Annotated in this window: 38 protein-coding genes (2 of these 38 running past the window's edge); 18 read left to right on the forward strand and 20 right to left on the reverse strand. The window is 65.7% G+C overall.

All coding sequences use genetic code 11. The annotated features are described in order from the left end of the window. From F3J45_RS02820 to F3J45_RS02845, 6 genes are all read right to left on the reverse strand, one after another. On the reverse strand, positions 1-1,864 hold the 5' portion of the coding sequence (locus F3J45_RS02820) for a hypothetical protein (RefSeq protein WP_167057028.1). It extends 53 nt beyond the left edge of the window; the window shows 1,864 of its 1,917 coding nt (coding positions 1-1,864); it begins with the start codon at positions 1,862-1,864; its stop codon lies off the left edge, out of view. Positions 1,865-1,939: 75 nt separating this feature from the next. After that, a complete protein-coding gene (locus F3J45_RS02825; RefSeq protein ID WP_167057030.1) occupies positions 1,940-4,069 on the reverse strand; it encodes a hydantoinase/oxoprolinase family protein in 2,130 nt (709 codons plus the stop codon). Positions 4,070-4,088: 19 nt separating this feature from the next. Continuing rightward, positions 4,089-5,972: a hydantoinase B/oxoprolinase family protein gene (locus F3J45_RS02830; protein WP_167057033.1), complete on the reverse strand. Its 1,884-nt coding sequence runs from the start codon at positions 5,970-5,972 to the stop codon at positions 4,089-4,091. 102 nt (positions 5,973-6,074) lie between these two features. Beyond that, the gene (locus F3J45_RS02835) at positions 6,075-7,379 is read right to left on the reverse strand and encodes an ABC transporter substrate-binding protein (protein WP_167057036.1); all 1,305 of its coding nucleotides are present in this window, start codon (positions 7,377-7,379) and stop codon (positions 6,075-6,077) included. Positions 7,380-7,767: 388 nt separating this feature from the next. Beyond that, positions 7,768-9,099, reverse strand: coding sequence for an MFS transporter (locus tag F3J45_RS02840; RefSeq protein WP_167057039.1), 1,332 nt, complete (start codon positions 9,097-9,099; stop codon positions 7,768-7,770). Positions 9,100-9,597: 498 nt separating this feature from the next. Continuing rightward, positions 9,598-10,773: a M20 aminoacylase family protein gene (locus tag F3J45_RS02845; RefSeq protein ID WP_167057042.1), complete on the reverse strand. Its 1,176-nt coding sequence runs from the start codon at positions 10,771-10,773 to the stop codon at positions 9,598-9,600. Between the two features lie 162 nt (positions 10,774-10,935). Here F3J45_RS02845 and F3J45_RS02850 point away from each other — a divergent pair, with 162 nt between their 5' ends. The 3 genes from F3J45_RS02850 (at position 10,936) to F3J45_RS02860 (ending at position 15,240) form a co-directional block, all read left to right on the forward strand. Next, positions 10,936-11,835, forward strand: coding sequence for a LysR substrate-binding domain-containing protein (locus F3J45_RS02850; protein ID WP_167057045.1), 900 nt, complete (start codon positions 10,936-10,938; stop codon positions 11,833-11,835). Positions 11,836-11,980: 145 nt separating this feature from the next. Then, a complete protein-coding gene (locus F3J45_RS02855) occupies positions 11,981-13,483 on the forward strand; it encodes a peptide MFS transporter (protein ID WP_167057048.1) in 1,503 nt (500 codons plus the stop codon). 236 nt (positions 13,484-13,719) lie between these two features. Continuing rightward, entirely contained in the window at positions 13,720-15,240 is a 1,521-nt protein-coding gene (locus F3J45_RS02860; protein WP_167057052.1) for an NCS1 family nucleobase:cation symporter-1, read from the forward strand. A gap of 161 nt (positions 15,241-15,401) precedes the next feature. Here the strand turns inward: F3J45_RS02860 and F3J45_RS02865 are convergent, their stop codons facing one another. Both F3J45_RS02865 and F3J45_RS02870 read right to left on the reverse strand, forming a co-directional pair. Continuing rightward, positions 15,402-16,064, reverse strand: coding sequence for a response regulator (locus F3J45_RS02865; protein WP_167057055.1), 663 nt, complete (start codon positions 16,062-16,064; stop codon positions 15,402-15,404). Next, the gene (locus F3J45_RS02870) at positions 16,061-17,455 is read right to left on the reverse strand and encodes an ATP-binding protein (protein ID WP_167057058.1); all 1,395 of its coding nucleotides are present in this window, start codon (positions 17,453-17,455) and stop codon (positions 16,061-16,063) included. Before F3J45_RS02870 ends, F3J45_RS02865 begins: the two co-directional genes overlap by 4 nt. A gap of 151 nt (positions 17,456-17,606) precedes the next feature. Here F3J45_RS02870 and F3J45_RS02875 point away from each other — a divergent pair, with 151 nt between their 5' ends. The 7 genes from F3J45_RS02875 to F3J45_RS02905 all read left to right on the forward strand — a co-directional run bounded on the left by F3J45_RS02875 (position 17,607) and on the right by F3J45_RS02905 (position 26,683). Further along, positions 17,607-18,803 carry an efflux RND transporter periplasmic adaptor subunit gene (locus F3J45_RS02875; protein ID WP_240164516.1) on the forward strand — a complete coding sequence of 399 codons (1,197 nt, stop codon included), beginning with the start codon at positions 17,607-17,609 and terminating at the stop codon, positions 18,801-18,803. A gap of 10 nt (positions 18,804-18,813) precedes the next feature. Beyond that, on the forward strand, positions 18,814-21,945 hold the full coding sequence (locus F3J45_RS02880) for an efflux RND transporter permease subunit (protein WP_167057061.1): 3,132 nt from the start codon (positions 18,814-18,816) through the stop codon (positions 21,943-21,945). After that, on the forward strand, positions 21,945-23,327 hold the full coding sequence (locus F3J45_RS02885; protein WP_167057064.1) for an efflux transporter outer membrane subunit: 1,383 nt from the start codon (positions 21,945-21,947) through the stop codon (positions 23,325-23,327). The genes F3J45_RS02880 and F3J45_RS02885 overlap by 1 nt, the downstream gene beginning before the upstream one ends. Positions 23,328-23,444: 117 nt before the next feature. Continuing rightward, positions 23,445-24,119, forward strand: coding sequence for a histidine phosphatase family protein (locus F3J45_RS02890; protein WP_167057067.1), 675 nt, complete (start codon positions 23,445-23,447; stop codon positions 24,117-24,119). 2 nt (positions 24,120-24,121) lie between these two features. After that, entirely contained in the window at positions 24,122-24,943 is an 822-nt protein-coding gene (locus F3J45_RS02895; RefSeq protein ID WP_167057070.1) for a phosphatase PAP2 family protein, read from the forward strand. 27 nt (positions 24,944-24,970) lie between these two features. Continuing rightward, complete coding sequence (locus F3J45_RS02900) at positions 24,971-25,633, forward strand: bifunctional 2-polyprenyl-6-hydroxyphenol methylase/3-demethylubiquinol 3-O-methyltransferase UbiG (protein WP_167057074.1); 663 nt, start codon at positions 24,971-24,973, stop codon at positions 25,631-25,633. 165 nt (positions 25,634-25,798) lie between these two features. Then, entirely contained in the window at positions 25,799-26,683 is an 885-nt protein-coding gene (locus F3J45_RS02905; protein WP_167057078.1) for a DMT family transporter, read from the forward strand. Here the strand turns inward: F3J45_RS02905 and F3J45_RS02910 are convergent. Continuing rightward, positions 26,680-27,558: a hypothetical protein gene (locus F3J45_RS02910; protein ID WP_167057081.1), complete on the reverse strand. Its 879-nt coding sequence runs from the start codon at positions 27,556-27,558 to the stop codon at positions 26,680-26,682. The two genes, F3J45_RS02905 and F3J45_RS02910, sit on opposite strands and share 4 nt — an antisense overlap. Positions 27,559-27,774: 216 nt before the next feature. Here F3J45_RS02910 and F3J45_RS02915 point away from each other — a divergent pair, with 216 nt between their 5' ends. Next, positions 27,775-28,611, forward strand: a complete 837-nt coding sequence (locus F3J45_RS02915) for a bifunctional allantoicase/(S)-ureidoglycine aminohydrolase (protein ID WP_027918838.1) — start codon at positions 27,775-27,777, stop codon at positions 28,609-28,611. Positions 28,612-28,755: 144 nt separating this feature from the next. Further along, on the forward strand, positions 28,756-29,355 hold the full coding sequence (locus F3J45_RS02920) for an START domain-containing protein (protein WP_167057084.1): 600 nt from the start codon (positions 28,756-28,758) through the stop codon (positions 29,353-29,355). Between the two features lie 19 nt (positions 29,356-29,374). On the opposite strand, the gene F3J45_RS02925 is transcribed toward F3J45_RS02920, so the two are convergent. From F3J45_RS02925 to gspG, 9 genes are all read right to left on the reverse strand, one after another. Continuing rightward, complete coding sequence (locus F3J45_RS02925; protein WP_167057087.1) at positions 29,375-41,830, reverse strand: filamentous hemagglutinin family protein; 12,456 nt, start codon at positions 41,828-41,830, stop codon at positions 29,375-29,377. A 209-nt stretch (positions 41,831-42,039) separates the two neighbouring features. Further along, the gene (locus F3J45_RS02930) at positions 42,040-43,197 is read right to left on the reverse strand and encodes a substrate-binding domain-containing protein (protein ID WP_167057090.1); all 1,158 of its coding nucleotides are present in this window, start codon (positions 43,195-43,197) and stop codon (positions 42,040-42,042) included. Positions 43,198-43,892: 695 nt separating this feature from the next. Then, positions 43,893-45,098 (reverse strand): type II secretion system inner membrane protein GspF, encoded by a 1,206-nt coding sequence (gene gspF, locus F3J45_RS02935; RefSeq protein WP_167057093.1) that lies wholly within the window; start codon positions 45,096-45,098, stop codon positions 43,893-43,895. Next, a complete protein-coding gene (gene gspE / locus F3J45_RS02940; RefSeq protein ID WP_167057096.1) occupies positions 45,098-46,516 on the reverse strand; it encodes a type II secretion system ATPase GspE in 1,419 nt (472 codons plus the stop codon). Before gspE ends, gspF begins: the two co-directional genes overlap by 1 nt. Continuing rightward, complete coding sequence (gene gspD / locus F3J45_RS02945) at positions 46,513-48,891, reverse strand: type II secretion system secretin GspD (protein WP_167057099.1); 2,379 nt, start codon at positions 48,889-48,891, stop codon at positions 46,513-46,515. Before gspD ends, gspE begins: the two co-directional genes overlap by 4 nt. After that, positions 48,888-49,382, reverse strand: coding sequence for a type II secretion system protein GspM (gspM, locus tag F3J45_RS02950; protein WP_167057101.1), 495 nt, complete (start codon positions 49,380-49,382; stop codon positions 48,888-48,890). Before gspM ends, gspD begins: the two co-directional genes overlap by 4 nt. Then, positions 49,372-50,307: a type II secretion system protein GspL gene (gspL, locus tag F3J45_RS02955; protein ID WP_167057104.1), complete on the reverse strand. Its 936-nt coding sequence runs from the start codon at positions 50,305-50,307 to the stop codon at positions 49,372-49,374. The genes gspM and gspL overlap by 11 nt, the downstream gene beginning before the upstream one ends. Continuing rightward, a complete protein-coding gene (gene gspK, locus F3J45_RS02960) occupies positions 50,304-51,248 on the reverse strand; it encodes a type II secretion system minor pseudopilin GspK (RefSeq protein WP_205300370.1) in 945 nt (314 codons plus the stop codon). Before gspK ends, gspL begins: the two co-directional genes overlap by 4 nt. Before the next feature lie 6 nt (positions 51,249-51,254). Beyond that, positions 51,255-51,701 carry a type II secretion system major pseudopilin GspG gene (gene gspG, locus F3J45_RS02965; protein ID WP_167057107.1) on the reverse strand — a complete coding sequence of 149 codons (447 nt, stop codon included), beginning with the start codon at positions 51,699-51,701 and terminating at the stop codon, positions 51,255-51,257. A gap of 146 nt (positions 51,702-51,847) precedes the next feature. Here gspG and gspI point away from each other — a divergent pair, with 146 nt between their 5' ends. Together gspI and F3J45_RS02975 are read left to right on the forward strand one after the other, a co-directional pair. Beyond that, on the forward strand, positions 51,848-52,222 hold the full coding sequence (gene gspI / locus F3J45_RS02970; RefSeq protein WP_205299886.1) for a type II secretion system minor pseudopilin GspI: 375 nt from the start codon (positions 51,848-51,850) through the stop codon (positions 52,220-52,222). 89 nt (positions 52,223-52,311) lie between these two features. Continuing rightward, positions 52,312-53,232 (forward strand): LysR substrate-binding domain-containing protein, encoded by a 921-nt coding sequence (locus F3J45_RS02975; protein ID WP_167057112.1) that lies wholly within the window; start codon positions 52,312-52,314, stop codon positions 53,230-53,232. A 151-nt stretch (positions 53,233-53,383) separates the two neighbouring features. Here the strand turns inward: F3J45_RS02975 and sodC are convergent, their stop codons facing one another. After that, positions 53,384-53,899: a superoxide dismutase family protein gene (gene sodC, locus F3J45_RS02980; protein WP_167057117.1), complete on the reverse strand. Its 516-nt coding sequence runs from the start codon at positions 53,897-53,899 to the stop codon at positions 53,384-53,386. Positions 53,900-54,024: 125 nt separating this feature from the next. Here sodC and F3J45_RS02985 point away from each other — a divergent pair, with 125 nt between their 5' ends. From F3J45_RS02985 to F3J45_RS03000, 4 genes are all read left to right on the forward strand, one after another. Then, positions 54,025-54,888, forward strand: a complete 864-nt coding sequence (locus F3J45_RS02985) for a LysR family transcriptional regulator (protein ID WP_167057120.1) — start codon at positions 54,025-54,027, stop codon at positions 54,886-54,888. Between the two features lie 101 nt (positions 54,889-54,989). Further along, positions 54,990-55,907 (forward strand): AEC family transporter, encoded by a 918-nt coding sequence (locus F3J45_RS02990; RefSeq protein WP_167057123.1) that lies wholly within the window; start codon positions 54,990-54,992, stop codon positions 55,905-55,907. A 156-nt stretch (positions 55,908-56,063) separates the two neighbouring features. Beyond that, positions 56,064-56,552: a cell wall hydrolase gene (locus tag F3J45_RS02995; RefSeq protein ID WP_205300371.1), complete on the forward strand. Its 489-nt coding sequence runs from the start codon at positions 56,064-56,066 to the stop codon at positions 56,550-56,552. A gap of 166 nt (positions 56,553-56,718) precedes the next feature. Then, a complete protein-coding gene (locus F3J45_RS03000) occupies positions 56,719-57,570 on the forward strand; it encodes a CAP domain-containing protein (RefSeq protein ID WP_167057128.1) in 852 nt (283 codons plus the stop codon). Here F3J45_RS03000 and F3J45_RS03005 read toward each other — a convergent pair. Next, on the reverse strand, positions 57,537-57,671 hold the end of the coding sequence (locus tag F3J45_RS03005) for a GlxA family transcriptional regulator (protein WP_167057131.1). It continues 864 nt past the right edge of the window; 135 of the gene's 999 nt are visible here — the last part of the coding sequence; its start codon lies beyond the right edge, outside the window; its stop codon occupies positions 57,537-57,539. The two genes, F3J45_RS03000 and F3J45_RS03005, sit on opposite strands and share 34 nt — an antisense overlap.

Raw genomic sequence — 57,671 nt, forward strand, 5'->3', positions numbered from 1 at the left:
AAGTGGCGGTTGCCTGGAGCAGTCGCTGCAGCAGGCCTTCAAGCCCACGGGGGATGAACAGCACCGTCAGGATCAGCAACAGGCCCCAGACCATCGGCACCCACTGCGCCATATCGCGCAGCAGTTCCTCCAGCAGCGTCAGCACCAGCAGGCCAAGCACCGGCCCCCAGAACGTGCGATGCCCGCCAATGATGACCGCAGCGATGATCTTGAACATGTACTGGCTGGTGAAATCGGTGGGTGCGACGATGCCGTTGTAACCGGCGTACAACGTGCCGGCGATGCCGGCGAAGCACGAGCCGATGCAGAACGCCAAGGTTTTCAAGGCCCAGGCATGGGCTCCAATGGCGCTGGCCAGGTTCTCGTTCTCGGCCATGGCGGCGATGGTGCGCCCGGTACGGCCAAGGTTGAAGCGATAGAGCACGGCGCCGCAGCCCAGCACCAGGGCCAGTACCAGCAGGTAGTAGTTCACCGTATTGAAAAAATCGATACCGAACAGCTCGCCCGGGGGCGACAGGAAGGCAATGCCCGAGATCCCGCCAAAGGGCTGCTCGAACTGGATGAAACACTGGCGAATGGCCTCGCCCGCTGCGAAGGTGCTGAGGAAGAAATAGAACTGCCGCGTGCGCATCACCGGGTAGGCGATCAGCAGCGCCACCAGCGCAGCGCCAAGCCCCGACAGCGGCAGCGCCACCCAGAACGACAGGCCCCAGTAGCTCTGCGCCAGCGCCGTGATGTAGGCGCCGACCGCCAGCATCGTGATGTGCGCGAACGACCAGCCGCCCATGGTGGTGACGGTGCGGTAGCTGATCACCAGCAGCACATTGATCAGAAACAGCACGCCGATGCCCACGTAATAGGCGCTGCTGAGAAACGGATAAACCACCGCCGCCGCGACGCCCAGTGCCCCCAGCCACTGGCCGCTGTTACCTGGCAAGCGGATGGCGCCAGCACCGCCCTGGCGCCCCGCGCCCGGCTCCAGTGCCGGCGCTTCGCGGCCCAGCAGCCCGCGAGGGAAGAACGACAGCACCAGCAGCATGATCAGGGTGTCGACGATGATCAGGTACTGCCCAAGCCCCAGGGTGTTGACCACGCTGTCGATCAGCCCGAACAGCAGCGCCGCGACGATGGCCCCCGGCACGCTGCCCAGGCCACCGACGATCACCACGATGAAGGCTTTCCAGATCGCCTCAAGCCCCATGTAGGGCCCGACGTTGATCACGCTGGCCATCAGCACGCCGGCCACCGCAGCCAGGCCCGCCCCCATGGCCATGGTCAGCAGCCGTACACGGCGCAGGTCGATGCCCTGCAGCTGCGCGGCGGTGCGGTCCTGGGACGCCGCACGCAACGAACGCCCGGCTGCGGTACGGTTGAGGAAGTACCACAGGCCGGCCAGCAGCAGCACTGCGCTGGCAATGATCAACAGGCGTTGGTAGGTCAGTACCCCGCCGCCAAGGTGAACCGCGCCCGGCAACAGGGTGGGCAGGCTCTTGGCGACCACGCCGAAGGTCAGCGCAGCCGCGGCCTGAAGCACATAGGACAAGCCCAGCGAGGCGATGAAACCGGCAAAGGCGTCATGCGCGGTAGGGCCGAATATCATCCGTTCCAGCAGGCTGCCCAACAGGCCCACCACTAACGGGCCGACCACCAGCGCCAGTAACAGCACCGCCCAGGCCGGTAGCCCGGCGAACAACGTCAGCGCCAGCCACAGCGTATAGCCACCGAGCATGAAAAATTCGCCGTGGGCGAAGTTCACCGTCTTCATCACCCCGAACACCAGGGCCAAGCCGACGGCGAACACCCCGTAGAACGCGCTGAGGGAGAGGAAGTTGAGCAGCAGTTGAGACAGGTCGATGTCGAACATGAGCACCTCGAAGATCGAGCCATGGAACAGACCCGCGCCAGGCCAGGGCGGCCTGGCGCGAAGTGCTGCGCGGGGTTAGTGGCTGCCAACCGCCTCCCGGTTACGGCTGCGCGGCTTGCTCTGCTTGCCGCTGGTGTCGACGTTCATCACGAAGTAGCCGCTCTGGCGGGTTTCCAGCGAGGCGAACGGCGGCACCAGGATGGTGGTGTCGGGCAGCATCACCAATGCCGGGCCCGGCACGGTCATGCCGTACTCCAGGCGGTCACCGGCGTACACCGGGGTATCGACCGTGCCGTATTCACCGAAATAGGCCTTGCCGGTGCTCAGCAGCACGCGGTCCAACGAAGTGTCGGCCGTGCGCGGCATGACCCCCAGCTGGATCTCCGGCCGGTTGAACGTGGCCATGTTGCGCCACATCACGAACTCGATGGCCGAGGCCCGGTCGCAGGTTTTGTAGCGGGCGAAGTAGGCGTCGTGGAACTGCAGGCTGATGCGCTCGATCACCGCCGGGGTAATACGCCCGCCTTCCAGCACGATCGGAATTTCCAGCTCGGTGGTTTGCAGCGGGTAGCGCGCCGACACGAACAACTCGAAGCGTTGGTCCTGCTTGGCCACGCCCATGCGGGTCAGGAAGGCCTCGCCTTTGTTGGCGATGCTGGCAATCGCCTGGTTCACGCCGTCATAGTCGAAATGCGCGGTATCGCTGTACTTGGTGACGACATCGCTCATGGCGATGGGCGCGTTGTTGGCACCGAATGCACACAGCACCGAGGTTTCACGGGGAATGACGATCTTCTTGATGTCCATTTCCCGGGCCAGGAACGACACTGGAATGGAGGTGGCGCCGCCACCGGTGACCATGGCGAACTCGCGCGGGTCCACGCCACGGCGAATGGTCATGTCGAGGATGCCGCCGATCATGTTTTCGTTCACCACCTGGGTGATGCCGTAGGCGGCCTCTTCCACGCTGATGCCCAATGGGTCGGCGATATAGTCCTTGACCGCCTTGTAGGCCAGGTCGCGGTCGATTTCCATGCGGCCATTGAGGAAGTATTTCGGGCTGATGTAACCCAGCACCACATAGGCATCGGTGACCGTCGGTTCGACGCCGCCACGCATGTAGCAGGCCGGCCCTGGAATGGCCTCGGCGCTGCGCGGGCCGACGGTGATCAGGCCACTGGCAATCGAGGCAATCGAGCCACCACCGGCGCCCAGGGTGGCAATTTCGATGGACGCGACACCGGTGGGGTAATTGAGGATGCGGCCATCCTTGGTGGTGGTGATCTGCCCTTCGAGCACGGTCGACACGTCGAAACTGGTGCCGCCCATGTCCACCGTGATGCAGTTGTCGACTCCTTCGATGCGGCTGAAATAATAGCCCGCCGCCGGGGCCATGGAAGGGCCGGAGAACAACATGAACACCGGTTTCTTGGCCACTTCCGAAATGGGCACCACGCCGCCGTTGGACACCACGATCAGCGTCTCGCCGGTAAACCCGCGTGCTTCCAGTTCACCTTGCAGGTTGCGCAGGTAGCGGCTGACCTTGGGCTGCAGCATGGCGTTGAGCACCACGCAGCTGGTGCGGTGGTATTCCCGGATGATCGGCTGGATATCGCAGCTCAAGCAGTAATCGACGCCAGGCCATTCCTCCTCGATGAGCTCGCCGATGCGCTTCTCATGGGCATCGTTGACGATCGACCACAGGGTGCACACGGCAATGGCCTCGACGCCCCAGGCCTTGAGCTGGCGGATTTCCTCGCGCACCTGCTGTTCGTCCAGCGGCACCAGGACCTGCCCTTCGGCGTTGATCCGTTCACTCACCTCCCTGCACAGATAGGGCCGCAGCAGCGGGGTGTTCGGCGCCATCTTGTAGTCGAACATGGTCTGGCGGCGGCCCTCACCGCGCCACAGGGTGTACTTCGTGCCCCGGGTGCAGATCAGGCCGGTCTTGGCCCCGCTCATTTCCAGGATGGTATTGGTCGCGGTGGTCGAGCCATGGCAGAACACCGAGGTTTGCGCCAGCAGTTGCTCAAGGCTCAGGCCCAGCTCGTCGGCGGCCAGGGTCATGGCGTTGAGAATGCCGATGGAGCGGTCCTGCGGAGTGGTCGGTGACTTGTGCCGGCCAAGCTGGGTGAAGGTTTCGGATTCGGCAATGGTCAGGTCGGTGAAAGTGCCACCTACGTCAACGCTGATACGGAAAGTCATGTTCGCTAACCTCGTGATCTCAGGATGGGCGGGTCATCTGGGCGCGCAGGGCGGCGGTTGCCTGGGTGTCGACGGCGAACAGCTCGGGGCCGGTGTCCAGTACCACGCCATACAGGTCGCGTGCGGCGTCCAGGGTGATGAAACCGTCGCGGGCGTCGTCGCGTACTTTTTCCGGGTCGCGCTCAAGCGCCTCACCAAAGCCGCCGCCGCCACCGGTCTTGGCGTACCAGTGCTGGTCATGCCGGCAGGTGGCCTCGCCCATGTTCTCCAGGTGGGCCTCGATGGCCTGGCTGTCGGCGTTGAGCAGCCAGTGGTCGGCAACGCTGCCGCCCTGCCCGCCGAACAGGCCGAACGCCGGGTGGGTATGCCCGGTGCCGCAGTAGATCAGTTGCATGTCGTGGCCAACCGGTTGCTGGCGGTGCGACATCGACACCCCGCCGCGCCACTTGCCCGCGCCGCCGGAGTTGGGTTCGGCCTTGACCTCCCAGACGATGTGCGGCAGCGACTGCTCATGGATCTCGATCGACTCGTAACCCATGTTGCCCATGATGCAGTGGCCGAACATGTGCGGCAGGCCATCGAAGCCTTCGGTGGCGCCAGCGGCGCTGGCGGCCAGGTAATGCAGGTGGCCATAGGGTTCGTTGTTCTTGCGCGGGTCCACGCCAGTGCCGGTGTGGTTGGCCGCTGGGTGCTCGCCCATGCCCGCCAGGGCGCGGTGCGGCAGCACCTTGGCCCAGGTCTTGAACACCAGGTTGGTGACTTCATCGCTCAGGCCCACGGTGGCCACCTCGGTGCCGACCGGCCACTGGGGAATACCGGCGATGGAGCCAACCCGCTGCTTCACGCGGATGCGCTCAAGTGCCCCGCTGTTGTACGGCAGGTCGGGCGACAGTACCGGCAAGGTGCCCTGGATGGCCGTGCACAGGCAGGTGGCGTAGCTGAGGTTGTAGCTGAAGTCGATCTGGTCCGGCATGCCGGTGTAGTCGAATTCGATGATGCCCTCCTCTGGGTCGATGCTCAGGCTCATCTTCAACTCCAGCGGCTCCTCGATGTAGCCCTTGAAGCATTCAGACAGCAGCGTCTCGGTGACGGTGACCTTCGGCAACCTGGCAATTTCCTCGCGCATGGCCCGCTCGCCGTGGCGCAGGCATTCGCTGAGGCAGCCCTTGAAGGTGTCGTAGCCAAAGCGTTTGCACAGCTCGATCATCCGCGCTTCTGCCACCCACAACGAACTGAGCTGGGCGAGGAAGTCGCCGTGCCATTGTTGGGAATAGCGGAAGTTGTAGGCGATGAAGCGCACCAGGTCGTCGATGGGTTTGTGGTCACGGCACAGGCGTACACCCGGGAAATGGAAGCCTTCTTCGTAGATGTCCTTGGCAAACGGGTCCATGCTGGTGGGTATGTGTGCACCGATGTCGAGCAGGTGGCACTTGGAGCAGGCCCAGGCAACCAGTTTGCCCTCGTAGAAGATGGGCGCGAACATAGTGAAGTCGCCCACATGCGAGTTACCGGCATAGGGGGCGTTGTTGACGAATACGTCGCCTTCCTTGATGTCGTCACCAAAGGCGCGAATCACGAAACGCAGCGGCGGGCTCATGGTGCCGACGTGCACCGGGATGCAGTCGACCATCGACAGGATCGACGCGCCGTGGGTGTCCAGCAGGCAGCAGGTAAAATCCTTGGCCCCGTGCAGGATCGGGTTGCGCGCGGTGGCCAGGATGGTTTCGGTCATTTCGGTCATGATGCCCTCGACACGGGCATGCACCACCGAAAAGGTAACCGGGTCGACCTGCTCTGCGCCCCGGTCCAGAGCACCTGGCAGGCCGGCGATCTCCTCATCGCGAATGGGCGAGGCGTACAGCTCGGGCTTGAACGGCGGAATGAGAATGTCGTCTCTTGTCATCGTCTTTCTCCACGTTTTCCATAAAGTGGCCAGGCGCACGCGCTGCACGTGCGCTGGCGTTCCACGGGCATGCAATCGGTCGGTTCGGTAAAGCGCGCGCCTTCAGGCGTATGTCATGGCGTACTTGTTCAACACCGCCAGGGCTTGCGTGCCATGCCTGGCCCACCAGTCGTGGTCGTCGACCACGCCGGAGAGCGCAAAGCGACGTTGGCGCAGCACGTACTTGGGTGTTGGCGTCAACAGATGGTGATCGGCGCCGTAGATGGCCTTGCCAGACCAGGCCGAGCGCCCATATACCGGGTGGTTCATGCCCTGGATGCCATACAGGGCGTTCATGACGGCCTGCGGCTCGATCGAAGGGCTGTGCAGGAAGGCCTGGTCAAGGCTGGCCATGGCCGAATAGGTGAGCCCGGCAAAGCCGATCCACTCGTCCTGGCCATGGCGCTGTACATAGGTTTGGTACATGGCATGGGCCTTGGCCGAGAACGTCGGCTCTGACGCGTCCACGCCAAAGCCGCAGTACAGGCGCCCTTCCAGCGCGTTCAGGTCCAGGCGCTGGGCGATTTGCGGCAGGTCCCAGGAGTGCGACATCCACACGCCGTCGAACTTCAGCGCCTGGGCCGTTTCCAGCAGGATCGCCTGTTTGCCGGGCGGCAGGTCGGAGAAGAAGATGGCGTCGGGGCGGTGCTTGAGCACCGAGCCCAGCAGCGGAAAGTAATCGGTGGTGTTAGGGTCGAACACTTCGTTGTACACCACCTGCAGGCCACCCCCGCTGACGAAGGGCGCACAACCGGCCTCGGTATAGGCGCGCCCGGAATGGCCGAAGGCGTTATCGGTGAACAGCAACGCGACACGTTTGATCGTAGGGTGGCGCTGCAGCACATGCTCGACCAGCCCGAGGAACGCCGTGGGTGACCCAGTGATACCACCGACCAGGTAGGGGAACCGGGGGCTGATGAAGCCGCCGCCGTAGGAGTTGGTCAGTACCTGATGTTCAGTGGCGAGCCGCGCGATGGCCTTGCGCGATGCTGGCGTGTAAGTTTGGAACATGAACTTGCAGCCATCCTGCAGCACCGCACTGCGAAAGGCCCGAAGCTCTTCGGTGGGGTAGAAACAGACGTTGGTGTAGCCCTTGTAGTGGATGGGGTGGCGCAGGCCGTCGCCACACAGGATACCGCCCTGGCGATTGTGCTCGTCGGCCCAGATCTGCCCCGCCCGCACGATGGGAACCCCCCATTGGGCGCATTCCCCTTCCAGCGGCGTGACCATGCCCATGGTGATTGGCGCCACGTCATCCGCCCGGCTGCGCGCCGGGATGAACGCCGGTGCCAGCGCCCCTATTGCCGCTGCGGCGCCTGCCTTGAGTAGTTTTCGCCTGCTCAGTGCTGCCTGAAACTCTTCGCTCATCCTGGCGCTCCCGGTTCGCTGCACCCTGCTGCCATCGGCCTCGGGGTGAGGTGCGGTTGGCAGATGTTGAAAAGGGGTACAGACCGTTTTTATTGTTTTGGCGTGAGAAGCATCTGACATCTGATCAAAGATCTGTGATCAATCTAGATCACACTTGATATCTGATCAAGAAAAAACATCAGCGGGGGGGATGAGAGAGGTGGGGCTGGTTGGGCTACGAGGGAACAATGCCAGCAGGCGCGCCGCATTACCTGTAGGAGCGAGCACAGCTCGCGATGGGCTGCAAAGCAGCCCCGGCGTTATCAGCCGCGAAGCTGAAACCCTGGGGCCGCTGCGCGCCCCATCGCGAGCTGCGCTCGCTCCTACCGGGGGCGCGCCGCGCGGGCTGTCAGCGCTCCAGCGAAGCGGCCATTTCCAGGCTCATGCCACGGGTTTCCGGCGCCAGCCACACCGACACGACCAGGCCGGCCAGGGACACCAGGGCAGCCACCAGCATGGTGTTGCCAATGCCGATGCTGTGCAGCGAAATGGGCACCAGCCAGGTGCCAGCGGCGGAGCCGATACGCGACATGGACGAGCCCAGGCCCACCGCGAAGGCGCGCACCTCGGTTGGGAACAGTTCGTTGGGGTACACCAGCTCAAGAATCTGCGCACCGCCGATGAACAGCGCGTAGGCACCGAACAGCGTCAGCACCAGCATCTCGGAGCCATCGGAGAACACCCCCAGGCCCAACAGCGCCAGGGTCGACCACAGGAAGCTGTGGATGATCAGCGGGCGCCGGCCGAGCGTGTCGATCAACCGAGTGGCAATGATGCAGCCCACCACGAACAGCAGGGTGATCATCACCGAGCCGTAGGCGGCCCAGTCACCCTTGAGGTTCAAGGCCTGCAACACCACCGGAGCAAAGGAGTACACCGCGAACATCGGCACCACTGCCGAGCTCCAGAACACCGCCACGAACAACATGCGCTTGCCGTAGCCAGAGCGCATCAGGTCGCCCAGCGTGACCTTCTTCTCCACCGCCTGCTCCGGCATGTTGGCCAGGGAGAACGACGGCCCGTACACCCGCTTGATGACGCGCTCGGCCTCGTTGCTGCGGCCCTTGCTCATCAGCCAGCGCGGCGACTCGGGGGTGCCCAGGCGCACCAGGAACAACAGGCCGCCCAGCACCGCGGAGCTGGCCAGTACCATGCGCCAGGCATCGTCGCCGCCCCGCGCCAGGATGAAGTTGCCCACCATGTACGACAGCGCCGCACCGGCAAACCACAGGATCGTCAGCGCCGCTAGGCGCCGCCCGCGGTGCTTTTGCGGCAGGAATTCAGTGAGCAGCGAGCCTGCCACGGGGTATTCGAGCCCAACGCCAATGCCCACCAGGAATCGCAGGACGAACAGTGCCAGGCCCGATTCGACCCAGAAGGAACCCACCGAGCCCACGATGAACAGGATCGGCCCCACGAAGAACAGCTTGCGCCGGCCGATCTTGTCGGTCAGCCAGCCGCCGACGAAGGCGCTGAAGAACGTGCCCAACATGGCCGAAGCGGCGACCATGCCCTGCCAGAACGAGTCCAGCTTCAGGTAATCGGAAAACTGCACGATCACCACGCCGATGATGCTGAGGATATAGCCGTCGAGCAACCAGCCGCCCCCGGCGCGAACGCTCATCAACTGGTGGAAGTTATTGAGCGGTACATCTTCGATAGAAACAGTGTGAGTACTCACTGCCTTATGCCCTCTTTGCCATTAATTATTCTTGTAACCAAAGACGCTGAAACACGGCGGCCCGAACCTGCAACTAACAGGCACGGCATCGCGGCCTGCAAACGTGGCGTTGGCAGCGGTGGGTGGCGTGCGCGTGTTTCAATTCATCGCTATGTGCGCCATGCCGGGATCGGCTCTGGCATGCCCTGCAGACAAATAGCAGACCTATTGTCTACCTTTTGTATACCGGCGTAATGCGCAGAATAGACGATGCGTCGAAGAGGGGTCAACGCCGTCGGAACGGGGCCGAAAGCGAAAGCTGGGGCTCCGCTTGGCCCCGTTCCGATTGCCCCATTGCTGTCAAGTACCACCGACCTGCAGGGCGCATCAAATAGTCAGGTTCGACGGCGCAAACAGGCATCTACATGTCGCGCCGGGTTGACTTGAAGTTTGCCGCCGGGGCGGCGGCAAGTTAATAAAAACAGCAAATAAATAGTATAAAAACGCGCAATGCCCACGTTATTGACTGGTTAGCCAGGTTTCCGTCAGGCGTACCCAGAAAGTGGCACCCAGTGTGAGAATATCGTCATTGAAGTCATACGCTGGGTTATGCACCATGCACCCTCCCCGGCTGCCGAGGCCATTGCCGATATAGGCGTAGCAACCGGGCACCTGTTCCAGCATGTAGGCAAAGTCTTCACTGCCCATCACTGGCCGTGACTGGGGGTCCACACGCGCCTCGCCCAGCAAGCCGTGGGCGACGCGGGTGGCGAATGCGGTCACCTGGGGGTCGTTGACCAGTACCGGGTAACCGCACGCGTAGTCAATATCGGCCTGCAAGCCGAAGCTTTGCGCCTGCCCGGCCACCAGCGCCCGGATGCGTTGCTCCACACGTTGGCGCACGTTGGCATCCAGGGTGCGCACGGAAAGGCGCATTTCCACCTGCTCGGGAATGATGTTGAAGGCCTCGCCGGCGTGCACACTGCCCACCGAAATCACGGCGGCGTCGAGCGGGTCGACATCGCGCCCGACGATCGTCTGCAACGCCAGCATGATGGCCCCGGCCGCAGGCATTGGGTCGCAGGCCCGGTGCGGGAAGGCGCCATGCCCGCCCTCGCCGCGCAGGCGGATGGTCACACTGTCCGACGAGGCCGTCATCGGCCCCACGCAAAAGGCCATGTCCCCGGCGGCGATGCCCGGCATGTTGTGCAAGGCGAACACAGCGTCGCAGGGAAACCGCTCGAACAGGCCGTCGTCGATCATCGCCTTGGCGCCGCCGAAGCCTTCCTCGGCCGGCTGGAAAATCAGGTTCACGGTGCCGTCGAAGGCGCGGGTGCTGGCCAGGTGGCGGGCCGCGCACAGCAACATCGCGGTATGCCCATCGTGCCCGCAGGCATGCATTTTCCCGGGGTTAACGCTGGCGTAGGGCAAGCCGGTGTTCTCGGCCAGCGGCAGCGCGTCCATGTCGGCACGCAGGCCAATGCTGCGCCCGGCGCTGCCCGCTCGCAGCACGCCGACCACGCCGGTGCCGCCCAGGCCCCGGTGAACCTGGTAACCCCAGGCCGTCAGGCACTCGGCCACCAGGTCACTGGTGACGGTTTCTTCGAAGGCAAGCTCGGGGTGTGCGTGGATGCGCTGGCGCAGTGCGATCAGCTCCGGCGCGATGGCGGCAATTTCCGGCAGAACGGGGTCCATGGTGTTTCCTCTTGGGCGGGTACTTGTGCCGCAAAAGCCTATCGCCTAGGGCCACGGCCCATAAGCCAATCAATGGTGTGGGTGTTCACTGCCGATTGCCGCTGGGCAGCCACCTGCGCAGCGCCGATAATCGCGCCCCCCGGCCAAGGCAACGGATCGTCCATGAAATACCACCAGCTCAAAGCGTTCGTCACCATCGTCGAGGAAGGCAGCATCCGCGCGGCGGCGCGACACCTGCACCTGTCGCCGGCCGCGCTGACCAAGGCCATCAAGGAGCTTGAGCACGTACTGGGGGTGTCGCTGATCGTGCGCACCACCCGGGGCGTGCAACTGACCGCCATCGGCCAACAGCTGAACGTGCGCGCCCGGCTGATCGTTGCCGAGATGCAGCGCGCCCGTGAGGATGTCGAGCAGGCGCGCGACGGCGCGGTGGGCTCGTTGGCCGCCGCCATTACCCCAGCCACCGCCCTGACCATCCTGCCGGAAGCCTTCGCCGCCTTTCGCCGGCGCTTCCCCAAGGCGCGGGTGAACATCAGCGAAGGCTTTCCGGGTACGGCGTTACGGCAACTGCACGACGGCACGCTGGATTTCGCCGTGCTGGCGATGGGCAGCGATGCCATTGCCGATGCGTTCGAACACACGCCGTTGTACCAGAGCGAACTGGTGGTGGTTGCCAGGCATGGCCACCCCTTGGCCCAGGCCACCCGGCTGGCCGAGCTGGTAGATGCCGACTGGCTACTGAACCTGGCGCCAGACAGCTCGGCGCAGGTGCTGTTCGACGTATTCCACGCGCAGGGCCTGCCCATTCCTACACGTGTCGTGGAATGCCTGAGCTATGGCGTTTCCCATGGCCTGGTGCAGGGGTCGGACCTGCTCACGGCCATGCCGCGCCAGTTGCTCGACTTCAAATGGCAAAGCTCGGTGTCGGTGCTGGCGCTTGAAGAAACCATCCCGCCCATTTCGATGCAGGTCATCACCCGGCGCAACAGCCCACCGACCCCTGCCGCCAGCATGCTGATCGACTGCCTGCGCGACGCCGCAAGAAGGCGAAAGCTCAGCTGAGCGCCGCGCCGGGTGACGTGTATGGGGGTGGCAAACCAAGGTGAACACCGTGGCTTTTTGTTGGCTCGTTAAGCGGCCACAGGAACCGTAGCCTTGGCCCCAAGCGCCCGAGCGCTCGAACAACAATAATCGGAGAGCCACCCGTATGCGCCCAACATCGAAACACCGCGCCTTCACCACCGTCTTTCTGGTCGAGCTGTGGGAACGCTTCGGCTTCTACGGCATGGCCGCGCTGCTGGTGCTGTTCATGATCGATAAGCTCGGCTTCGACGACAGCCGCGCCAACCTGACCTGGGGCGCCTTCAGTGCCCTGGCGTTTTCCGCGCCGGCCATCGGTGGCTGGATTGGCGACCGGGTACTCGGCGCACGCCGCACCATGGTCGCCGGCGCCGTGGTGCTGTGCTGCGGCTACCTGATGCTGGCACTGGCCAGGCAGGAGCTGCCTTACCTGTTCGCCGCCTTGAGCGTGATCGTGGTGGGCAATGGCCTGTTCAAGGCCAACGCGGCGAGCCTGATACGGCGTATCTATGCAGGCGACGAGGCGCGGATCGACAGCGCCTTCACCACTTATTACCTGGCCATCAACCTCGGCGCGGCCGCCTCGATGCTGGTCACACCCTGGATCAAGGACCAGTGGGGCTGGAACGCGGCATTCGCCGTGTGCTGCGCGGGCATGGCAATGGGCATCCTGAATTTCCTGCTGATGCACCGCACGCTGGCGCATATCGGCACACCGGCCGACCAGGAACCGGTGCACTGGCGGCGTGTCGCCGGTATCGCGGCGGGTGCGGTGGTGCTGAGCCTGTTCACCGCGCTGGTGCTGGAACATACGCTGCTGGCAACCTTCACCATCTGGGCCGCCGGGGCCAGCATCCTGTCGATCTTCGTCTACATGACCCTGACGGCAGCGCCCGCCGAACGTGCTGGGCTGCTTGCGGCGCTGCTACTGACCGTGCAGGTGTTTCTGTTCTTCATTTTCTACCAGCAGCAGTACACCTCGATCACCCTGTTCGCCCTGCGCAATGTCGACCCGCGTTTCAGCGTGTTCGGGTACACGTTGTTCACCTGGAGCGCCGCCCAGTTCCAGGCGCTTAGCGGTATCTGGATCATCGTGCTGGGGCCGTTCCTGGTTCTGTTCTACAACGGCCTGGCCGGCCGTGGCCACGATGCCCCGGTGGCGGTGAAGTTCACCCTGGGGTTTGCCGCGGTGGCGGCCAGCTTCTTCTTGCTGGCGGTCAGTGGCCAGTTCGCGGTGGACGGGCGCGTATCGTCGTGGTTCGTGGTGTGGAGCTATGCGCTGTATGCGCTCGGCGACCTGTTGATCAGCGGCCTGGGCCTGGCGATGATTTCGCGCTATGTGCCGGTGCGCATGAGCGGGTTCATGATGGGTGCCTACTTCGTGGCGGCGGGTGTGGCGCAGTACCTGGGCAGTGCGGTAGCCAACCTTGCGCAGATGCCCCCGGCGGGGATGCAAGCGCCCCTGTCGCTGCCGTTGTACATGCGCCTGTTTAGCGGCTTGGGCTGGGCAGTCGTGGGGGCGATGGCGCTGGCGGTGCTGTTGTTACCGTTGCTGAAAAGGCTGTCGCTGGCGCACGAACATGGCGTGGCCAGCGGTGAAGCAGCCACAGCGGCAGGGCAATCGACCTAATCCTGTGCCCACCCCCCAACCCCCGGTAGGAGCGAGCAAAGCTCGCGATGCGCTGCGCAAGCAGCGCCCTCTGACACACTTAGTAACACGACCTGTGCACAATATTCCCAACTAGCCCCCCCTAAACGCGCCCAGTCCGGGCCAACGCCCCCCAAACCACGGCCTCCCCACGTTGGTACGTTTCTTGTTTGTATACAAATTCAAACAATAAAAGTACACAACCATCAGGAGTTCCGATGGCGTCGATTTCTCGTTCCGGTGTCAGCCCAGTCGATGTTCCTCGCGCAGAAACAGCCAGGCCCGGTGAGCTGCCATTGAGCCCGCGCCTGTACAGTGCCGACCTGGCACCCACACGCGCGGCCAATCGCACCTGGGGGCGCTACAGCCTCTTTGCCCTGTGGACCAACGATGTGCACAACATCGCCAACTACGCCTTCGCCATCGGCCTGTTCGCCTTGGGCCTGAGCGGCGCGCAGATCCTTGCCGCCTTCGCCCTCGGCGCCCTGGTGATCTACGGCCTGATGAACCTTTCTGGCTACATGGGCCAGAAAACCGGCCTGCCCTACCCTGTGTTGTGCCGGATCAGCTTCGGCATCCACGGCGCCCAGGTTCCGGCGCTGGTTCGCGCGGTGATCGCCATTGCCTGGTTCGGCATCCAGACCTACCTCGCCTCGGTGGTACTGCGCGTGCTGCTGACCGCCATCGCCCCCGCGCTACAGGCCTACGACCAGAACGCGATTCTTGGCTTGTCGACCCTGGGCTGGGTCACCTTCCTCGGTATCTGGTGCGTGCAAGTGGCGATTTTTGCCTATGGCATGGAGATGGTGCGCCGCTACGAGTCGCTAGCCGGGCCCGTGATCCTGGTTGCCTTCACCGCCCTGGCAGGCTGGATGTACTGGCGCTGCGGCCTGTCGATTGCCTGGTCCAGCGGCAACCCGCCCACTGGCTCGACAATGTGCCTGAAAGTGCTCGGGGCCGCGGCGCTGTGGGTGTCGCTGTACGGCTCGATGATCCTCAACTTCTGCGACTTCACGCGCAACTGCCCCGACAAGCGCACCATCAACATGGGCAACTTCTGGGGCCTGCCGGTGAACATGCTGGGCTTTGCGCTGATCGCGGTAGTGCTTGCCGGGGCGCAGTTCAGCATCGATGGCAAGCTGGTGCAGAGCCCGACCGAGATCGTCGCGGCCATCCCGAACACGGCAGGCCTGGTACTGGCGTGCCTGGCGTTCCTGATCGTGACCGTGGCGGTGAACATCATGGCCAACTTCGTCGCCCCGGCCTTCGTGCTCACCAACCTGGCGCCGAAGCTGCTGAACTTCCGCCGCGCAGGCTTGCTCAGCGCGGCCATTGCGGTGCTGATCCTGCCTTGGCACCTGTACAACAGCCCGTCGGTGATCGTGTACTTCCTCGGCGGCCTCGGGGCGTTACTCGGGCCGCTGTACGGCATCATCGTCACCGACTACTACCTGGTACGCCGCAGCCGGGTGAACCTGCCGCAGTTGTACAGCGAAAGCCCGGAAGCGGCCTACCACTACCGTGGCGGGGTCAACCTGCGCGCCGTGGCGGCGTTCATTCCGGCGTCGCTGATCGCCATTGTGCTGGCGCTGGTGCCGGCGTTCGACACGCTGTCGCAGTTTTCCTGGTTCTTCGGTGCGGGGCTGGGCGGGTTGATCCACTATGCCCTTGCCGACCGCCGTGCCAGGTATCTTGATGTGTCGGGCGAGGCCATCGCCGTGGACAGTGCGCAGCACTGACACGGTGCGCGGGTGCAGGCCGGCGGCGCGCCGGTGCATGTCTTGAGGTTTGCGGGGGTGCGCAAATCGAGCGCCGCCCGCGCGGCGCTTCGCGAGCTGCGCTCGCTCCTACGTTTGTTTCGGGCCAGTGTTCATGTGGCCACCGCGGGCGGCGCTCGATCTCATTCGAACTCCAGGCTGTACCCGACGCCGTACACCGAACGCAACGGGTCGTGGCCCGGGCTGATGGCCGTGAGCTTGCGCCGCAGGTTCTTCACATGGCTGTCGACCGTGCGGTCGGCGACCACCCGGTGGTCCTGGTAGATGTGGTTCATCAACTGGTCCCGCGACAGCACTTGGCCGGGCCGGGCCGCGAGGGCGGCAAGCATGCGAAACTCGACCGGGGTCAGCTCCATCGCCACCCCCTTGTAGCGCGCCTGAAAGGCCCGGGCATCGAGTTCCAGGCCCAGGCTCGGGGCCTGGGCGCCGCCACGGCGCAGCACGGCCTTGACCCGGGCGACCAGCTCGCGGGGCGAAAACGGCTTGCAGATATAGTCGTCGGCGCCCAGCTCCAGGCCCAGCAAGCGGTCGATCTCGTCAACCCGGGCCGTCATCATGATCAACGGCATATGGCTGAAGCCGCGCAGCTCGCGGCAGATATCCAGGCCATCGCGGCCGGGCAGCATCAGGTCGAGCAGTACCAGGTCGTAATGGTTCTGGCGAATGGCCGGAATCACCGCCAGGCCATCGGCCAGGTGCTCGACCGTGTAACCGCCCGCGCGCAGGTAGTCGCCCACCAGGGCGGCGAGTTTGGGTTCATCTTCCACCAACAAAATCTGGCTCATGCATCCTCCCCAGCGGCCGGCAAGGCCAGTTCCAGCAGCAACCCGCCCAGCGCCGATGCCTTGGCCGTGAGCTTGCCGCCGTGCACCTCGGCAATGCCCCGGCAGATCGCCAGGCCCAGGCCGGTGCCGCCGCTGGCGCGGTTGCGCGAGCGCTCGGCGCGGTAGAAACGCTCGAACAGGCGGGCCAGCGACGCGCTGTCGACGCCGGGCGCGGTGTCCTCGCACTGCACCCGCACCTGGTCGCCTTCCTGGAAGGCGCGCAACACAGTATGGCCACCCGCATCGGTGTAACGGCGGCTGTTTTCCAACAGATTGTGCAGCAACTGGCCGAGGCGCGATTCATCGCCCATCACCCACAGCGGTTGCCCCGGCAATTCCAGGCGCAGCGCCAGGCCAAGCTCGGCGAAGCTGGCGGCGAACGCATCGGCGACCACCGGCAACAGCACCTGCAGGTCGATGCGCTCGCGCCGGTACGTCGGGCCACCCACCTCGGCCAGGGACAGGTCGAACAGGTCGTCCACCAGCTTGCTCAGGGCGCCCACTTCGCCCTGCAGCGAACGCAGGGTATTGCCGTCCAAGGGGCGAATGCCGTCTTCCATCGCTTCCAGTTCAGCGCGCATCACCGCCAGTGGCGTGCGCAGCTCGTGGGAGATATCGGCCATGAAGTCGCGGCGCATGCGTTCGTTGCTGGCCAGGGTGGCGGCCATGCGATTGAAGTCGCCAGCCAACTGCCCGGCCTCATCGGCCGAGCGCACGGGCAGCTGGATGGCGTAGTCACCCGCCGCCAGGCGGTGGGTGGCGCTGGCCACCTCGCGAATCGGCCGCAACAGCGCCCGGCTTAGCCACCAGGCGATTACCGCCGTGGCCAGCAGGCAGGCCAGGCCGATCAGCAGGCTGGAACGCAGCTGGTTGAGCTGGAAGCGCCGGTCGCCCACGCTGGTCACCGATTGCAGGGGCGCCAGGGCCATCCAGCCGACCACCTGGCCCTGGTGGTGAATCGGGCGCAGCAACATGTCGCTGCTCGCCGCCTGGTAGCCAATGATCGGCCGGTGGTCGGCATCGAGCAGGGCAAAACGGACGAAGGCACCGGTGAGGTCGGACACCGTCAGCAGGCTGGGGTCGAAAGTTTTGTCGGGCTGGGCATCGTCCGGGCGCAGCAACTCGAACCATTGGTCCTTGTCCTGGCGAATGAACTCCCAGCTGCCATGGCGGGCATAGGCCTGCTCGACCCGCGGCACGATGCGCTCCATGCGCTCCTCGCCTTGCTGGTTGAGGTAGCCCAGAAAGCCGTATTTCAGGCTCACATAGGCGGCGAACACCATGCCCAGCACGGCGAACGCGCACACCGCGAGCATGGCGAGGAAAAACTTGCGGGAAAGGCTGACTCTCATGGCACCGCCGGCACGCTGAACAGGCCGCCATTGAAACCCGCAGGCCCCCTGCCTGCAAGGTAGGCCGGGCAAACTCCATGCTTTCTGCACAATGGCTGCACAATTGCCAAGCAGGCTTGGGCCATCGAAATCCATCGGCTCGGAGCCTGCGATGCCTACTTTATTCCACTCGTTGATGTTTGCCCGTTCGCCCCTGGCCCGCGCCCTGCTGCTTGGCGCCGGCCTGCTGGTGATCGGCGGTTGCCGCGAGGCCGAAACCGCCGACGCAGCGCCGCCGCTCCAGGAAGTGGCGGTGTACGAGGTGACCACCGCCGCCCAGGCGCTGACCACCACCCTGCCCGGCCGCGCCACGGCGCACCTGGTGGCCGAGATTCGCCCGCAGGTGGGCGGCATCATCCAGAAACGCCTGTTCAACGAGGGCGACACGGTCAAGGCCGGCCAGGCCCTGTACCAGATCGACCCGCAGCCCTACCAGGCGGCGCTGGCCCAGGCCCAGGCCACGGTCAGCTCGGCCCGCGCCACGCTCAAGGCTGCCGAGCTCAAGGCCAAGCGCGATGCACAGCTGGTGAAGATCGACGCCATCAGCGCCGAAAGCAATGAAAGCGCCCAGGCCTCGCTGCTCGAAGCCCAGGCCAGCCTGCAATCGGCGCTGGCCGCGCAGCACACCGCACAGATCAACCTCGACTACACCCGCATCACCGCGCCGATCGATGGCCGCAGTGCCACCTCCTCGGTCACCCCGGGCGCGCTGGTAACCGCCGAGCAGACCACGGCGCTGACCACCGTGCAGCAACTGGACCCGATCTACGTCGACTTCACCCAGCCCAGCAGCACGCTGCTGCGCTTCAAGCGCGAACTGGCCGAAGGCAAGCTGGCCAGGAGCGGGCAGCAAGACGCTGCGCGCATCAGCCTGGAGCTGGAGGACGGCAGCACCTATGCCCACGCCGGCACCCTGACCTTCAACGGCGTAAGCGTTGACGAAAGCACCGGCAGCGTCACCTTCCGCGCCGTGGTGCCCAACCCCGACGGCCTGCTGATGCCGGGCATGTACCTCAAGGCCACCGTGCAGGAAGGCGTGCAGAACGACGCCATCCTGGTGCCGCAGCAGGCCGTGAGCCGCGACGAGCGCGGCGACGCCACCGCCCTGGTGGTGGTTGACGGCAAGGTGCAGCAGCGCGAACTGACCCTGGCCCGTGCGCTGGGCAACCGCTGGTGGGTCAGCCAGGGCCTGGCCGCCGGTGACCAGGTGATCGTCCAGGGCCTGCAGAAGGTGCGCGTCGGTCAGCAGGTGCAGATTCAGGCACAGGCTCAGGGCAGCGCCCTCACCGCCATCAACGACAGTCACTGAGGCGTATTACATGGCACGTTTCTTCATCGACCGGCCGATTTTCGCCTGGGTCATCGCCATTCTGGTGATGCTTGGTGGCGGCCTGGCCATCTTCCAGCTGCCGCTGGCCCAGTACCCCAACATCGCGCCGCCGCAGATCAGCCTCAGCGCCACCTACACCGGCGCCTCGGCCAAAACCATGGAAGACTCGGTAACCCAGGTGATCGAGCAGCAGATGACCGGCCTCGACGGCCTGACCTACATGTCGTCGAGCAGCAGTTCGTCGGGCAGTGCCAAGGTCACCCTGACCTTCGCCGCCGGCACCGACATCAACACCGCGCAGATGCTGGTGCAAACCAAACTGGAGCAGGCCAAGGCGCGCCTGCCCGACAGCGTGCAGCAGCAAGGCATCGAGATTCACAACTCGGCCAGCGACTTCCTGATCATCGTTTCCCTGGTGTCGGACAACCCCGATGTCAGCGCCACCGATATCAGCGACTTCATTTCCAGCACCCTGTATGACCAGATCAGCCGGGTCAGTGGCGTGGGCCAGGTCACCACCCTGGGTTCGAGCTATGCCATGCGGATCTGGCTCGACCCAGACAAACTCAAGCAGTACGCACTGATGCCCTCGGACGTGAGCAGCGCGCTCGAAGCGCAGAACGTCGACACCTCGGCCGGCCAGTTGGGCGCCCTGCCCGCCCGCGCCGGGCAGCAGCTCAACGCCACCATCAACGCCCGCAGCAAGCTGCAGACCGCCGCGCAGTTCCGCGACCTGGTGCTCAAGCACAACAGCGCCGGCGCCGTGGTGACCTTGGCCGATGTGGCCCGGGTGGAGCTGGGCAGCGAAAGCTACGACGTGGTCGCCGAGCACAATGGCCGGCCCTCGGGCGGGCTGGCGGTGAGCCTGGCCACCGGCGCCAACGCCCTGGACGTGTCCGAGGCGGTGCAGGCCAAGCTGGCCAAGCTTGAGCAGTTCTTCCCCAGCAAGCTGCAGTTGCGCAGCGAAGTGGCCTACAACACCGCGCCGTTCGTGAAGATCTCCATTGAGGAAGTGGTCAAGACCCTGTTCGAGGCCATCGTCCTGGTGGTGCTGATCATGTACCTGTTCATGCAGAACCTGCGCGCCACGCTGATTCCGGCGATTGCCGTACCGGTCGTACTGCTTGGTACGTTTGGTGTACTGGCCATGCTCGGTTACTCGATCAACACCTTGACCATGTTCGGCATGGTGCTGGCCATCGGCTTGCTGGTGGACGACGCCATCGTGGTGGTGGAGAACGTGGAACGGATCATGGCCGAAAAAGGCCTGGCGCCCCGGGAAGCCACACGCCAGTCGATGGGTGAAATCAGCGGCGCGCTGATCGGCATTGCCGTGGTGCTCTCGGCGGTGTTCGTGCCCATGGCCTTCTTCGGCGGCTCCACCGGGGTGATCTACCGGCAGTTTTCGGTCACCCTGGTGGCGGCCATGGCCTTGTCGGTACTGGTGGCCATGACCCTGACCCCGGCCCTGTGCGCCACCCTGCTCAAGCCGGTGGCCCAGCATGGTACGCCGCGCAAAGGCTTCTTCGGTTGGTTCAACCGCCACTTCGAGCGCACCGCCGAGCGCTACCAGGGCGCCGTCGGCCAGGTGCTGGCGCGCCCCCTGCGTGCGCTGCTGGTGTACGCCTTGGTACTCGGTGGCGTGGCGTTGATGTTCCACAAGCTGCCCAGCGCATTCTTGCCCGAAGAAGACCAGGGCATGCTGATGATGCAGATGACCCTGCCGGTCGGCGGCACCGACGAGCGCCTGCAGGCGGTCAGCCGCCAGGTGCAGGACTACATGCTGCAGCAGCCGGAAGTGGACTCGATCCTGACCGTGCGCGGCCTGGGCAACGGTGGCAACGCGCAGAACTCCGGGCGCGGCTTCATCAAGCTCAAGGACTGGAGCGCGCGCCAGGGCGAGGCGCACAGTGCGGCCGCCGTGGCGCAACGCGCCAACCGGGCACTGTCGAGCATCCTCGACGCCAATGTGTTCGTCATCGCCCCGCCGGCGATCCAGGGCCTGGGCCAGAGCTCCGGCTTCGATGTGCAACTGCAGGACCTGGCAGGCCTGGGCCATGCCGAACTGCTGAAGGCACGCGATCAGTTCATCGCCCTGGCCGCCAAGGACCCGCGCCTGGCCAACGTGCGCGCCCAGGGCCTGGAGGACACCCCGCAGCTGGACGTTGCCATCGACGACCGCAAGGCCGGGGCCATGGGTGTTTCGGCCAGCGACATCAACAGCACCCTGAGCACGGTGATGGGCGGCAGCTACGTCAACGACTTCATCGATGCCGGGCGGGTAAAGAAGGTTTACCTGCAGGGCGAAGCCGACAAACGCATGCAAGCCGAGGACATCGGTGCCTGGTACGTACGCAACGACAGCGACGCCATGGTGCCGCTGTCGGCCTTCACCAGCACCTCGTGGAGCACCGCCTCGCCGCTGCTGGAACGCTATAACGGCTTCGGCGCCTATGAACTGGTCGGCGAGCCTGCCGCCGGGGTGAGCTCCGGCGATGCCATGGCCGCGGTGGAGCAGATCATGGGCCAGTTGCCCGAGGGCGTCGGCTATGCCTGGACCGGGCAGTCGTACCAGGAGCGCCTGGCCGGTAACCAGGCCCCCCTGTTGTACGCCATTTCGATTCTGTTCGTGTTCCTGTGCCTGGCGGCCTTGTACGAAAGCTGGTCAGTGCCGTTCGCGGTGATGCTGGTGGTGCCGGTGGGCATCCTCGGCGCGCTGCTGCTGACCGGGCTGCGCGGGCTGGCCAACGACGTGTACTTCCAGGTCGGCCTGCTGACCACGGTGGGCCTGGCGGCGAAGAACGCGATCCTGATCGTCGAGTTCGCCAAGGAAGGCTACGAGCGCGGCCAGGACCTGCTTAGCGCCACCCTCGAAGCCGTGCGCATCCGCCTGCGCCCGGTGCTGATGACGTCGCTGGCGTTCATTCTCGGGGTGCTGCCGCTGGCCCTGAGCAGCGGCGCCGGTGCCGGCGGGCGCCAGGCCATCGGCACCGGCGTGCTGGGCGGCATGCTGGCTGCCACGCTGCTGGGCCTGTTCTTCATTCCCTTGTTCTACGTGCTGGTGCAGCGCCTGGCCGGCCGCCGTGCTACCCGCGCCGATACCGTTGCAGGAGAAGCCTGATGCGCTTGACCCCACTTATTCTGGCGCTGGCCCTGGGCGGCTGCGTCAACCTTGCCCCCGACTACCAGCGCCCGGCGGCGCCGGTGGCCGAGCAGTGGCCTGGCAGCAACGCCAGTGCCGCCAGCAGCACCACCCAGGTCGACATCGCCTGGCAAACCCTGTTCGTCGACAGCCGCCTGCGCGACACCGTCGCCCAGGCCCTGGCCAACAACCGCGACCTGCGGGTGGCCGCGCTGAATGTCGAATACCAGCGTGCCCAGTACCGCATCCAGCGCGCCGCGCTGTTCCCGGCGCTGTCGGCCAGCGCCGACGGCACCCGCCAGCGGGCGCTGTCCAACGGCAGCACCACGGTCAGCAGCCAGTACAGCGTGGGCCTGGGCATCAGCAGCTATGAAGTGGACCTGTTCGGGCGCCTGGGCAACCTCAAGGATGCGGCGCTGGAGCAGTACCTGTCGCTGGAGCAAACCCGCCGCAGCACGCAGTTGAGCCTGGTGGCCGAAGTGGCCAGTGCGTGGATGACCTTGGCCGCCGACCAGCAACTGCTCAAGCTGGCCAACGACACCTATGCCAGCCAGCAGAAAACCTATGCCCTGGTGCAGCAGAGCCATGGCCTTGGCGGCGAGTCCGGGGTCAGCCTGGCCCAGGCGCGCAGCACGGTCGAGTCGGCCCGGGCCGATGCGGCCAACTACCAGGGCCAAGTGGAGCAAGACCGCAATGCCCTGGAGCTGTTGGTTGGCCAGCGCCTGGACGACAGCCTGCTGCCGGGCCAGAACCCGCTCGACAGCACCCTGCTGGTCAGCGTGCCGGCCGGCTTGCCCTCGACCTTGCTACAACGCCGCCCCGACGTGCTGGCGGCCGAGCACACGCTGAAGGCGGCCAATGCCGATATTGGCGCTGCGCGCGCGGCGTTCTTCCCAAGCGTCACCCTTACCGCCAGTGGCGGCAGCGCCAGCAGCGCGCTGTCGGGGTTGTTCAAGGGCGGCAGCGGTGCCTGGAGCTTCGCCCCATCGGTCAACCTGCCGATCTTCAACGCCGGCAGCAACCGCGCAAGCCTGGATGCCGCCAAGGTCACCCGCGACATCGACGTGGCCAGCTACGAAAAAGCCCTGCAGACCGCCTTCAGCGAAGTGGCCGATGCCCTGTCGGTGCGCGCCCACATCAACGAACGGCTCGATGCCCAGCGCAACCTGACCGAGGCCACCCGCACCAGCTACACCCTGTCGCTGGCGTTGTACAAGCAGGGCTCGGACAGCTTCCTCGACGTGCTTGATGCACAGCGCTCGCTGTATTCGGCCCAGCAGTCGCTGATCAGCCTGCAACTGGCCGAGCAGGTCAACCGGGTGACCCTGTACAAGGCCCTGGGGGGTGGCTGGCAGGGATAACCGTTTTTTCACATCCGCTTCACCGGTGCACCACAACCGCGCAGTTAAGGTGCTGGCCATTCTCGGGTGGCCCGCCGTTGCGGCCCGCCCGCTGTCTTTGGACTTCGGAGTGGCTGCATGCTGGAACACACGATCACGATTCCCCAGCGCGCACCGCGCGCCAAACGCCGCTCGCGCGCATGGCTGGCAGCGGCGGCGCTGCTGGCCTTGGCCGGCGTTGGCCTGTGGCAAGCCTGCGCCACCCAGGTGGCAGACCTGGGCAGTGTGCAGCAGATGCATGTCCACGGCGTCTACAGCGCCCTGGACAACGACGAGGTGATCGTCCTGGTGCGCCATGCCGAGCGCTGCGACCGCTCCAACCATGCCTGCCTCAACGACCCCGCCGGTATCACCCGCGAAGGCAGCCAGGCTGCCGCCGCCGTGGGCGATGGCCTGCGCCGCCTGGGCCTGGCCGGCGCCGACACCCTGGCCAGCCCGGAGGTGCGCACCCAGCAGACCGCCGCGTTCGTCTTCGGCAAGCCCATCGAAACCCAGGACTGGCTGGCCCGTTGCGACGACACCTTTGCCCGTGCCGCCTTGGCGCACAAGCGCGAGGGCCACAACCTGGTGCTGGTCACCCACAGCGGCTGTATCGACTACCTGGAACGCCGGCTCGGCGTTGCCGGGGGCGACCGCTCGCCGGGCTACGCCAGCGCGCTGTTCATCCGCAAAGGCAGCAACGGCAAGGCCGAACTGCTGGGGCAACTCAATCCCAACCAGTGGCAAGCACTGCTCAGCCAGACAGGGAAGTAAACATGCCTGCGCCATCACGCTCCGCGTTCTACCTCACCAACCTGGGGCTACCGCTGTTACTGGCGGTGGTCACCTTCCTGGCCTTCGACCTCACCGAGCTGGACCGCTGGCTCAGCAACCTGCTGCTCGACCCGGTCAGCGGGCAATTCCCGCTGCTGCACGATGCCTGGTTCGAAAAGGTCACCCACAAGTGGCCGCGCATCCTGCCGAACTGGACGGGCGAAGCGGCGCTGATCGGTTCACTGCTATCGTTGATCTGGCCGTTGCTGGTCAAGTACCCCAATGCCTCGATCACCCGTGGGCTGAACAAGGCGCGCATCAGCCCGTTGCTGCAGTTCACCACCCGCTACCGGCGCGACCTGTTCTACGTGGTGGTGGCGTTCGCCCTGTGCACCACGGTGATTCACTACCTGAAAAGCCACACCAGCGTGTATTGCCCGGTGGAAACCACACTGTATGGCGGTAGCCAGGCGCGGGTGGAGTGGTACCAGAACTTCCGCTGGTTCAGCGAGGCCGGCGAAGGCCGCTGCTGGCCGGGCGGCCATGCGTCCAGTGGTTTCACCTTGATGGCCTTGTATTTCGTAGCCCTGCGCCACCGCTGGCAGCATGCGCGCACTTTACTGGTGGCGGTGTTGTTGATCGGTTTCGTCTACGGCACCACCCGTGTGCTGCAGGGTTGGCACTTCATGTCGCACACCTTCTGGGCCGGGATATTCGTGTGGTTCACCAGTTTCGCCAGCGCCTTGTGCTTCTATGGCCGCCCGGCCTTGCAGGCGCGACCGCACGCGGTTGCAGACAACCTGCGCGCAGGTGCCTATGCTTGAGCAGCCCCCTTGCCCAGGAGCCTGCACATGCCCAACCCGGAAACCGCCCTGCTGAACAGCTGGCAACACAACGCCCAGGCCTGGATCGCAGCGGTACGCGGCGGCGCCATCGAAAGCCGCCAGCAAGTCACCGACCGGGCGATGCTGCTGGCGATTCTCGGCCGCCAGCCCGAACGGGTACTGGACCTGGGGTGTGGCGAGGGGTGGTTGCTGCGCGCACTGGCCGACCGCGGCATCGAGGCGGTGGGGGTGGATGGCGATGCCACGCTGGTGCAGGCAGCGCGCCAGGCGGGCTCGGCGCAGGTGTACCAGGCCAGCTATGAACAGCTGGCGGCGAGTGAGGTGAACATAGGCAGTGGCTATGACCTGATCTGCGCCAACTTCGCCCTTCTGCAGCAGGACATCATTCCCTTGCTGGCGGCCATGAAAGGGCTGTTGGTGGCTGATGGCGCCTTGGTGATCCAGACCTTGCACCCGTGGGGGGTGGCCGGTGGCGAGTACCAGGACGGGTGGCGTGAGGAGTCGTTTGCTGGGTTCAGTGGAAACTGGCGGCCCATGCCGTGGTATTTCCGCACCTTGGCCAGCTGGATGAATGCGCTGGACATGGCGGGGTTTCGTTTGTTGAGCCTGCAAGAGCCACAGCACCCGCAGAGCCCGGTGCCGCAGTCGTTGCTGTTGGTTGCTCAGTAGCCTGTGCGGGCCTCATCGCGAGCTTTGCTCGCTCCTACGGGATGACCGCAGCCTGGTAGGAGCGAGCAAAGCTCGCGATACGCTGGCATGGGCGACAAGCCCCTTGAACTTCCCCGCTGCAACCCGCTAGCCTGCGCTCCCCCCTTCCCGGATGGACCCCGCACCATGCAACCGCGTGACCTCGCCGCCTACCTGTTCCTGGCAATCGCCTGGGGCTTTTCCTTTCTGGTGGTGCTCAAGGTGGTGCACGCCTTTGGCTGGGTTGGCGCGGTGAGTTTTCGCGCATTGATTGCCGGGGGCACTCTGGCGGTGCTTGCCGCCCTGCTCGGCCGCGCCCTGCGCCTGCGCCCGTTGCTCAAACCGCTGACCGTGGTGGGCGCCACCACCGTGGCCGGGCAATTGATCGGCCTGTCCTACGCCACCCCGCGCATCGGCACGGCCATGGCGGCGATCTTCGTCGCCAGCATCCCGCTGTTCTCGATGATGATCGGCCGGGTGTGGGGGCTGGAGAAAATTTCCCGCCAGGGCCTGGCCGGGCTGTTACTGGGCCTGCTGGGCATCGTCATGCTGGTGGGGTTCCCGGCGCAACCGGTGACCGAGGCCTTCATCCAGGGCTGCCTGGCCTCGCTGTTTGGCTGCGTGTGCGCAGCCTTTGGCAGCAATTACGCCAGCCTGCACCTGCGCGGGCAAGACCCCTGGACGGTGACCGGCGGTGCATTCCTGGCCGGAGGCTTGCTGACCTTGCCCTTGCTGCTGGTGGTGCCGGTGCCGACCGTGCCAGGGGCCGGCGACTGGCTCTACCTGCTGCTCAGTGGCGGCGTGATGAGCGCCACCACCTATGTGCTGTACTTCGGCCTGGTGGCACGCATCGGCGCCACCCGCACCATCAGCGTCGAGTTCGTGGTGACGTTGGTGGCCGTGGTGGTCGGCGCGCTGTTCCTCGGCGAAGCCTTGAGCGCGCTGCAGGCCGCAGGCGGCCTGGTGATCCTGCTGGGTTGCATGCTGGTGCTGGGCCTGCTGCCCAAGCGCGGCAAGCGCCTGCCCAGTTAACGCTGGGCAGTGGCGTCGTCGGCCGGTGGGGTCAGGCGCAGCACCCGGTTGCGACCGCCTTCGGCGAGCAGGTAGCCGCCCTTGCCATCGGCCACGATCGACTGCGGCGCCTTGAGGAAGGTCAGCTCCACGTGCTGGGTGCCCTCGGCATCGATGCGCAGCAGGCGCGCGCGGTGGGTGTTGTCTTCGCTGATCCACAGGCCGCGCTGGTCGCACATCAGGAAAGTGGGGTGACGCAGGCCCTGGACCACGACCGGGTCGTTGCCGTCGTCGGCCAAGGCGCGCACGATACCAGTGCCCTTTTCGGTATACAGCAGGCGACCGTCATGGCAGCGGGTCAGGCCTTCGGTTTCGCTGAGGCCCGAGCGCAGCACATCCAACTGGCCGGTCTGCCAGTCGTAGCGCATGAGCCGGCCATCGCCCTTGCGGTCTTCGATGGCAAAGAGGTGATCGCCGTCATTCCACAGGCCCTGCACGCTGAAGCCTTCGAACAAAGGTACGAACTGGCCGTCGCGGTACAAGGTGACAGGCGCCTGGCCGCCTTCCTGGCTGAACACCCAGCCGCCCTGGGCGGCAACCATGCCATCGGGTTTGGACAGGTTGTTCAGCAACACCACGCGGTCACCATGGGCGGTGATCTTGAGGATGCTGCCATGGCCATCGTCCAGCTCACGGCTGACCAGCAAGCTGCCATCGGCCTGCGGGAGCAGCGAGGCGGCCTTGTCCACGTCGCGGTGCAGCACCTCGACCTCCCAACCCTTGGCGGCCTGCACCGGATAGAAGGATTGCCAGGCGAAAAAGCCCAGGGTGGCGGCCACCAGGCCGGCGGCGGCGGTCAAGGCGATGCGGGTGCTGCGCTGACGCAGGATGGGCATGGATTCTGGGCTCCTTTAGGTTGGGCAGGATCCTAGCAAGAGGATGTGAAAATTTTGTCATGGCCTGACATTGGCATTCAGTTACTGAATGTTGAGTATTTCAACATTTAATTTGTGGATGGAACGGCCGTCGCCCTATGCTGTTCGGGCATCCCCTGCACGCACCGGCCGGTGTGGTTCAAGGCATGGGGAGAGAACAACAAGTCGAGACCGTTCATGTCGAATCACTCCTACTTCGCCCCCCACGGTGGGCACCCAGCTCAAACCGAGCTGCTGACTGACCGTGCCATGTTCACCGAAGCCTATGCCGTGATCCCCAAAGGCGTGATGCGTGACATCGTCACCAGCCACCTGCCGTTCTGGGACAAGATGCGCATGTGGGTCATCGCCCGCCCGCTGACCGGCTTTGCCGAAACCTTCTCCCAGTACATCGTCGAAGTGGCCCCGGAAGGCGGCAGCGAGCGCCCTGAGCTGGACCCGAACGCCGAAGCCGTGGTGTTCATCGTCGAAGGCGAGCTGGACATCACCGTCGAAGGCAAGCACCACACCCTGACCCCAGGCGGCTACGCCTTCCTGGCTCCGGGCGCCGAGTGGAGCCTGCGCAACAACAGCAAGGCCAACGTCACCTTCCACTGGCTGCGCAAGCACTACCAGAAAGTCGAAGGCCTGGCCGTGCCTGAGTCGTTCGTCACCCACCGCGACAACGCCACCGTCATCGAGATGCCGGGCACCGAAGGCCGCTGGGTCACCACCCGCTTCGTCGACATGGCCGACATGCGCCACGACATGCACGTCAACATCGTCACCTTCCAGCCAGGCGGCGTGATTCCATTCGCCGAAACCCACGTGATGGAGCACGGCCTGTACGTGCTCGAAGGCAAGGCTGTGTACCGCCTGAACCAGGACTGGGTGGAAGTGGAAGCCGGCGACTTCATGTGGCTGCGCGCCTTCTGCCCGCAAGCGTGCTACGCCGGCGGCCCAGGCAAGTTCAGCTACCTGCTGTACAAGGACGTGAACCGCCACGTGCACCTGACCCTCAACCCGCAGCGTTGAGCCATTGGGGCCGCGCTGCGGCCCATCGCGAGCTATGCTCGCTCCTACCAGGGGCGTAGCTCGCATTGCGTTTCTGCCCCGCCTGGCAACTTCTCTGTTTGCCGCTCATACTTCAATAACCTACCTCCACACATGGTGCACAGCATGAACCGCTGCTTGCTGCTGGCCATCGTGCTGTTTTCAACCTGTGCCCTTGCCAGCGACGACTGGAAACTGGCCTACGACCGCGAAGGCATACGTGTCTACCTGGCGTCCGCCAGCGACTCGCCCTACCAGCAATTTCGGGGTGTCAGCACCATGAAAGCCAGCGTGCGCACGCTCACCGACCTGCAGGAAAACCTGCGGGTGGCGTGCAAGTGGCTGTATGCCTGTGAACAGATGCGTTTGCTGGAAGTCGACGGCGACACCACCTGGGTGTACCTGACCACCAACCTGCCTTGGCCGACATTGCCGCGCGACATCGTGCTGAAGGTCACCAGCGAGCGGCTCGATGACGGCACGCTGGTACGGCACCTGAGTGCCGACCCGCGCAAGGTGCCGGAGGAAAACGGGCTGATCCGCGTGCAGCGGCTCAGTGGCGAGTGGGTGATGAAACCCCTGGGCGAACGGCAAACCGAGGTGACCTACCAGTTGCAGGCCGACCCGGCCGGGGATGTGCCGGGGTGGTTGGCCAACCGGTTCGTGGTGGATGCACCGGTGGTGACCTTGAGAACGTTGAGGGCCGTGGCTGAGCGCCAGCCTTGACGGCCCTTTCGCCGTAGCCTCAAAGCAACAGGTTACCCCGCTCCTCCTCGGTCAACTCCCCCCGCGCCCGCTCATCCAACTGCCCGGCCCCCAGCACCTGCACCGGGCTCTGGCGGTTGTACTGCGGGTTCAGGCTCGCGCCATCCTGCCCCGGCACCAGCCGCTCGCCACCAAAGCCCAGCACCCGCACAGTAATCACCGACGGCTGGCGCTGGCGTGCCGCTGCCTGCTGCTGGCGCCCCACCTCCTCTGCCGCCTGGGTTGCCGACGATGCCGCCGCACTGGCCGAGGCGATCGCCCCGGTGTTCACCGACGCCACCACCGGCATGCCCTTGGCATCGCCCTGCACCTGGATGTTGGCAGCGTTCACCACCTGCAGCGCGGCGATGTTGACGTTGCCCGACACGCGGATGCCCGCTTCGCCGGCATCGATGGTGCCCAGCGGCGCGATCAGGTCGATGTCCCCGGGCGCCACTTCGGCGATGGGGTTGAGCGTGGCGATACCGGCGCCGGTACTCGGCACCGACGGCGCCAGGGCAACGTTGCCCCACAGGTCGTAGGTGCGCTTGGGCGGTGTATACACCACGGTGGTTTTCGAGCCACGGCCGGCGTTGATGTCGCCTTCGGCCGACCAACCGAGGATCGAGCCGCCGAAGGTGGTCATGATGCGGCTCTGGCCCAGCAGGATGCTGCCTTGGGCATACAGCTGGATATCGCCACTGCCCTGGGTGATTACCCCCGCCGTGGACGGCGGCGCCTCGCCCTCGATGCCGAACACCTGCTGGCCACCTGGGGTGAGCACCTGGATATCGCCACCGAAATCGGTGTGGATACCCGCGCCGCCGTAGAAGGTGGCGTTGCCGCTGTAGCTGATCGGGTTGCCGGCCACGTCCTTTTCCGGGAACAGCGCGGCAATCGCCTGGCGGCCACGCAGGTAGCTGCCAGTGCGCGGGCCGTCGACGTCGGTGTACTCGCGGCCACCTTCACGCAGCTCGGCGAAGTACATCTGGCGGGCGAAGATGCGCTGCTGCTCGGCTGGCAGCGTGGCGAAGTAGGCCCGGGCCGCTTCGCTGTCGCCCTGGAAGGCGAAGCGCTCGCCCAGCCAGGTGACCAGCTCCTGGTCGTAGACCTTGGCGACCTTGTCGGGCTGGCTGGCCAGCGAGGCGCCAGTATCGAGCAGGTTGCTCGGGTTCAGGTAGCGCTCTAGCAGATTGCGGTAATCGGCCCCCTGCGCACCGGCACCGACCAGAACAGCGATGGAAGCCCCGTCATTGCCCGAACCACTGCCGTCGATGCGGCCAATGCTGTTGATCGACGCCTCTTGATAAGCAGAGCCGATGCCCTGCCCGGACTGGTACAGATCACGCCCGGCCACCACTTCCAGTTGCCCAGGGCCGGCGACGTTGAACGTACTGAGGCGGATATCGCGCCCTGCACTGACCAATGAGACATCATTGCCATCACCGTGAATGATCAAGTTACCGGTGCTGGTAACCGGTCCCCAACTGGTGCTCAACACGCTATTGGTGGTGCGCGACGTTTGCAGCGGAACGCCTGCGTTGACGATGTCGCGCCCGGCCATGATGCGCACCGGGCCACTGCCTTGGTACAACGTGCGGCCGCTTAGTTCGTAGGTCAGGATCTCGCCTGTAGCCAGGCCGACGATATCGCCGTCCAACGCATAGAAACGCACCGGCGCCAGGGGGGCCACACCTTGGCTATAGGTATTGACGTCGTAGGTGTAAAGCGGGAAGTCGTTCGGCTCGCCTTGTAGATCGGCATGCAGGTTGCCCGAAAGAATCGCGCCTCTTTCGCCAATGCCGGCAAACGCGGGGCGTTGCGGGGTGGCGATGGCCGAACTGTCGGTACCTGCCTGGCTGACCACGTAGCCACTGGCGTAAATGGAGTCACCGGCGAGCAGCTCAAGCGCGGTATTGAACGAAGGCGCAACCATCAGCGAATTGGGCGACGACGCCCCAATCCGCGTGCCTACTGCCGAGCTGCCGTAGTACAGGCTTCCATTGGCAGCCACTGCACTCAGCGCGGTCGGGTAGAAGATACGGCCATCATACACAGGCAAGTTGGTACTCGGGCTCGCGCCGTCTACAGTGACCACAGGCACCAGGTTGCCGCCTGAGCTCATCAAGCTTACCGACGTAGTCGGACGCCAGAGCGAGAACCAGCTGTAACCCTCGCTCGGATAGGTGATACCGTCATCACCCAGGTACGGCGAGGTATTGAAGGTAGACACACGGCCAGGGTCGCCGACGCCTTGCACCACCATGTCGCCACGCGCCTGCAAGCGAACACCGCTATCGCCCACCATCAATGCCAACCCGCCCATGGCATTGGCGCGGCTTGAGGTATACGGGTCGTACGCCCGCGACTCGTTGTTGTCATGGGCGACCGAGTAGCTGCCATAGAGCTGTTCCAGCACGCCGACACTTTGCGCGTCCACCTGCAACGCCCCGCGCACGTTGACCAGCGTGCCTTGCAAGTCGATATCGGCCCGCGCTGAGCCGGCCGCCGCGTAACCGGGGTTGATGCCACCACCGACACGCAGGTTCAAGTCACCGCCGCCGGTTTGCACCAGACGCCCGTCAGCGTCGATCCGGCCGGAGCTGGCCACCACCAAGTCCAGGCCCTGGCTGCGCTCTACGTCGCTGTTCAGGGCATTGCTGGCTTGCTGCAAGCCAGCAGCGCCGGTCACCCGGACGTCCAGATTGCCCCCGCCCAGCGTGCCGATACCGGTGAAACCCACCAGCCAGGGGTCTGTCGCGCTGGTGCTAGGTTGCTGTGCGTAGGTGCCGAAATTGATCCACCAGGCTGCCGGCGTATCGGCATCGCTTTGGCCTTGCCGCCACAGCCAGTTACCCACCGAGGCCGTGGCTTGCTGCGGCCGCACACCGGAAGCACTGAGCTTGCTCGCCATCAGGTTGCCGAGCAGATCGCTGCCGGCCTCGACATACAGGTTGCCGCCTTGCTCGGGGTACCAGGCTTGATAGGCTTGCGCCGTCGCCGCTTCATAGGCTGCCCCGGCCTGCCCCAGCAACGTACCGTCGGCTTGCACACCGCGAAGGCCTTGATGAGGGTCAGCCCCGTCGACCAACAGTGCCGCAGAAGGCGTACCTGCCGTGTACACACCGAACAACGAGTCCATGCGCCAGTCACCGGCGCTGATCAGGTCCAGGTCGCCAGTGCCGGTACGCAAGACACTGAACAGCTGGGTTTTCGGCGTGACGATGAGCCGGTCGCGGGTGGGCTCACCGCCTTGGCCTGGGTCGTCAATTTCCGAGCACCATTCAGGAATGATCTCACAAAAGAAAATCTGCTCGTCAGGAACACGATCACCCGGCGGATTACCTACTCCATTGATATCGGACCAAACCAGCACTTTCTTCGGTTCGATAAAGGTGCACCAATCAGGGATGATCTCGCAGAAGAAGATCTGATCTTCAGGCACGGGATCACCCGGCGGATTGCCTGCCCCATTGATATCGGACCAGACCCAGCCACTGGCAGGGGCGGTTCCGCCGCTCCCGGGCTCCAGCAAAAGGTCAGCAATGTAGTGTTGGTCGGCAAGACGCAGTAGGCCGGCATCCGGCTCGGGGCGTGTCAGGCGGCTATCCGCCGCCTCCAGGTCGGCACCGGCAACCAGGCGCATCGACCAGGATTGCGACCCTTGCGGCAGCATCTGCGCCAGCGCCCAGTTGCGCCCCTGCTGGCCATCGACCGATGGCCGCAGTTCGATCACATCGAGGTCTTCGGCAAGCTTGACATCGACACCCGCCGGCAAGCGCGCGCCCACGGCCAGTTCCAGCGGGCCGCGCTGGCTCAGCCCGCCTGCCGGCAGCGTTACACCTTTGCTCCAGACGCCGCCCAGCACGGCCATGGCCACCGGTAAACGTGAACCCGCGTCGAAGTAGGTGCCGCCCGGTAAGGTGACCGATTCGGCCAGCAGCGTACCGGCGGCGTACAGCAGGTTGCCCTGGGTGTCGCGCACGGCCGCGTCCAGCACCGTGCCCGCCGGCAAGGTGAGGCTAGCAGACAGCTGCAAGTCGGTTGGCAGGCGGGTGTTCGCCGGCAAGGTAGTATCGGCGAATGGCAGGTCGAAGTTGAGCTGGCTGCCCTCGGGATACAGGGTTCCCTCGGCCAGTTCCACGCCACTGCGCGGGATCACCAGGTCGCTGTCGAACGGTTGCTTGCCGGGTAACAGCAGCCAGCCGCGCCCATCGGTACGCGCCTCGTCGCTGGCAGAGTCCGGCGGCGCGAAACCGTCGTTGATACTGCCATAGATTTCCAGGTTGCCGCCTGCACGCAACACCAGGTTGCCCACCTCGCCCGAGCCATAGACCGAGGTTTTCTGGGTGAGCAGGTTGATGCTGTCGTAGCGATGAGCCGACAGATCAAGGTCACCCTGCACGATCAGGTCGGTCTGAGTGTCGCGGGTGGCGATTTCCAGACCAGGGCGCAGATGCAACGCCTGGGCATAGGCCGCCGTGGTCAGCCCGGCCAGGCGGGTGTCACGAAGATCACGGTTTTTCAGCAGGTTCTCGATGAAGGTGGCATTGAGCGCATCTTTGCCGTCCAGATAAGCCTGGTCGATGTACTGGAACGGTCGGCCGCTGGCCGACAGCCCGCCATCGGGGGCATCGGTGTAACGCTGGTTACCCACCACGGCGATGGTGCGTGCACCGGTAATGTCCAGCGCGCCACGTGCTTCGATGGCGATGTCACCCACGGTGTCGCCACCCACCCGCGGGGCGATCAACTGCAGGGTACCGAGGCTGCGCCCGTCATGCAGGTTGGGGCCACTGCCGGCAGCGGCCGAGGTGCCATGGCGCAGGTCGAACGCAGCACCACTGGCGAGGGTCAGCAGGCCCTCTCCGCTGTTAAGCTCGATCACCGCACGGTTCGGTGCATCGATGATCGCGCCGTAGCTATCGACCCGCAGCACGCTGCCATGGGCGTCCAGCCGCGCACCACCGTTGACGGTCAGGCCTTGTTTGGCCGCCAGGCGGATGCTGCCTACGCGCTCGCCGCTGGCATCGACCAGGCCGTTGACGGTGAGGTGGCCATTGTCGAGCGACAGGCTGATCTGGCTGGCCTTGAGCTCATCGCCCAACACCAGGTCACCCTGCTTGATCTGGAAGCTGCGTGCACCGAACACCTGGTCGCGGTTCAGGCGCTGGTTCAACCCCGTGAAGTCGTCCAGCCACTGGCCGCGAAAGTTCACCTCGGCAGCGGCGTAGGGCACCTGGGTGCCGCCTGCGTCGTAGTAACCGCTGGCAGCGCCGAGTATCTGCCCAAGCAGCTCGATGTGCCCCGCCTCACCCAGTGCGGTGGCAGTCAGGCGCCCGGCGCGGTTGTTGCTGGCGCTCAGGTCGATCTGTGAGGCCGCTGCCTGGCGAATGCTGCCGGCCTGGCTGGCCAGCACCAGATCGCCGCCCCAGCTGTAGCGGGTGACATCGTTGAAGGCCAGCGCGCGGCCGGCCAGGTCGATACGTGCGGTGTCGCCGAGCAGCACATCGTCGATGGCATCGAGGGTCAGCTTGCCGCTGGGCAGGCTGAACGTACCGTCGACCACCACACGCTGGCCGCTCAGCGCCAGTTCGGCACCCAGGCTGTCCCGTCCGGAGGCCAAGGCGCCCTCACCTGCCGCGACACGCACCTCGCCACCGGCCTGGATGCGGTTGACCGAACCGGCAGCACCGGTCCAGAGCGGCGTGCTGACCTGCAGGTCGCCGCCGCTGTACTGGAAGGTGCCATCGGCCTGATAGGTGCCGCGCTGGTGATACACCTGCAGGCTACCAGTGTGGTTGGCAGTGACCTGGTGGCTGGCGCTGATGTTGACCAGGCCGAAGCCCAGCGTCTGCCGCGCCATGTCGGCGCTACCATTGGGCTGGCTGTTAGGGCCATAGCCAAAGGTCATGTCCTGCACCTGGATATCCAGCACACCGTCGCCGCTACCGGCCCCTCCGGTGATCGGGGTGCCTGCAAGGGTTTGCGCGCCCTTCCAGACCAGGCTGCCGGTGCGAATGCTGGCGCGGTCATCGACGCCACCGGCGCCATAGATGGCTGGCGTACCGAGCACCAGGTCCTGCAGGCGGTTTTGCCCCGTCAACGGGTCGAAGGTATCGAGCACGGTGGTCCCGAAGAAACTCATCGAGTCGCTGGCCGATAAGGTCAAGGATTCGAGCGCCGGTACCTGCTCGTCGGCATTGCCCTGGAACAGGCGGTCCAGTACCTGTTGGTTCAGGGTCAGGCCGGCACCGAGCACACCGGCCTGCGCTGCGCTGTTCAACGCCTGAAGTGAGCCGACGTTGATCCGGCCAACGGCCAGGCCCAGGTGTCGGCTGCCGAAGCGGACCTGGTCGCCGAGGCTGAAGGTATTGTTGGTGACGGCGAACAGCGAGCCTTCGGAATACAGGCGCGTCTGGCCCTGGCAATCACCTGTCGGGCAATCGCCGATGATGATCGAGCCTGCGCCATCAAAGCTGGTACCAGTAGTGGGTGGCTGGATATCCATACGCCCGTTGGACACAGCCAGCATGGCCCGCAGGCCTGGCGACAACAGGTAGCCGTTCGACGCATCGAACGGCACCGCGCCCTGGCCCAAGGTGCTGACTGTCGCGCCCTGTTCGATGAAGATGCCACCGCTGACGGTACTGTTGAACATCCACACTTCGCCGGCGCTTAGCTGCGCGCCGGAGCGCAACCACAGGTTGCGGTTGTAGCCTTCAAACTCCACCACATTGCCGCCCTGGCCATAATTCACGATCGGTCGGGCACCGATACTCAGCCGTGGCGCATGCAAGGCTGACAGCTGGCTGGCATACAGCGACGCGGTATCCTCGCCAGGCAATGTACTCTGCGTGCCATCGGCCAGCAGTTCGATGCCTTCGTTAGGGCCAAGCACGGTGGCATAACCAGCTGCACCGTCCTTGGCTGCACTGAATTCAACCGTCCCGGCAAAACGAAGTTTGTCCTCGGCATTCACCCCAGCGGTGAAGGTGAAGGTCAGGCCCTTGCCATCGGCCTCGATGGCCGCACGGGGCACCCCCTTGGTGGCAGCATCGGCCGCGACGAAGGCCGCGTAACTCATTTCGTTGTATTGGGAATATTTGCGCAACGTGTCGGCGGCGGTGACGATCACCTGGCTGGAAACCGGCTGGGCGATGCCCGTGTTGACCACCGACACGCGGCCCGAGGTCGCCCAGGAGCCGTTACGCAACGCCAGGCTGGCGCTCTGCTTGCCAGTGCCCGCCAGGCCATTGAGTTCCACCCGATACGCACCCGGCAACAGCGCGTAGCTGGCAGGCAACAAGGTGTAGGTACCGGCGACCAGGCCCGGTATGCCGTGGTCCAGGGTGATCTGCTGGCCAATGCCGGGGTCGCTGACGCCGGCTTCAGCGGCCAGCGGTGCATAGTCCACTGCAAGGCCCGGGACGATGGCATACACCGGGTTGCTCGACAGCGATGGCAACACCAGCTGGCCGTCGCTGTCGAGCTGCACCAAGGGGTTGTAACGCGCATCGGTGGAGCCGCCACGCCCAGAGATGAAGCCTGCACCGGTGAGTTCGCCCCCACCGGACAGGTCGATCAGCGCGCCTGCTTGTACATCGACCTGCGCTGCGGTCAAGCTCACACCACGGCTCGCATCGCCTGCGGCGCCCAGCAAGCTGACGCTTTTGCCGTCGTACAGGTAATTCAGGCCGTCGACGGTACCGCCATACGGCATCTGCACGCCCGCTGCGCTCACCGAGGTGATGCTGCCTGGCAGCAGGCGCAGTTCCTGCACCGGGCTGCTGGCGTTGCCGATGGCGATCTGGCCAAGCGGCGCACGCAGCACGCCGCCCTGTTCCACCGTTCCGGCAAGCAGTTCCAGGCGCCCGAACACCGACAGCGGCGCTGCCGGCGTGGCGCCGTTGCTGGCGATACGCAAGGTGGCATCCTGGGTGGTTTCGACCGAGGCGAAGGCGCCGGTCACCGGGTAAATCTGCGCGGCTTGCAAGGTGAGGTCGGCATTGCTGATCAGGCGAGTGCGGTCACCGCTGCCCACCAGCCCGAGCAAGCGGATATCACCTGCACTGACCAGGCTGGCCAAGCCAAAACCTCGACGGTCAAAGGTCAGGCTTTGCCCGTCGCTGTGGGCCAGGGTGCCGTGCGCCCCCAAGGTCAACACGTCGCGCACTTCCAGCAGGTTTGCCTCGACAAGCAATGTGCCCTCGCTGGCTTGCTGCGACAGCCCGCCTTTCACTGTCGGGCGCTTGGCCACATCGGACCCCAGGTGGTTGCTCCCGGCCAGGCGTACGAATGGCGCCTGCAGGTGTACGTGGGCCTCGTCGCCCGCGCCCTCGCTCAACACCAGCGAGCCAGCATACAAGCGCATCTGCTGGGCCATGCCCAGTTCGATGTCGCCGTCGAAGGCCAGCACGCCGTCGCTGAGCAGGTCGAGGCTGGTGAAGCCCGCTGCCTGGATCTGGTCCACGCTCAGGCGGCCCTGACCGTAGGCTGGCATACCCTGGTTTTGCGCCTCGCTGTGTTGCGTCAACAGGAGCTCGCGGGGCACGTTGAATGCGTCGGCCACATAAGCGTTCAAGTACAGGCCGGTATCCAGGGCAACGGCAAGGGTCCCGCCCGCCGCGCCGGCCCCACCGGAAACCGCGCTGAACCCGCCGTCGAGCTGCAGCCCGTTGTTCGACGCCAGGCTGATGCTGCCACCGGCACTGGCGACCGCGACCTCGCCCTGGCCAGGTACGTAGAGAGCCGCCTGGGCACCGTTGGCGCGCAGTTGTGAGCCCTGCTCCAGTATCAGGAACAGGTCCATGGCTTCGCTGGTGCCCTTGGCATGGTCGATCTCGCCACCGATGACGATGCTGCCGCCTGCGTCCACCCGCCCGTAACGGCGTCCAAGGCTGTCGAGGGCCACGTAGGCCTGGCCGGACACATCGATCGATGCATCGCTGCCCAGGCGAATCGAGCGTTCATGGGGCAACTCGGCAATGCCGGTGGCCGCCAGCGAAGGTTTTTCCTGCAACAAGCTGACCGTGCCACCCAACGCTTGCAGGCTGCCCTCCAAGGTGATTTGCGCCGTGCTGCGCAAGGCGATGTTTTGCAAGGGGTCGACAGTGATAGCAGCGCCCTTGCCAATTGCCAGTACGGCAGCCTCACGCTCGGCCTGGCCTTGCAGAATATCCCCTGCGGCCAGGGTCAAACTGGCGCCCTCGCGTTGGCCAAGTTCACCGGCCGGTGCGTTTTCGAGCAACAACGGCGGCAGCCAGGGCGCTGCCTGGTCGCTGACCGCCCGGCCAGCATTGAGCGCTTGCACGGGCCGGGTTACCTGCACCTGGCTGCCTTCGGCAACCGTCAGGCCGCTGCCACCGCGCACGGTGTACTGGGCGAAGCCAAGGTTGAAGAAGTCGGCTGCCAGATAAACGCCGGCGTCAGCCTGGGGCTCGCCGCCGATCTGCACCTGGCCACCGCGGATATCGAGCGTGCCGGCCCCCGTGCTGCCGTAGCCACGCACCTGACCGTCTAGTTGCAGCTGGCTTGTGGCGTCCGCGCCACCTTCACGGGCGTTGGCCGCCACCTGCAAGGTCAGGTTGCCACCATTGCCACCCAGCAGGCGGTTGTTCTCACCGCGCACGATACCGCCGGACACATCGAGCAAACTACTCTGGCCCAGCACCACATCGCCGGAACTACGCAGCGACAGGTCGCCGCCATTGCGCATGGCGCTGGCCGTGGCGGTGTTGAGCTCACTGCGCACCCCGCTGGCGTCCAGTAGCACGCCGTCGGCAACGCTTACGTGCGCACGGGTGCCTTGCGGGGTGGCCAGGGCGCGCTCGACAAGCGCCCCGCCATTCATGTCAGCAACCACGTCACCCAGGCTGATACTGCCTGCCTTGGCCACCAGGTCGGCGTTAACCTCCACCTGCGGGCCATGCAACGCCAGCTGACCGCCATCGGCCAGGGCCACGGCACCGTCAACCTGCACAAGCTCGCTGGCAACCACGGTCAGCCCGCCGAGGCCGAAGGCGCTGAGCTGCTCGCTGTCCAGCACCAGGCGCCCTCGGCGCGTTTCATCCAGTGCGCTGTCCAGGTCGACCGAGGCGCTGGCCCCGGCTGCGCCGCTTTGCAGCCGTACCTGTTGCATGACCGGGGCCAGGCCATAGGCGAGCTCTTTGCTGGCCACGATGTAACTCGGCGTTTGCTGGCCGATCACCAATTGTGCGCCTCGCGCCTGGGCCGAGTGCGTCTGCTGGTAGCCGTCCAGTCCCTGTACCGGCGCCTGCACCTGGCGTTCGTCCTGCCAGGTTTCCCCGATCAGTTGCCCGTCGAGCACCGCGCTCTGGGTTGTCACCACAAGGCTGCCGGCATCGCGGCCTACGGTGTAGCCCTGCTCGAAGCGCTGCTGCGGGGCGATCAGCGGGTTGTAATACACGGATGTCTGGCCCCAGCGTTCGCTGATGTCCTCGTAACCTCGATAAACGCCGGTGTACAGCAGGTCGCCGGGCGCCTTGGACACCTCGTACAGGCGCCCGTCGACGCCACGCAGCCAGCTTTGCTGAATCACCCCGTCCTGCACGGCCAGGGTGCCCCCGGACAGGTTGATTTCGGCGCCGGCACGGGTTACCAGGTCCTGGCCGGTGAAGGTCAGCGTGCCGCCCTGGGCCATCCACTCGCCCACACTGTGGTTCTGCGTACCCAGGTAGCCTGCCACTTCCAGCAAGCCGCCGGCGGTGTACCAGCGCTCGTTGGCATAACCATTGACCCCAGCCGCGACATGCACCAGCTCGCGCACATCGACCCACACGTCGCTGTTGATCAACCCGCCTGCGTCGCGGTTGCCCGCCGCATCGCGCTGCTCGTTGCCTTGCACGTTGATCTTGATGTTGTTGCTTTCCATCGCCACCTTCACGCCCAACGCACCGGCGACGTCGATGTGCGCGCCATCGTCCACCAGGCTGCGCTGGCCGGCACTGACGGCGACCTGGCCACCAGTGGCCAGGGTCAGCGAACCGCTCTGGAAATGCACGGTACCGCCGCTGACCACCTCGACACGGGACTGGTCGGTGCGGTCAGCCACGGTGCTGAGGTTGTCGAAGTGGCCCGTGGCGAGGTTGCCCTGGCCCTGTTTGACCGCTTCAAGGGAGGCTTGGCGCTGGCTGTCCAGGGCCTGGCTTTCGTCCAGCATGATCGCGGTCACGCTGCCCTGGCCGAAGCTCACGCTACCGGTGCTGTCGCTGGCGGCGTTGAGCAGGTGGATGCTGCCCCGGCGGTCCACCGAAGTGCTGGCCAGGGCTACACCGTTCTGTTGAACCTGGTGCCCGGTCAGAGTGATGTCGCCGCCTGCGGCCTGGATCAGGCCTGCGTTGCGCACAGTGCCTGCCTGGCTGTTGCTGGCTCGGCCAGTGGCAACCTCGTTGCCGCGGGTAGTGGAATACTGGTTGGCAGTGGTGCCTTGGCCACGGCGGATATAGAACTCATCGCCTGCCGCCAGGGTGGCCTGGCCCTTGGGGCTGATGATCTGGCCTTCGTTGCTCACCTCGCTACCCAGCAGCAGCACGTAGCCGCCCCCGGTGGTGGAACTGGCCGGCTCCTGGGTCTGGATTTGCGCGCCACGCTCTACCAACACGCTGCCTGCAGCCTGGCTGAAGGTGGCCTGGCTGCCGGTGGTGTCCACGTACAGGCCGCGCTGGGTGAATTGCTCGTCGCTGATCTGCGCTGCCGCTGCCACCAGGTTGCGCACGTTGACCTGGCTGGTGCCGCTGAACACCACACCGTTGCGGTTGGCCAACATGACCGTGCCGGGGGCCTCGATCTGGCCGTGAATCTGGCTGGGGCGTGCGTTGGGGTCGTTGACCCGATTGAGCACTGCCCATTCGGCCTGCTGGGCGAACTTCACCGTGGTGTCGCGCCCTACGTTGAAGGTCTCCCAATTGAGGATCGCTTTGTCGGCAGTCTGTTCGATGGTGACCTGGGTTTTGCCGTTGGCTTCGGCCTGTTGCGGCGCCTTGGCGTTCAGCCAGCCCTGGGTCAACGGATTCTCGTCGACCTTCAACCCGCCTTGGCCCAGGCCGTTGGGCACCACTTGCGGCTGTACCTGGGCCAAGGTACGCCCGGCAGCCTGCGCGGCCTGCTGGGCGGCGATCGCCGACACTGTGTTGTTGAGGTTGTTCAAGGAACGCTGGAACTGCTGGTTCAGGCGTTGCTGCTGGGCCAGTGGCGGTGGCGTGCCCGGCACTTGCGCGGCGGCCCCGGCACTGCCCGATGCTGGCGCGGTCGATGCCCCCTTGGCCGCGAACCAGGCCGAACTGAAAGGCTGCGCAGCCTGGGCCGTGCCCGCCAGCATCAACAGCGCGATGGCCTGGGCCAGCGGCTTAAGCAGCAAAGGCTCGGCAGCGGCAGGCTTGCTGCGACGTTGAACGGCTGGAGCTGGGAGGTCTGGCTGGGTCATGCCGCGCGACATCGCTTCGGTTCCTTGTGCGGAGTCTTGGAATTCAACTGGATCGCGGCGTTGATGCCGCTTTGCCATAAGGCGGTTGCCACCGACACCGACCGAACCTTTGTCATGCAAAGTTCATCTCGGTGGGCTATGGCGCACAAACGAAAAAACCGGCGGCGTCACGAAGACGCCACCGGTTCTATGCCCATTGCGGGCAGCGCGTGGTCGGTAACTTACGAACGGCCGATGCCGTTGCAGACCGAGGCGTTGTTGATGTCCAGGCCGTCGCCGTAGGTGTTGTTCAGGAACACGTTCTTGATTTCGTCAGCATAAGCGGTCGGCAGGCTGACGAAGGCGTGCAGCGAGATAGTGCTGGATTTGGTGCCGCTGTACAGGTCGTTGAGGAAGCTGCGGATCGCGGTGGCGTCAGCTGCGGTCTGGTAGCACTGACCGACGATCAGGTTGGTGTAGCCAACGATTGGATAGCCGGCGGTTGGAACAGGGTTATCAGTAGTGCCCGAACCGAAGGTTGGTACCCATTTGGATGGGTTGGCGCGATCGGTTGCGTTGCTTGGCGCAACAGCGGTGCCCAGAGCGGTCTGAGCGTTGGCGGAGGTTGGCAGCGGAGCGGTGCCAGCGGCCATTGCAGTCTTGCTCACACGGGCAACCACAGCGTTGTTGCCTGGGTTGACGTAGTCAGGGCTGACGTAGCCGATGGTGCCATCGGTGGCGTTGACAGCGGTGATGACATCGCCGCTACCGGCAACAGCTTGCCAGGTCGAAGGCACGGCGGTCTGCTTGGCACTGGTGAAGGTGCTGTTGACTTTGATGCTGGTCGGGCAGGTGTCGTTCAGGAAGCGAGTCAAAAGCTCAGTGGTGCCGCTGCTGCCGTCACGGTAGATGATCTTGATGGGTGTGTTATCGCTAGTGCCGAGCATGGCGCCCCAAGTCGTTGCGCTACCCGAGAAGGCGGCACACAGTTGGGCTGCGGTCAGCTGCAGGGTGGTGTTACCCGACTTCTTGTAAGGGATAGTCACCGAAGTACCTACCGAAGGAATCTGGATCAGACGGCCTTTGGTGGCGAGTTTGTTGGTGTTGTAGGTGGAAAGTTCGGTGGCGCTCAGAACCGAATCGCTACCAGCGAAGTCGACTGGAGTGCCGGCAGCCTGGTTGATCGACGCCGGGGCATCGGTCAGGAAGGCGGTTTTGCCGCCGCCGCTGCCTACGCCGGTGTAGCTGAAGTCGGTCGGCAGCAGACGTGGCAGCGGCGAGGCACCGTTGTAGAGTTTTTCCGGCAGGGTAGCACCGCCACCGACAACAGCAGCCATCGATTGAGCCGAAGCCAGGGTAGCAGCCACCAGGGAGGCGGCGATCACAGTACGTTTAAACATGAAGCAATCTCCTATCGTCGTGTTTGTACGTTGAGTGGGTCGCGCATTGCTATGCCGACAGGCTGCGGGCCTTGATCCAGAGGGGTTGCTGGCCTGTCCACGGAGCCAACAATCGCAGTTTGTGGTGACAGGGAAAGGAAAAAATCTCGGGAGTTTCAAGGAGAATTTCTCGGGATTTCAGGGGGTGGGAACGGTGGCGGTACGGGGGTAAAACGGGCCATGTCCAGGCGTGGCAGGCGCGGGCGCTCGGGAGGTTGGGTGGGCCGCCACTCGGGAGGATGAATCACAGGTTTCAGCCGCTTCGCAATCTTCTGTTTGGAGCGGCTAAGCCTGCCTCTTCGCGTGCATCTGCCTCTTTCATGCACCTCGATATCGAGACAGGCACCAAGGGGCCGCGCGCGGTGGACACATGAATATTGGCCCGAAACAAATGTAGGAGCGGGCTTGCCCCGCGAAGCGCCGCGCGGGCGGCGCTCGATTTCGTAGGCGCAACACCTCTTAAGGCAGGCGCATGGCAGCCCTGACCCGCTGACGGGGCAATTATGGTGATGGACCAAGGGTATTACAGGCGATTTCTTGCGTACCTCTGAGTGCTCGCCACCACATTTTCTGCGCCTATGAAATCGAGCGCCGCCCGCGCGGCGCTTCGCGGGGCAAGCCCGCTCCATTTATTTCGGGCCAGTTTTTTCCGGGCTTTATTGCACCAGCTGGTTGATCTCGATGATCGGCATCAGCACGGCCATCACGATCAGCAGCACCACGGCGCCCATGACCACGATCATCAACGGTTCGAGCAGCGCGGTCATGCCCATGGCGCGGCGTTCGATGTCCTTGGCCAGGCTGTCGGCGGCGCGGTCGAGCATCGGCGGCAGGTTGCCGGTTTTCTCGCCGCTGGCGATCAGGTGAATGAGCAACGGCGGGAAGACCTTTTCCACCGCCAGCGCCGATGCCAGGCCCACACCTTCGCGCACGCGGGCGGTGGCTTCGTTCACGCATTGGTCGAGGCGGTCGTTGCCCAGGGTTTGCCGGGCGGCTTCCAGGGCCCGTAGCAGCGGCACGCCGGCGCTGCCGAGAATCGCCAGGGTGGAGGCGAAACGGGCGGTGTTCAGGCCCAGCACGAAGCGCCCGAACAGCGGCAGGCGCAACACCCGTGAATGCCACGCCAAGCGTGCGGCCGGTGCCCGTAGCCACACCCGCCACCCCCACAGGGCTGCGGCCATGAGCGCGAAGCACACTACCCCCCATTCGCGCACGAAGTCGCTGGCCGAGAGCATCGCCAGGGTCAGCCCGGGCAGGTCCTGGCGGGCCTGGGTGAAGGCGCTGACCACCTGCGGCACTACGTAGCTGAGCAGGAAGATGACGATGCCGATCGACACCAGGCCGACCACGCCGGGGTAGATGAACGCCGTGAGGATCTTGCCGCGCAGGGTGTTGCGGTCTTCGATGTAATCCGCCAGGCGCTCCATCACCTGGGCCAGGTCGCCGGACTCCTCCCCCGCCGCCACCAGCGCCCGGTAGATGTCGGGGAAGTCGCGCGGGCGCTCGGCCAGGGCATCGGCCAGGCGCATGCCGCTGCGCACATCGCCGCGCACGGCGCCCAGCACCTGGGCAATGTGCTTGCGCTCGGCCTGTTCCAGGGTGGCGCCGAGTGCCGCTTCCAGGGGCAGGCCGGCTGCGAGCAGGCTGGCCAGTTGGCGGGTGGCCCAGGCCAGGTCGCCGTCGGAGAGTTTTGGGCTGAACAGCCCGGCGCCCTGCCCGGCGGCGGCTTGGGCTTCGACCGCCAGCGCGGTGAGGCCCAGGCTGCGCAGTTGGCCCATGGCCGCCGCGCTGCTGTCGGCTTCGAGCAGGCCATTGACGATGCGCCCTTGGGCGTCGGCGGCTTCATAGCGGTAGCGGTTCATCAGGCGTCCCGTGTTACGCGCAGGATTTCTTCCAGGCAGGTGCTGCCGCTGTCGACCCAACGCTGGCCATCCTCGCGCATGCTGAGCATGCCGGCCTGGCGGGCGGCGGCGCGCAGGGCCTGCTCGTCCGCGCCCTGGTGCACCAGGCTGCGCACCTGGTCATCGACGCAGAACAGTTCGTGAATGCCGGTACGGCCACTGTAGCCGCACTGGTTGCAGTGCTCGCAGCCCACTGCCCGGTACTGGCCCGGGGCGGCCGGGTCGGGTTCGCGGCAATGGGTGCACAGGCGCCGCACCAGCCGCTGGGCCAGCACGCCGAGCAGCGCCGAGGCCAGCAGGAACGGTTCCACGCCCATGTCGACCAGGCGGTTGACCGCCGACACCGCGTCGTTGGTGTGCAACGTGGCCAGCACCAAGTGGCCGGTGAGCGACGCTTGAACGGCGATCTGGGCGGTTTCCAGGTCGCGGATTTCACCAATCATGATCACGTCCGGGTCCTGGCGCAGGATCGCCCGCAGGGCCACGGCGAAACTCATGTCGATGCGTGAGTTGACCTGGATCTGGCTGATGCCCGGCAGGTCGTACTCGACCGGGTCCTCGACGGTGAGGATGTTGCTGACGCTGGCGTCCAAGCGCGCCAGGGCGGCGTACAGGCTGGTGGTTTTGCCCGAGCCGGTGGGGCCGGTGACCAGCACGATGCCATGGGGCTGGTGGATCAGGCCGTCGAGCCGCGCCAGCAAGGTGGCGTCCATGCCCAGGGCTTCCAGGCGCAGGCGCCCGGCCTGCTTGTCGAGCAGGCGCATCACCACCCGCTCGCCGTGCCCGGTGGGCACGGTGGAGACGCGAATGTCGATTGGCCGCCCGGCCACGCGCAGGGCAATGCGGCCGTCCTGGGGCAGGCGCTTTTCGGCGATATCGAGCTGGGCCATGATCTTGATCCGCGACACCAGCGCGCCATGCAGCGCCTTGCGCGGTGAAACCACGTCGCGCAGAGTGCCGTCGACCCGGTAGCGCACCAGGCAGTGGCTTTCGAACGGTTCGATATGGATATCGCTGGCCTGGTCGCGCGCGGCCTGGGTGAGCAAGGCGTTGATCATGCGGATCACCGGCGCGTCGTCCTGGGCTTCGAGCAGGTCGGTGACCTCGGGGATGTCCTGCAACAGGCGGTCGAGGTCGACCTCGCTCTCGGCAGCGCCGACCACGGCGGCGGCACTGCCGGTGTCGGCGTAGGCGCTGACCAGCAACTGGTCCATCTGCGCATCGCTCAGCGGCTGGCAGGTGACCGTGCCGAACTGCCGGCGCACTTCGGCCAGGGCCCAGGCCGGGCTCGACGGGCAGTGGGCGAGCACGGCCTGCTCGGCTTCGCTGCGCAGCACCAGGCGCTGGGCCTTGGCCCAGGCGTAAGGCAGGCGGCTCACCGGTTGACCTCGCTGACCGGCACGGCGCGAATCGCCGCGCGCGGTGCGCCGGTGTCAGCGCGGCCCTGGGGCGGCACGCCCTGCTCCACCGGCGGCAACAACGGCATGTCCATGTCCGGTAGGGCCCAGTTGTGGTCGGGCTTGAGGTTGCCCTGGACGCGGCGGATGAAGTCGTAGCGGTTGCGGGTGATGGTGCGACCGACGCTGGCGTCGCGAATGATGTACGGGCGCAGGAACACCATCAGGTTGGTCTTGTTGATGGCACGGCGCTCACTGCGAAACAGCGCGCCCACACCCGGCAGGCTGGAAAGCCATGGGATGCCTTCGTTGGTCTGGCTGTAGCCGTCCTGCAGCAGCCCGCCAAGCACCATGATCTGGCCGTCGTCGAGCAGGATGCTGGTGTCGATGGCGCGCTTGTTGGTGACCGTGCCGGCGGTGCTGGAGGCGCGCTCGTCGACACTGCTGACTTCCTGGTAGACATCGAGCTTGACCGTGCCGCCCTCGGAAATCTGCGGGCGCACGTTCAGGCGCAGGCCCACTTCCTCGCGCTGGATGGTCTGGAACGGGTTGTTGCTGTTGCCACCGCCATCGGTGACGTACTGGCCGCTGACGAAGGGGATGGTCTGGCCGACGAAGATGCTGGCCATCTCGTTGTCCAGGGTCAGCAGGTTGGGCGTCGACAGCACGTTGCTGCCGCCTTTGCTCTTGAGGGCGTGGGCGAGCACTTTCAGGTCGAGCACTTCGCCGATGCCGGGAATGTTCACCGTGCCATCGACCACCCCCACCGACAGCCCCTTGGGCAGCACGTCGATGCTGCTGGCACCGCTGGTCAACCCGCTGCCGCCGAGGTTGGCACCGCCGAACGCACCGTTGCCACCGAGGTTGCCGGCCTGCCACTGGATGCCGAATTCGTTGGCCTGGTCCTCGCCGACTTCGACGATCAAGCTTTCCACCACCACCTGGGCGCGGCGCTGGTCGAGCTGGTCGATCACCTCGCGCAGGCTGCGGTACAGCGGCTCGGGGGCGGAAATCAGCAGGGTGTTGGTGGTTTTGTCGGCCTGGATGGTGGCGCCACCGGCGGAGAAGGCACTGCCCTGTTCGCCCTGGGCCAGGTTGTTGCCATAGCCATTGGGGGTGGCGCCAGCGCCCAGGTTGTTGCTGGCGCGGGTGATACCGCCGCTGGAGTTGCTGGTGCTGCTGCTCTGGCTGCTGCTGGTACTGCTACCGGTGTTGGCATTGTTGCCCGAGAGCATGCCGCCACCGCTGAGCATCGCCCGTGCCTGGTCGTTCTGGCCGCTGTCGCTTTCGCCGGTCAGCAGCCCGCGCAGGCTCTGGGCAAGCTTGTCGGCCTGGGCGTTGCGCAGGTACACCACGTGCAGGTTGCCGGGGTTGCTCTGGGCGTTGTCGAGCTTGAAGATCAGGTCACGGGCCAGCTGGGTGCGCTCGGGGCTGGAGGCGCGAATCACCACGCTGTTGGAACGCGGGTCGCCGAGCACGCTGATCTTCTGGGTAGGGTCGGCGCCCTGGCTGTCGAGCAGTTCGCTGACCATGCTGGCCACGTCGCTGGCGATGCCGTTCTGGATCGGCACCACATCGGTGTCAATGGCGCTGGGGGTGTCGACGCGGTCGAGGATCTGCGCCACCCGCTCGAGGTTTTCGGCGTAGTCGGTGACCACGATAGTGTTGTTGCCGGGGTAGGCGTTGATCGGGTTGTCGGGGGAGACGATCGGGCGCAGCACCGGAATCAGGTTGACCGCGTTCTCATACTGCAGGCGGAAGGTACGGGTGACCATGCCGTTGCCTGCATCGCGGTCGCTCGTCACCAGCGCGCCGCCAAGCAACTTGGCGTCGGCCTGGGGCACCACTTGGCTGACACCGCCGACATCGACCACGCTGAAGCCTTGCATCCGCAAGGCACCGAGCAGCATGGCGTAGGCCTGGCGGGCCGGCACCTGGCCTTCGGACACCAGGGTCAGCTGGCCCTTGACCCGTGGGTCGACCAGGAACTGCCGGCCGGTGGCGCGGGACAGGCCGCGCACCACGGCCTGGATATCGGCATCGACGAAATTCAGTTGTACCGGCTGGTCGCCCAGCGGGTTGGCCGCGGCCGGCGCAGCACTGCCCTGGCTATGGCGCTGGCCAACTCGCGGCGGTGTGCTGCGGGTGGCGGGGCGGGCGCTGGCCGAGGCCTGGGCCTGGCGGTCCAGCGCGGTGGGCGACGGGCTGGTGTAGGCCAGCGGTTTGCCCAGCTCGCTGCTGGCCATCGGCGTGCTGGCCGGTGGCGGTGTGGCGCACGCGCTCAAGGCCAGTGCCAGCGCCAAGGGCGCAAAGGGCAGCAGGCGGGCGTTCGGGCGTGGCGATCCGGTGTACATCATGAAGGGTCCTTAGCGGCGGGCGCCTGTTCCATGCGAAGCGTTCCTGAAAAAGTGGCGGCGCTGCGGCTGGCTGCAGGGTCGCGGCGCACATGCAGCTGGCTGATGGTGACGCCGAGGCTGGCCGGTGCCTGCTGCAGCCAGGCCATGGCGGCCTCGGCCGGGGCCTGTTGCCAGGCGAGGGTCCATTGGCCGGGGGCCTCCTCGTGCAGCGTCGATGGCAGGCCGGCCTGGTCGAGGCTTTGCTGTAGCACCTGAAGGTCCAACTGCGCCGGGCGCTGGCCAAGCAGCGCATCGAGCGCCTGGGCCTGGCCGCGCAGCTTGGGGGTTTCGACGGCCCAATGGTCGAGCCGGGCCATGGCCGGGGCGATCAACACCTGCCAGCAGAACAGCAGGCTCAACAGGCCAGCGGCGAGCAGCAAGGCCCGCCGTTCGCGGGGGGCCAGGGCTTGCCAGCGTTGCTGCAACTGGGCCAGGCGCGCTTTAGTCGACATGGGCCAACTCCTGTTGTGCGGTGGCCTCGGGTGCCGGCCCCGAACGCAGGGTCCAGCCGTTTTCTGCGATGTCGGCGTGAATGCCCTGTTCGGCCAACTGCGCCTGCCAGCCTTCGGCGGCCTTGACCGGCGAGGCGGTGGTGATGCGCAGGGCACCGTCCTGATAGTCCAGGGCCGCCACGTTGCCGGCCAGGAACGGCATGCTCTGCACGGCGGCGCCCAGCAGGCGGGCATAGCCCTCCCCGCCCTGCCCGGCCTGCACTTGCTGGCGCGCCTGCTGCAGCGGGTTGAGCACCACCGGCAACTGCGGGAACGCCTGCTGCACCCGGGTGACCATGGCCTGGCGCAACTGTTCACCTTCGCTGGCGACACGGGCTGCGTACACATTCAGCCCCAGGCACCAGACCAGCAGCGCGCCGGCCCAGACTGCCGCCACCGGCGCCCAAGCCAAGCGCTGGGATGGCCCGCGCAAGCCAGCGCTGAGGTCGACGCTGGGCAAGCCATCGGCGGGTTGTGGGAACAGCCCGCCGAGCTTGACCCGCTCGCCCTGCAACCAGCCCTGCAGGCCCTCCAGTTCGCGCCGCCCCAGCCACGCCACCGCCACCCGGCCATCGGCCTGGCGCGCCCCGTGGGCCACGTGCAGTTTGCTGGCATCGCCCAGCACCAGGCCCTGCACCGCGCACTGCACGGCCGCGTCCAGGCGCTTGCCCGTTAACGGCGGCAGCGCGATGGCCAGCGCCAGGCTGTCATCGCCATGCAGGTGCAGGCGCCACGCGGCGCCCTTGCAGGCTGCAGGGAGCTGGGCGCGGCTGGCGCTGCCCTCGGCCAACGGCTTGCCCTGGCGGTCGGCCAGGCGGTAACTCAGCGCTGACTGTGGCGTGAGCGCAGCCAGTGGCGGCAGTTGGATGTCCAGTACGTTGCTCATGCGCCCACCCTCGTCCAGATCACGTCTGGCAACTGGCCCTCGTGCTGGCGCAACAGCGCCTCCATGCGCAGCACCCGGCTGCCCTGGCGCGCCTGGCCATGCCAGCGGAACCAGTCGCTGTCGATGCCGACTTGCACAGTGCTGTCGACCAGCTGCGGCATGCGCAGGCGGTTGACGAAATCGCCGCGGTTGATGAACCAGTGGCCGCTGTCGCGCTCGGCCACCAGTGTGGCGGCCTGCTGCAGCGACAGGCCCGGCACCTGGGCGGCGAGCACTTCGGCGCTGGCGGTATTGCCGTTGACCCAGGTCAGCGCCGGCAGCACGGTGACGACGCGGCGCAGGCGCTGGAAATCGTCGTTGCGCATGCCCTTGAGCGAAGCCAGCGGGGAAAGGTCGCGCAGCATCGGGTACTTGGCCGGGCGCGGTGCGGCGGCGCTGGCCGGGCTGGTCAGGCGGCCGCTTTCAAGGCCCTGCGCGGCGGCGTTTTCGGGCTGCGCTGGGCGCTGCGGATAACTGCCGACCACCCGTTCGATGATGGCGCTGGCCAGGCGTTCTTCGAGGCCAATCAAGCCGCACAGGCGGCGCAAGGTGGCGACGGCGGGCTCATTGACCTGCCCCTCGATCACCAGGTTGCGTAGGTTGAACTTGCCCTGCTCGTCTTCAAGGCGCCCTTCAAGGCCGGCCGCCAGTGGCTGCGGCTGGCTCCAGGGCTGGCCGTTGCGCACCAGCCGGTCGCGCTGGCGTTGCTCGCGCAACAGCGCTCGCCCACCCTGCAGGCCGCCTTCCAGGGCCCACTGGCCCTGCAACGCCAACTGGCGGTTTTCCACCTGCTGGGTGAACAGGCCCTGGCGCTCGATCATGCCGCCGGCGATCACCGCCACCACGGCGGCGATCAGCAAGGCGCTGATGACGGCCATGCCGCCTTGCCGTGCCTTGGCCATGGCCGATCAAAGCTGCCAGGAACCGATGTCACTGTTCACCCCTTCGCCGCCAGCCTGGCCGTCGGCGCCGAGGGAGAACACGTCGATCTCGCCGTTCGCACCGGGGTTCAGGTACTGGTAAGGGCGGCCCCAGGGGTCGTTGGGCAGGCGGTCGAGGTAGGAACGCCATTGGCCGTCCTTGGCCTGCGCGGGTTTCTCGGCCAGCACCTTTAGGCCCTGGTTCTGGTTCGGGTAGCTGCCGTTGTCCAGGCGGTAGAGCTTGAGCGCCTGCATCAGCCCGGCGATGTCCTGGCGGGCGGCGGTGGCGCGGGCCTGGTCGGGGCGATCGAGCACTTTGGGCACGACCATGGCCGCGAGGATGCCGAGGATGACCACCACCACCATGATCTCGATCAGGGTGAAGCCTTGCTCGCGCAAGCGGCGGGCTGTGGGGCGGCGGCGGGCGATCTGCATCTCGGCATTCCTTGCGTGAGTTCGAGTCGGGGGCCGATTGTGGCAAGGCGGTATGTCACCGATATTGAAAAAGCTCGGGTGTTCTCGTCGCAAAAGGGTCAACCCAGCGCTCTAGACTGCGGATTTTTCCGTGCCGAGCGAACACCGTGCGCAACCTGCCTGGCCGCCAGGGTGGCTTTACCCTGATCGAAGTGCTGGTGGCCCTGACCATCATTGCCGTGGCCATGGCCGCCGCGGTTCGCGCCACCGGGTTGATGACCCAGGGCAATGGCCTGCTGCGCGACAAGTCGCTGGCCCTGCTGGCGGCGCAAAGCCGCCTGGCCGAGCTGCGCCTGGAAGGCACCGCGCGCCCGGGCGTGCGCCTGTACCCATGCGACCAGGGGCGCTTGCAGCTGCGTTGTGAGCAGCGCATCGTGGCTGGACCGGGTGGGTTGGCCCAGGTGACAGTGCAGGTGTTCGAGGCTGGCCGCGAAGGCTCGGCGCTGGCACGCTTGCAATCGGTGTTGCCAAGCCCCGGCTGAGCGCGACCTGGCCCTATCGCCCTGGCCGTTTTTCTGCCACTGTGCCCGCGCGATGCGGACCAGCGCGTCGCGCCTTGCCAGGACGTCGCATGAAAACACAAGAACATGGCAATACGCACAAGGGCTACCGGCGCATCATCCCCTCGATGACCGCACTGCTCGAATTCGAAGCGGTGGCGCGCCACGCCAGCTTCACCCTGGCCGCCCGTGAGCTGGGGGTTACCCAGGCGGCGGTCAGCAAACAGATCAGGCAACTTGAGGAAAACCTGAACGTGCAGCTGTTCCAGCGGCTGCACCGTGGCATCCGCCTGACCAGCGAGGGCCAGGCGCTGTTCACGGTATTGTCCGAATCGCTGCAGAAGGTGGCCACGGTGTTCGACCGGCTCAGCGAAGGCAACAACGAGCAGGAACTGGTGCTGAGCACTACCGCCACCTTCAGCCATCTGCGGGTGATGCCGCGCCTGAGCGGGCTGCGCGAGGCCATGCCCCAGGTGCACCTGCGCCTGGCCACGCAGATGTTTACCGGCGACTTGCGCAACCCGGACATCGACCTGCTGGTGCGTTATGGCGATGGGCGCTGGAAGGATGGCCAGGCCTTGCACTTGTTCGAGGAGGAGATCTTCCCGGTGTGCTCGCCCGCCTGGCTGGCACGCCATGGCGAACCCGACTCGCTGCAAGCGCTGTACGGCACCGACCTGCTCGACGCCGACGCCACCACAGAAGGCTGGATGACCTGGCCCACCTGGTTCCGCGAGCTGGGCGAACACCCGCCCAAGCTCAATTACCGGCTGCGCTGCCACCTGTACACCGATACCATCCAGGCCGCATTGCACGGGCACGGGGTGGCGCTGGGCTGGGGGCGGATGATCGATCACCTGCTGGCGTCGGGGGAACTGGTGAAGTTGACCGACCTGGTGGTGAGGCCGCGGGAGGCCTATTACTTGGTGGTGCCCCATGGGCGCGAAACTACGAGCACGGTGCTGGGCCTGGTGGATTGGTTGCGCAGTTGAACCCGAGCAGCCGCACCGCAAGCCCCTGTAGGAGCGAGCAAAGCTCGCGATGCGATCGGCCAGGTGCAACAGGCCTCAAGGTATCAACTTGCCTGTGGAACCGCATCGCGAGCTGCGCTCGCTCCTACCGGATTTTTGCAAGGCTCAGGGGTTAATCGACCACCCCGCAGGCCACGCGGGCCCCGCCGCCGCCGAGCTTTTCGGGGTGGTCGCTGTGGTTGTCGCCGCCGGCATGCACCATCAGGGCGTGGCCCTTGAAGTCGGTGGCTTTCAAGCGCGGCGCCAGCACCGGATAGGTGGCCCTGCCATCGGCTGCGACATAGAGCGCGGGCAAGTCCCCACGGTGGCCGCTGTCGTCATAAGGGCCTTTGTGGGCGTTGCTGCCAGCCGGGTCCCAGTGGCCACCCGCTGCCCCGGCGGGCACCGCCTTGCCATTGTCCTGGGCTGGCGCGCAGGAGGGGTTCTGGTGCAGGTGGAAACCGTGAATGCCAGGCGGCAGGTCCTTGAGGTTGGGGGTAAGCAATGTGCCGTATTTATTCTGCTCGATGCTGACGGTGCCGATCGACTTGCCTGGGCCATCGGCGCCGGCCAGCTTCAGCTCCACAGTCTGCGCGGCCTGGGCAAGGCCGGCGGTGGCCAGAAGCGTGGTAAAAATGATTGCTTTCATCGGGTGTCTCCATGGCATTGGCTTAACGGGTGTCGTCCCCACGTAACAGGTGGGACTGCGCAGCTTGCCAGCCATTCCATCCGGCCACAGACTGAAACACTTCCCTCTGCCCGGAGCCGCCCTGCGTGTCCCTCAAAGCCCTGCGCACCCTGGTGACCATCGCCCGCCACGGCACTTTCGCCCGTGCTGCCGACTTGCTCAGCCTCACCCCCTCGGCAGTGAGCCTGCACATCAAGACCCTGGAGGATGAACTGCAGGTCAGCCTGTTCGACCGCAGCCGCCGCCAAGTGGTGCTGACCGAGGCGGGGCAACTGGCCGTGGCCCGGGCCGAAAGCCTGCTGGCCGCCTACGAGGAACTGGCCGACGCCCTGGCCAGTGGCCCAAGCCTGCGTGGCCGGCTGCGCCTGGGGGCGATTCACACGGTGCTGGCGCGGCGCCTGCCCAAGGCGCTGGTGTGGATCAAGGCGCACCACCCGGACCTGCACATCAGCGTGGCCTCGGGCATGTCGGCGGAGCTGGCGCGGCGGGTCGAGGACGGTGAGCTGGACGCTGCAATCACCACCGAGCCGGTCAGCCCCTACCCGCAGAGCCTGGGCTACATCCCACTGTTCGAAGACCGCTTCTGGGCCATCGCCAGCCCTGAACTGAGCGGCCAGAGCGTGCCGCAGTTACTGGCCAGCCAGCCGTTCCTGCGCTTCGACAAACGCGCCTGGGCCGGGCGGCAGATCGAACAGGAACTGCGCCGCCAGCACCTGCAGGTCAGCGAGCAGATGGAGCTGGACAGCCAGGAAGCGCTGGCGCGCATGGCGGTGATGGGCCTGGGGGTGGCGATCATTCCCATGTCCGACGAAGACCTGCAGCGCCTGCCCCCGGCCACCTGCCTGCCCTTTGGCCAGCCGCAACTCAGGCGCCGGGTGGTGCTGTTGGAGCATGAAAAAAGCCAGCGGCGACACCTGACGGCAGTGCTCAAGACGGCACTGGACGCCTGAAACCCTGCAGTTTTTCTCAATGGTCAGTGCAGAAATCAGCGTTTTTACCAACCGGTCGTTCACGTTAACCTCAGCCGTACCCGACCTCGGAACGCACCTTCATGCTCCCTCTGCTAGTGACCACGCTGCTTCCCATCATCCTGCTGATCGCCCTGGGCACGTTCCTGCGCGTGCGCGGCTTTCTCGCCGAGAGTTTCTGGCCGGGCGCCGAGCGCCTGAGCTACTACGTGCTGCTGCCCTGCCTGTTCCTGCACGGCCTGGCCACCGCCAACCTGGAAGGCGTGCCGGTGCTGGGCATGGTTGGTGTGCTGATGCTCTCGACCGTGCTCGGCGCCTTGTTGCTGGTGCTGTACCAAGGCGCTGCCAGCCATGATGGCGCCGACTTCACGTCGGTGTTCCAGGGCGGTGTGCGCTTCAACAACTATATCGGCGCCACCCTCGCTGCCGGGCTGTATGGCAGCGCGGGGATTGCCCTGGCGGCAGTGGCCAACGCCTCCATCGTGCCGCTGGTGAACCTGCTTTGCGTACTGGTGTTCGCCCGCTTCAGTGCCCGCCACAGCTCGCCGGCCACGGTGCTGCGAGCGATCTTCGCCAACCCGCTGATCGTTGGCTGCGCCGGCGGCCTGCTGCTGCGGGTGACGGGGCTGGGCCTGCCTGCTGGGCTTGAACCGACGGTAAAAGCGCTGGGCCAGGCCGCCCTGCCCCTGGGCCTGCTGTGCGTGGGCGCCGCCCTGGGTGGCGCCAGCCTGGGCCAGCAGGTAAAGCCGCTGGTGGCCGCGTCGGCGTTCAAGTTCCTGGTGATGCCGCTGACCACCTGGGGCCTGTGCCGCCTGCTCGGGCTGGGCGGCCAGGCGGCGGTGGTGGCGGTGTTGTTCCAGGCGTTGCCGACGGCCTCTTCGTCCTACGTGATGGCGCGGCAGATGGGCGGCAATGCGCCGCTGATGGCGACCATCATCGCCCTGCAAACCGTGGCTGCAGCCTTGACATTACCTTTGGTGTTAATGCTTTCGCTTGGCTAGACTGAGCAGCAGCCCACCCTTGGAAGCTCGACCATGCGCCCGTGCCTGATGCTGATTGCTGTTTTCGCGGCCCTCGTCATTGGGCCTGTTCATGCGGCGGACACAGCCAAGGCTGCAGTAGCCGAAGACAAGGCACACGAACTTGAGAAAAAGGTGGTGGAAGACGCCCCTCCACCGAAAAAGGCCGAAACCATCACACCCAGCGAAGTACAGGCGGTGGACCCGGCAGGCCAGGCGCCGCTGGACGACAGCATCACCTGCCTTGCGCGCACCATCTATTGGGAAGCCAAGGGCGCCGACTCCGAGGACATGAGCGCAGTGGCCAGCGTGGTGATCAACCGCCTGGGCCATGACGGCTTCCCCGACACCATCTGCGGTGTGGTCAAGCAGGGCGTGGAGCACAAGGCCTGCCAGTTTTCCTGGTGGTGCGATGGGCGCTCCGACCAGGTCGAGGAGCCACAGCGCTATGACGTGGCCAAGGAAATCGCCCGCAAGGCCCTGAACCAGCAACTGAAGGACACCACCGGCGGTGCGCTGTACTTCCACGACCGCAATGTGCACCCCGACTGGGCCAAGGCCTACCGCAAGACGGCCCAGACCCAGCATTTCCTGTTCTACAAACCGAACCAGTCACTGGCCCGCTGAGGCGCCATCGCACTTTTCCGACGTTCGCCGGTCTACTCCCTCTTTTACCGCCCGCAGGCTTTTTGCGGGCGTTTTCATTGCTTTGCACAAGACCGGGCCAAACGCCTCTGGCTTGTGTAGGATGAGCAGCGCATACCAAGACGCTGCCAGTCACAGGGAGATCCACATGCGCGTCCTGTCATCCGTTGCCGCCTTGTCGCTGGGCCTGGTGTTGTCGACCGGAGCCTTGGCCGTCACCGGCGAAGAGGCGCAGCTGATCGATACGATCAACGTCTACCGTAGCCAGGCCCAGCGCTGTGGCGGCGAGGCTTCGCTGGAGCTGCCGCCGTTGAACAGCGACACGCGCCTTGCGCTGTCGCCGGAAGGCACCCGTGACCTGCAGCAGGCCATGAGCCGTGCGGCCTACCCGATGGTCAACGTTCAGGCCATCAGCTTGTCAGGCCCGCGTGATGCGCGTGCGGCCATGCACGCCATCGAGGAAAGCTTCTGCCAGGTGGTGCTCGACCCGCAGTTCGTCGATATCGGTGTCAGCCAGGAGGGCCGCGACTGGCGCATCGTGCTCGCCCGGCCACTGCTCAGCGGGCGCCTGGGCGACTGGCAGGCCGAAGGGCAGAAGCTGCTGCAGGCGATCAACGTCGCGCGCAGGGCGCCGCGCCAATGCGGCGGCCAGCCGTTCGCCGCGGCCGCGCCGCTGGCCTGGAACGCGGTGCTGGCGGGGGTGGCGGCTAACCACACGCGGGCCATGGCCAACCAGAATTTCTTCGACCATATCGACAAGGACGGGCGCACGCCGGGCGACCGCGCCGAACTTGCCGGCTACTTGTATCAGCAGATTGGCGAGAACATTGCCGCCGGGCGTGACTCGGCGCAGAAGGTGGTCGACGGCTGGCTGGCCAGCCCCGGGCACTGCGCGACGCTGATGAACCCAGACTACCGCGAAATGGGCGCCGCCTACGCCGTAGACCCTAAAAGCGACGCGGGCATCTACTGGACCGGGTTGTTCGGCACGCCGCAATAAGCGCCCTGGCTGCGCAGCGCCAACGCGGTGCAGCCAAAGCGCTGGCGCACGCACTTGCCCAGGTAGCTGGCATCCCCCAGGCCCACTTCATCGGCGATCTG

Source organism: Pantoea sp. Ap-967, assembly GCF_011752565.1.
GTDB lineage: Bacteria > Pseudomonadota > Gammaproteobacteria > Pseudomonadales > Pseudomonadaceae > Aquipseudomonas.

Coding starts and splice junctions, on each gene's coding strand:
- gspG (WP_167057107.1), bottom strand. CDS start 51,701: ATGCAGATCGCCCGCCGCCGCCCCACAGCCCGCCGCTTGCGCGAGCAA.
- F3J45_RS02870 (WP_167057058.1), bottom strand. CDS start 17,455: ATGAGAGTCAGCCTTTCCCGCAAGTTTTTCCTCGCCATGCTCGCGGTG.
- F3J45_RS02825 (WP_167057030.1), bottom strand. CDS start 4,069: ATGACTTTCCGTATCAGCGTTGACGTAGGTGGCACTTTCACCGACCTG.
- F3J45_RS02885 (WP_167057064.1), top strand. CDS start 21,945: ATGCGCTTGACCCCACTTATTCTGGCGCTGGCCCTGGGCGGCTGCGTC.
- F3J45_RS02880 (WP_167057061.1), top strand. CDS start 18,814: ATGGCACGTTTCTTCATCGACCGGCCGATTTTCGCCTGGGTCATCGCC.
- gspM (WP_167057101.1), bottom strand. CDS start 49,382: ATGTCGACTAAAGCGCGCCTGGCCCAGTTGCAGCAACGCTGGCAAGCC.
- F3J45_RS02895 (WP_167057070.1), top strand. CDS start 24,122: ATGCCTGCGCCATCACGCTCCGCGTTCTACCTCACCAACCTGGGGCTA.
- gspD (WP_167057099.1), bottom strand. CDS start 48,891: ATGATGTACACCGGATCGCCACGCCCGAACGCCCGCCTGCTGCCCTTT.
- F3J45_RS02900 (WP_167057074.1), top strand. CDS start 24,971: ATGCCCAACCCGGAAACCGCCCTGCTGAACAGCTGGCAACACAACGCC.
- F3J45_RS02890 (WP_167057067.1), top strand. CDS start 23,445: ATGCTGGAACACACGATCACGATTCCCCAGCGCGCACCGCGCGCCAAA.
- F3J45_RS02930 (WP_167057090.1), bottom strand. CDS start 43,197: ATGTTTAAACGTACTGTGATCGCCGCCTCCCTGGTGGCTGCTACCCTG.
- F3J45_RS02925 (WP_167057087.1), bottom strand. CDS start 41,830: ATGTCGCGCGGCATGACCCAGCCAGACCTCCCAGCTCCAGCCGTTCAA.
- F3J45_RS02875 (WP_240164516.1), top strand. CDS start 17,607: ATGCCTACTTTATTCCACTCGTTGATGTTTGCCCGTTCGCCCCTGGCC.
- F3J45_RS02850 (WP_167057045.1), top strand. CDS start 10,936: ATGAAATACCACCAGCTCAAAGCGTTCGTCACCATCGTCGAGGAAGGC.
- gspL (WP_167057104.1), bottom strand. CDS start 50,307: ATGAGCAACGTACTGGACATCCAACTGCCGCCACTGGCTGCGCTCACG.
- F3J45_RS02990 (WP_167057123.1), top strand. CDS start 54,990: ATGCTCCCTCTGCTAGTGACCACGCTGCTTCCCATCATCCTGCTGATC.
- F3J45_RS02905 (WP_167057078.1), top strand. CDS start 25,799: ATGCAACCGCGTGACCTCGCCGCCTACCTGTTCCTGGCAATCGCCTGG.
- F3J45_RS02915 (WP_027918838.1), top strand. CDS start 27,775: ATGTCGAATCACTCCTACTTCGCCCCCCACGGTGGGCACCCAGCTCAA.
- F3J45_RS02910 (WP_167057081.1), bottom strand. CDS start 27,558: ATGCCCATCCTGCGTCAGCGCAGCACCCGCATCGCCTTGACCGCCGCC.
- gspF (WP_167057093.1), bottom strand. CDS start 45,098: ATGAACCGCTACCGCTATGAAGCCGCCGACGCCCAAGGGCGCATCGTC.
- gspK (WP_205300370.1), bottom strand. CDS start 51,248: ATGGCCAAGGCACGGCAAGGCGGCATGGCCGTCATCAGCGCCTTGCTG.
- F3J45_RS02860 (WP_167057052.1), top strand. CDS start 13,720: ATGGCGTCGATTTCTCGTTCCGGTGTCAGCCCAGTCGATGTTCCTCGC.
- F3J45_RS02830 (WP_167057033.1), bottom strand. CDS start 5,972: ATGACAAGAGACGACATTCTCATTCCGCCGTTCAAGCCCGAGCTGTAC.
- F3J45_RS02845 (WP_167057042.1), bottom strand. CDS start 10,773: ATGGACCCCGTTCTGCCGGAAATTGCCGCCATCGCGCCGGAGCTGATC.
- F3J45_RS02865 (WP_167057055.1), bottom strand. CDS start 16,064: ATGAGCCAGATTTTGTTGGTGGAAGATGAACCCAAACTCGCCGCCCTG.
- sodC (WP_167057117.1), bottom strand. CDS start 53,899: ATGAAAGCAATCATTTTTACCACGCTTCTGGCCACCGCCGGCCTTGCC.
- F3J45_RS03000 (WP_167057128.1), top strand. CDS start 56,719: ATGCGCGTCCTGTCATCCGTTGCCGCCTTGTCGCTGGGCCTGGTGTTG.
- F3J45_RS02855 (WP_167057048.1), top strand. CDS start 11,981: ATGCGCCCAACATCGAAACACCGCGCCTTCACCACCGTCTTTCTGGTC.
- F3J45_RS02975 (WP_167057112.1), top strand. CDS start 52,312: ATGAAAACACAAGAACATGGCAATACGCACAAGGGCTACCGGCGCATC.
- F3J45_RS02920 (WP_167057084.1), top strand. CDS start 28,756: ATGAACCGCTGCTTGCTGCTGGCCATCGTGCTGTTTTCAACCTGTGCC.
- F3J45_RS02835 (WP_167057036.1), bottom strand. CDS start 7,379: ATGAGCGAAGAGTTTCAGGCAGCACTGAGCAGGCGAAAACTACTCAAG.